Consider the following 57671-nt stretch of genomic DNA (forward strand, 5'->3'; position numbering starts at 1 on the left):
CCCTCTATTTGTAAAACATACCAACATGTAGTGGAGAGGAGGCAACGAACAAAAAATAATACGAAACAGTTTCCAACAACCATTATAAGCCTTATTAAATTAAATGAGAAGTATCAAAATGCAATTAAGGCGTATTTTTGTATCTAGGAAAGTAATAGTGTTGATCAGGCTTTATTTGATGTGGATCAACCCCAGGATTTAATGCTTTGAAGTCATTGATAATTTCCTCCATTTGAAATGCGTTATTATGTTCACTGTTTAATGATTCCACGACGGATAAAACAGTGTCACCCGGCTGAATGGCTTGTTGTACGACTTGATACTTCTCGGTTTCTTTAGGGTAGCTTTGTGAAGGCTCTGCTACTTCCATCTGATCTTCTGGTGGCATAGAGTTGCTTGGTGACTTATTTCTTTCTTGCTCCTCTTTCTCGGTTGGTTGCGAAGGACTTATTTCTTGAACGATAGTACCTGTAGTCAAATCATTGAAAATACTGGATAAGAATAGAATAATAAAAAATGTAAGCAATAATTTTTTTAGAAGTTGCAATTTTTTTCCTCCTTGTACTATGTATAATATTCTACATTTTTGTTTATTTCCTTTTTTTGAAACTTATTAAGAATTGAAAACGTAAAAGATACGAGAGGAGTGATGAGGTGGGGACGTTTTCAGCAGATTGGATTAGTTTAATTGTTGTTGGTTTTGGTACATTGTTTTTAATCGGTGAATTGTTGGTCAATATGAGAGGTGTCTTCGGATTATTAGGTGTAGGATTCATTACATTATATTTTCTAACTTATTTAGATCCAAGCATGTTTGTGTTAATGATGGTTATATACTTTATTGGTATTTTGCTAATCATCATAGATGGGAAAATTATTAATGATGGGACATTAGCAACCATAGGAGCAGTTTGTATGATTTTATCTGTAGGTTTAAGTTCACCAAATTGGACTGCAGGTCTTTATGCTATAATAGGTGTTCTTTTAGGTGGGGGAAGTTCTTTGGCGTTCTTAAGGGTTTTTAAGCACCGAAAACTATGGTCCAAATTAACATTGGTTGATCAACTAACGGATGAAAACGGTTATAGCACAGTGAAGGATACGCATCGTGATTTATTAGGACAAAAGGGTATTACAATAACCGACATGCGACCGGTTGGGACAATTAGAGTGAATGAACAAGAGTATAGTGCTGTATCAAGCGGTCAATGGATTGCGAAACAAACAGAGGTAAAAGTTACTCACGTTGATGGCACGAAGATTCTCGTATCAAAAATAAATTGAAGTGCAAACTAAAAGAAAAGAAAAGTGTTGTTTCTTAAAAGAAACAATGCTTTTTTTATGCAAAGTATATAAGGGTTTAGATTAAACTAGTGTGCAATTTTGTCGTTATTTGTAAAAAAGTTTGTAAATTTAATGTAAAGAAATCATTTTTTTATTTACAAACAGTTGATGAATCGTTAATAATGAATAACGGGTTAGGCATTATATATAAATTTTACGTTGAAGGGATGTAACTCTTGTGGAAATCGATATTCAAGCTTTGATTTTTGAATTCATTGGTGGTCTAGGTATTTTTCTATTAGGGATTAAATATATGGGAGATGGACTGCAAAAAATAGCAGGGGATGGTTTGCGAGATATTTTAGATCGTTTTACTAGTAATCCATTCATGGGTGTCCTTGCTGGTATTGTTGTTACCATTCTCCTTCAAACAAGTACAGGTACAACTGTTTTGACAATTGGATTAGTAAATGCTGGTTTTATGACGCTAAGGCAGTCGATTGGTGTAATCATGGGAGCGAATATTGGTACAACCGTAACAGCTTTTATAATTGGTATTAAAATCGAGGAATATGCTTTACCGATCGTTGCTATAGGTGCATTTATGCTGTTTTTCTTTAAAAATAATAAGACTAATAATATTGGACAAACTGTTTTTGGTTTTGGTGCGCTATTCTTAGGATTAAGTTTTATGGGAGATGGTCTTAAGCCATTACGAGATCTACAAGTTTTCCAGGATCTAACAGTTAGCATGTCTGATAATCCAGTTTTAGGTGTTCTAATTGGAACAATCTTTACTGTGATTGTACAAAGTTCAAGTGCGACAATAGGTATATTACAAAGTTTATTTGCAGAAGGTGCGATTCAGTTAGATGCAGCACTACCAGTTTTGTTTGGAGATAATATTGGTACTACAATTACTGCTATTTTGGCATCTATTGGTGCTTCTGTTGCAGCAAGAAGAGCGGCATTGACACATGTCATCTTTAACGTTATTGGTACAATACTCATCTTGTTTATTATTGGTTTATATACGCAGTTTATTGCTTATTTGCAAGGCCAATTGGATTTAAATGCTGAAATGACCATTGCATTTGCGCACGGTATATTTAATGTTTCGAATACGATAATCCAGTTTCCATTTATTGCATTATTAGCAGTAATCGTAACGAAGTTAGTTCCCGGAGATGATGTAATTGTTGAATATAAACCAAAACATTTAGACCCGATTTTTATTCAACAATCACCTTCAGTGGCTCTTGACCAAGCGAAAGAAGAAATCGTTCGTATGGGGGAATATGCCCATAAAGGGTTACAAGAAACGAGTCTCTATTTGAACACAAATCATCATAAGCATTCTGAAGTTGCACTCCAAGTGGAGGGGGCTTTAAATAATTTAGACCGTGAAATAACAGATTATTTAATCCAGTTATCAGGTACATCGTTCTCCGATTATGATAGTGAAAAGCATTCAGCTTTAATTGATTCAGTAAGAGATCTTGAACGAATTGGCGATCATTTTGAAAATATTTTAGAGCTTATTGATTATAAAATTTCTAATAAGGTTGTCATTACAGAACAAGCAATGGATGATTTAAATGATATGTTTGATGTGACAATGGAAGCAGTTAAGCAAGCTGTTGCATCACTTGGTGAAATGGATAAAGAACTTGCAAGTGCTGTTATTCAAAAAGAGGAAACAATTGATAATATGGAACGTGCCTACCGTAAAAAACATATTATTCGTTTAAATGAAGGATTATGTTCAGGAATGTCAGGTATCGTATTCGTTGATATTTTAAGTAATTTAGAAAGAATAGGAGATCATGCAATGAATATTGCAGATGAAGTCCTAGGAGAAAAAAATTAATTAATGGAAATAAGAGGGCTGATCAGCCCTCTTATTCTATGCATAAAAATTATAATTATTGTAATAAATTACCAAAAAACCCTTGATTCCATTAAGGATACATGCTATTATTAACTCTGTTGTAAAATTTAATTCAAAAATTTATTGACAATAAAAAGAACATGTGATATATTTTTATTTGTCGTTAAGGTATTATTCCACAGTAGCTCAGTGGTAGAGCAATCGGCTGTTAACCGATCGGTCGTAGGTTCGAATCCTACCTGTGGAGCCATGTGGCGGTGTAGCTCAGCTGGCGAGAGCGTACGGTTCATACCCGTGAGGTCGGGGGTTCGATCCCCTCCGCCGCTACCATATAAATATGGCGATCATGGTGAAGTGGTTAACACACCGGATTGTGGTTCCGGCATGCGTGGGTTCGAACCCCACTGGTCGCCCCATTAGTATATATGGACCCTTAGCTCAGTTGGTTAGAGCTATCGGCTCATAACCGATCGGTCGCAGGTTCGAATCCTGCAGGGTCCATCATTTTATTTGCGGAGGAGTACCCAAGTCTGGCTGAAGGGAGCGGTCTTGAAAACCGCCAGGGGCTTCACGGCCCGCGGGGGTTCGAATCCCTCCTCCTCCGCCATACATATTTTAACAGTCGTTGAAGAATTATAATGAATAAGGCTCGGTAGCTCAGTCGGTAGAGAAACCGCAAACCTCCGTGAAATAACATCCATGTAGGTTTTGCGAGGAGCGTAAGCATCGCCGAAAAAACAAGCAACGTGACGAGCACAGGGCATCATCGAAAAGACATCGAAGTAAGATGAAGAGCGGGAATAAAATAAGGTATTATATTGAATAAGGCTCGGTAGCTCAGTCGGTAGAGCAACCGTAAACCTCCGCGAATAACATCCATGTAGGTTTTGCGAGGAGCGTAAGCATCGCCGAAAAAACAAGCAACGTGACGAGCACAGGGCATCATCGAAAAGACATCGAAGTAAGATGAAGAGCGAGAAAAAACAAGAAAATTATACTGAACAAGGCTCGGTAGCTCAGTCGGTAGAGCAACGGACTGAAAATCCGTGTGTCGGCGGTTCGATTCCGTCCCGAGCCATCACAAAAGCGTTCCATTGATAAGATGGGGCGTTTTTTTTGTGTTAAAAAATGCATAGCTTCACTGTAAATAATCTAGAGCGTATTCAAGCAAGTATAAGGGTATTGGAGCCGTAGGTATATAAAATATGTCTAAAATATGAAGCAAATCAGTTGCAACCCAGATGGTGCTTTGATAATCTTGGCATTAAAGGGAAACGTACTATATGTGCGTTATTCTTACATAATTAAAAGGAGGAATTAAAATGGCTAAATTTGAATTACCAGAGTTACCTTATGCTTATGATGCATTAGAACCTCATATTGATAAGGAAACGATGAACATCCACCATACGAAACACCACAACACCTATGTAGCAAAATTGAATGGTGCGTTAGAAGGACAAAGTGATCTTGAAGGAAAATCACTTGACGAATTACTATCTGACTTAAATAGTGTACCAGAGTCAATTCGTACAGCTGTTCGTAATAATGGTGGTGGACATGCAAACCATAGTCTCTTCTGGACAATTCTTTCTCCAAATGGTGGAGGGGAACCATCAGGTGAACTAGCAACTAAACTAAATGATAAATTTGGTAGCTTTGACAAGTTCAAAGAAGAATTCGCTGCTGCAGCTGCTGGCCGTTTTGGTTCTGGCTGGGCATGGTTAATAGTAAATAATGGTGAATTAGAAATAACAAGCACGCCAAACCAAGATACACCAATTATGGATGGAAAAACCCCAATCCTTGGTCTTGATGTTTGGGAGCATGCTTATTACCTTAAATATCAAAACAAACGTCCTGATTACATCGCAGCATTCTGGAATGTTGTGAATTGGGATGAAGTTGCTAAGCGTTACGATGCAGCTAAATAATTAATAGTAAAAAGAGCCTTTGATGAATCAAGGGCTCTTTTTTGGTTTGTTTAAAATCAGGGAACAACGCTCTTTTTTGCAATCCAGTCTCTCATTCCGTTATTCTCCTTCTCAGGCTTTTTTTGACGGTTACGCGGTTCCTCGCGCCGTTATTTGCAGGTTTGGAGTCATGTTCATTTAATTTTGGCGCACTTGGGAATGTGAGGCTGTTTCGTACAGATTATTGCTCCTTTTTTTGAGCCTTTCGTTGAACCACAAACCGTTTTCCTCACCAAACCGGTCCCTCATCCCATTATTTTATGAATTTATAGTAATTTTAATAAAGTCTTTACCTAATCGGTTGATATTGACGAATTTCTTAAGAAACGTTGTATGGGTTAGTTACATTGGAGTTTCAGTCAACCACAAAACCAAAAACAGCCCATTTTTTAACACATTAAACCGTACGTTAAAATTGTATAGCTCCCGTAGAATTGAAAACAATAAAAGTAGATACGAAAAGGAGACGGGAGCTTATGAACAAAAGTTTAAAGGTAATATTAGGCGATATTGAAATTAACCGTGATTTAAAATTATTACTAACAATTGGTGGACTATATGCATTGTCCACTTTTTTATCCAATACTTTTGTCAATATTTATTTATGGAAACAATCGGGTGAATTCATTGACATCGCTCAATACAACTTGTTTGTCTATATTATGCAACCATTAACCTTCATTTTAGCTGGAAGAATTGCAAAACGGGTAGATAGAGTCATTGTTCTGCGATTAGGTGTTACCTTTTTATCTTTATTTTATATGACGGTATTGATTGTTGGCGAGAATGCAGCAACATATAATATGTTGCTTGGGGCATTATTGGGAATAGGTTTTGGGTTTTATTGGTTAGCCTTTAATGTTTTAACGTTTGAAGTGACAGAACCTGATACAAGAGACTTTTTTAATGGTTTCTTGGGATTGATGCAATCCTTTGGCGGGATGGTTGGCCCAATACTAGCAGGTTTTATTATTTCTAGATTAGACAACTTTCAAGGTTATACCATTATTTTTTCGATTTCATTCGGATTGTTCATTTTAGCTGTTATATGTACAATGTTTTTACAAAGAAGATCTGCTGAAGGTACGTTCGCTTTTATGAGAATCATTAAAGAAAGAAAGCATAATCAAGATTGGAAACGTATCTTGAATGCACACACTTTTCAAGGATTACGCGAAGGTATTTTTGTATTTGTTATTTCTGTTTGGGTATTCATTACTACGCAAAGTGAATTTGCCCTTGGTACATTTAACCTTGTCTTTTCTGGGTTTTCACTTGTGTTTTATTTTGTGGCTACAAAAATTATTAAGCCAAAAATGAGAAAATGGGCAATTTTTGCTGGTGGTTTATCATTGTATTTTTCCATCTTTCTACTACTATTCCACATGAACTATACAACGCTTCTTATCTACGGGGCGATTATTGGTTTGTCTTATCCAATTTTCACTGTTCCCTATGTGTCGATGACATATGATGTAATTGGAAAAGGTTGGAAAGCAGGTGAAATGCGGATTGAATATATTGTTGTGCGAGAATTGTTTCTAAATATTGGAAGAGTTTCCTCCATTGCGATCTTCCTTTTGGCAGTCTCTTTATTTGATCCGGAAACAATCATTCCGTATTTAATGGCTGTTGTTGGGGCGGGACACTTGGTCGTGTATTTTTTTGTCAAAGATATTACGTTACATGGGTTACATGCAGAACAAGAAACCATCGAAGCCAAACAAGAAATTGCTGACCAAGAGAATCGATAATCCTATAGAGTCTTAACCGAGAGGATGATATAATAAGGTGTAGATGAATTTTAAGGGAGAAAATGACCATGGGAAATAAGAAAAAGAAAAAAACACAACTTCCCTTTCGTTTAAACATTTTGTTTATATTAGTATTCGCCTTGTTTTCTTTGTTAATTTTACAATTGGGCGTTGTACAAATCTTAAATGGGGAAGAAGCACAGGAAAAAATTGATCGGACAACAGACACAACCTCAAAAAATTCAGTACCTCGAGGTAAAATGTATGATCGTTTTGGGAGAGTTATTCTTGACAATGAACCAGTTCGATCTATTATTTATACACCACCTAAAGGAGGAGATAGTGCCGAAAAACGGTTAGATATCGCAGAAAAATTAGCGACCTATATTACACTGGGTGAAGACTCTGAAGATAGACAGAATATGATTAGAGAACGAGACAAAAAAGAGTATTGGTATTTGCTAAATACAGAAGAGGTCCAAGGGCGATTATCGGCACAGGAATTAGAAGAGTTATCGACTGCTGAACAATATCAAGCAATGTTGGATAAGATTACTGCAGAGGATTTAGCGCAGATTGAATGGACAGATGAATTATATAATGAACTAGCAATAAAGAAAGAACTTGATAAAGCATATGAACTATCGCCACATATCATAAAAAATGAAAATGTAACGGAAGAAGAATATGCTAAGGTTTCTGAACATTTATCAGAGTTACCAGGGATAGATGCGACAATTAATTGGGATAGAGATTTCGTTAATGGAAATACATTTGCAAATTTTATCGGAAAAGTAACAACATCTGATCAAGGGGTACCGGCAGATCAAGCACCATACTACAATAGTCTAGGGTATAGTCGTAATGATCGTGTGGGAACAAGTGGTTTAGAAGAACAATATGAAAGTGTCTTGCGTGGAAGAAAAGAACAAGTGCGTTTTACAACCGATCAACAAGGGAATGTAGTTGGTTCTGAAGTGGTTGTGGAAGGACAGCGTGGTAACGATCTAGAGTTAACAATTGATATGGAGTTACAACAAGCTGTTGATCAAATCGTTCAAGAAGAACTAAAAACAACAATTGAGAAACATCCAGAACAAAACAAATATATGAAAGATGCTTTAGTTGCAATGATGAATCCACAAACGGGTGAAGTTTTAGCATTATCTGGAATTAGCTATGATCAAGAAACGGAGGAATTTTCAGATCAATCGTTTCGTGTGGTTTACGATGCCCATCGACCTGGTTCTACTGTTAAAGGTGCATCTGTCTTAGCTGGTCTCGATTCGGATGTTATTTCAGAAGGTGAACGAATGGATGATGAGTGTATCAGAATAGCGAGTTCAGCACCAAAATGTTCTTGGCAATATTTAGGAGTCGTGGATGATATTGATGCATTAAAACGTTCTTCTAACGTCTATATGTTTCACATTGCGATGCGTCTAGGTGAGGCAACTTATCGCCCAAACGAAAGGCTTGTTGGTTACAATTCTGATAAATTTCAAACCTTTCGTAATTACTATAGTCAATTTGGATTAGGTGTTGAAACGGGTGTTGATTTACCGTTTGAATCAACAGGATATAAAGGGAGTATTGACATTAATGCAGCGGGTAAACAAATGGACTTTTCGATTGGACAGTTTGATACTTATACGACGCTGCAATTAGCACAATACGTATCTACCATTGCCAATGATGGCTATCGTGTACGACCGAGACTCGTTAATAAGGTGCGGGAACCGTCATTATCAAATGATCAATTAGGGCCAGTTGTAGAAGCCTATAACACGGATGTTTTAAATCGAATTACCATGGAACAAGATTATATCGAACGTGTCCAGGAAGGGTTTCGTCGTGTTATGCAAGAATCTAGAGGTACAGCTGCCTCCTATTTTAATGATGCGCCTTATAATCCAGCAGGTAAAACAGGAACTGCAGAAAATGGGATCTATGAAGATGGTGAATTAATAGAGGAGACAGTTAATCTGTCACTTGTTGGATATGCTCCATTTGATAATCCTGAAGTAGTATTTGCTGTGATTGTTCCTAATCTGGGAGAAATTGAAAGTGGAAGGCATCCAGTTAATCATATGATTGGCAGAAGAATTTTAGATAAATATTTCGAATTGAAAGAGGAAAGAGCATCGGCTGGTGTTGATGATGATTTACCGGAAGAAGAGACCGCGGAAGAGTTGGAACTTGACATGCAGACGGAACAAGAACAACAACAGGCGGAGGAACAACAAATGGATATATTAGACTAGAAAAAAACATCGTGCATTTGCACGATGTTTTTTTAGTTGTTTGTTGTAATTGTATTTGCGATCTGTTTATATGACATGCTAGGAGTTAATTCAAATTCACCTATTTGGATTTTTGTACTGTAGTCTTGTTCATCTAAAAAAGTACTAAACTCTTGTTTAGATTCGATGATACCAGCCTCATACAGTTGGTCTGTAATGGAAGAAACAGATGTTCCTTGTTCTATTACTAATAGAAATGCAGTATTCGTATCTTCGGGATTCTCCTCTGTAGCTTCATTACGATCTGTATCAACATTTGAATCATCTCCAGTGGATTGTTCATCCTCTTGCATTGGGTGTTCATCTGTATATATATAGTAACCTTCTTGTTCGAGAGATTGAATCATTTCATCGATACTTGGTTCAGTTTGTTCAACGTCTTCGGGGATTGACTGGTCCATTGGTTTTTCTATATAAATATAAGTTAAGGCTAAGGGAATCGTTGCACTGAAGAGTCCCAAAGCAAATGCGCGTAATAACTGTTTCATATAAGACCTCTAACTTTCTGTTGAGAATTGATTGATGATTGAATGGACATCATATTCACTTAGGTTAGTCTGTTTGGCTATGTCTCTAATAGTAACCCCTTGTTGATAGAGGCGATTAATTTTTTTTATTAACGGTGTTTGATTCTGCTCTGGATGGAGTACTGATTCAGAAAAATCTGTTGTCAGTAGTTCTTCTTCCAAAATTTTGATTTTTTTCTTCATTTGATAGGTTTCTTGCATTGATGAAATAGTAAATTGTTCTAATTGATTCTCGATATTTTTAAACTTATCTTCTACTAGAAAAGATAGGATAAATAGTACGATTGCAATAACAATCAACGTAATGATCACATAAATCATATTATCTTCCTCCTTGGATTACCCATTATTAGTTATACCATATAAAAGCAATATAATGAAATAATTGTTTCAATTTATTTACGGTGGTATTGTGGAATATTATTGTTACTGCTTATGTATATGAAATAGTTGAAAAGCTATTTTTATAAAAGGATTTGATAAACAATTCAACATGTGCTTGAAATAAGTGAATTTTTTTGGTAATATTATTGAGTCTGATAAATAATAATTGACAGTCATTATAGTTATTGATGAAGGTTTGGAGGGATAAATCATGCGTGTAAACATTACACTTGCTTGCACTGAAACAGGTGATCGCAATTATATTACAACGAAAAACAAACGTAAACACCCAGAACGTTTGGAGCTTAAAAAATATTCTCCACGTTTGAAGAAACATACACTACACCGTGAAACAAAGTAAAGGTAGTATTGTATGCATTAAAAAAAAGCTGTCCCAGTAATGGGATGGCTTTTTTTAATGTTTTCTATTTTTGCTAACATATGTCATAATAAATATTGATTTCTAAACTAAGAAGGTTGTGCCTCGCCCTTCATTTTTGAAGTGTTGAAATCAACAGACGATTGATAAGTTTTAACTATGATATAAAAGGTGTGTAGCTATGACCACTAAAGCAGAATATAGAAACAAAATGAAAAAACAATTAAAACAATTATCAATAAAGAAAAAAACACAAATTGAACAACGTTTGTCCTCGCAGTTATTTGCAACAGAAGCCTGGAAAGAAGCGGATGTTATAGGTATTACAATTTCACAAAAGCATGAATGGAATACAAAGAATATCATCGAAAAAGCATGGAGTATGAACAAGGTAATATGTGTACCTAAATGTTATCCAAAAGAATCAAAGTTAGAATTTTATCAATTGGATTCTTTTGACCAACTGGAATCTGTCTATTTCAATTTATTTGAACCAATTCCGGAACAAGAACGAAGGATTGATAAGAATCAAGTTGATTTAATGATTGTACCGGGATTGGTCTTTGATCCTAGTGGCTTTCGGATTGGTTATGGTGGTGGTTATTATGATAGGTACTTAGCTGATTTTGGGGGTACAACTCTATCTCTCGCGAGCACCATGCAAATCATCGATACTGTTCCTGCTGATGACTATGATATTTCGGTCGACCATGTTCTTACAGAAACAGGACTATTACATAAAGAATAAAGAGAAAAGGCATAAACAAACAAATTTGAAGTAAACTATGGATATAAAATTGCAATATAACAAAAGGAAGTGAGTTTATGCGATTATTTCTATTTGTTTGTTCATTATTTGTTAGTTTAACGATCATTTTTCAGTATAGGTATAAAATTATCAATGCATTCTTAGCTGTAGGAATCTTACGAAAGATAATGGTGGCGATTACAATGAACATGCCATATATACGTGAAAGAATTCTACCAAGTATTTTAGGACGTTCAGTTTAATAAGCTGAACGTTTTTTAATTTTGGGGAGGGAGTACCATATCACTTTGTTCTTATAAATAAAGTGGAGGGAATTTTAAGAAATTTTATAAGCGGAAAAGCGGCTAATCTCTATGGTTAGTGTTGGGGTTCGGTGATATGATGGTTACAAGGAGGGGGAGCGATGTACATAAAGGAGCATTATTTACTTTTACGAACAGTGGATGATTTGATTCATAATCATGGTTTTACAGTTTTAACTTTAAAACCTAATTATAGTGAGATTTGGTTAGAGAAAAGAATAAAGAGGACCACTCATATTGTTAGGCTATATCACCATACATTTGATTGGAAAAATCAATTACAACAAGATATGGAGAGAACAAAAACAAAAAGCGATGCGTTTAAATACACGTTTTATTACAGCGCAAACATACATCCATAATATTTATATTGCGACCTATCCACCAGTTGATGTGAAGTGGGAAGATTTAAGCCGGTCCCAAGAAATAAAAAAGAACACACATATGTATCAATATTATGTGGATCATGTTTCAAGTATGGAAGAGTTTCAGCGTTTATATCAGCACTTTACTAATCGCTTCCAACCATTTTCGATTCCAAATACTGAATTGGAAATGGAGCAAATGTCGTTTTATTTACAATCTAAATTGCACTCGTTTATATATCGTCGCCAACAAGAGGAAAAGGCGCTGTTTAGTAATGGCCAACCAAGAATAACAACTATTTTTTTAGTAATGAATATTTTGTTTTTTTTGTTTATAGAGGCTAAAGGAGGCAGTACGTCAACTTTAACTCTTATCACCTATGGTGCAAAGTATAACCCTGCCATTCTAGATGGCGAATGGTGGCGAATTATATCTTCTATGTTTATTCATATAGGAATACTTCATTTATTTATGAATATGTTAGCTCTATATTTTGTCGGTTCTGCTGTTGAAAAGATTTATGGAAGTGGTAGGTTTACATTTATTTATGTTGGAGCTGGCATTATGGGGGGGTTGGCTAGTTTTGCATGGAACCCACAGATAGCAGCAGGAGCTTCAGGTGCTATTTTTGGTTTATTAGGTGCATTGTTGTTTTTTGGGGTGAATTACAAAAGGGTCTTTTTTCAGACGATGGGTTGGAATTTAATAATTGTTATTCTCCTTAACATCGTCTTTGGTGTAACGGTTCCACAAATTGATAACGGTGCGCATATGGGGGGACTAATTGGTGGTTTTGTAGCCGCTGCTATTGTGTTTTTTCCATCGAAGAGAAATCTTAAAGTACAACTCCTTGCTTGTCTGTCGTTTTGCGTCATTATTTCTGGTTTACTTGTTTATGGTCTAACAAATATGTCTGCTCACTACAGTGCTGTTGTTCAGACTCAGTTAGCACAGGAGTTGATTGAACAGGAAAACTATCAAGAGGTGATTGAAGTAACAACCTTAGCTATTGATGAACAAGTTCAATCCTATCAAGCAGAATTGCATTTTTTTCGATCCTATGCATGGTTGCAGTTAGGTCGAGTTGAAGAAGCAACCAATGATCTACTTCATGTGGTACAGATTGATTCAAGTTTTGCAGAGGCACATTATAATCTTGCTCTTATCTATGCAGATGAAGGGAATGTAGAAGAGGCACACGATCATGCTGAACGTGCCTCTCAACTTCAACCAAGTAATCAAGACTTTCAAGATTTATTTCAAAGACTTTCAAAAGAGTAACGCTGGATGAGTTGCCTTTTCTCACCTGCTTGATCCTGAAATAATACCATTAGGTGTGTTCCTTGTTTATCAAATAAGATTAAGGGAACAAAGCTATTGACCGGTTGTTGGTTTCTAGATATTCCTAAAATATATTCTTTATACAATCCTTCCCATAGTTGTCCAATAACTTTATTGGTCTCGGCTTGGGTTAACTCTGGGATGGGTTTGGTTTGATATTGGTATAAATCGGTCAACGGGACAAAATTATATTCATCTGTAGGTATGGAAAAGTGTTGGATTAATTGTTTCCAATGATAATTTAATTGTTGGTTCGTCGCATTATCGAGTGTGTGCTTCCAATCTTTTTGATTGGCATTTGTCGGCCTGTTAAAGGAAGTCAATGCACTATGTGGTGAATCAATTACATATAATTCATCATGCGTCATGGCTTGAATACTTTTAATCTGTTCATCTGGATAGTGAATTTCCCCATGATGGAAACTAATTGCTTGATAATGACTGCTATCTTCTCCATGTACTTTAGATTGTAATTGGATATGTTTTTCATTTTCTTTCCATTTACTCAAGATACCTTTTAACCTTCCATCTGAGTATAATAAGGAAACATCTTGGCGGAGGTAGATAGGTTCCTTAAGGCTAGAAGTAGAAGACCATAATACATTGTATTCGTCTTGGTCTGTTTCCGTTAGTAATTGTAGATTTGTTTCCATTGTCTGAAAGGATACTTCTTCATCAAGAGGAAAATATTTTATAGCCGGTGTGTCTTCCACTAGAAAAATAGTGATGGCTAGGATGAATGCAAGAAAAATTGTAACCAATGTTCCAATATAGTTTTTACTCATGGTCAAAACTCCTTCTTTATTTGAAAGATAACAGATATAAAGCAATATACAACCTAAAACAAGCCTACTTCTTATATATGTTTTATTGTGCGGATATATGAAAAAGAACAAGTGGACTTTAATAAACCGTGTATGTAATGAAGTAAAAGGTACATCCTAAACCATACAAGTATTTCAATTTAGGGTGATACGATGGAAAAACATAAAAAACCAATGTACCGAAATTTTAAAGATAATGTTAACTACATGCGCGAACGTCTAGGCGTTGACAAAAGTTTTGATGTAATCCATTTGGATTTGGAATATGTCGATCGCAAAATGGCTTTTTTCATGATTGATGGATTCGTGAAAGATGATATTTTGCACCTTTTAATGAAATTCTTAGCTAGACTTAATCCAGAGCAATTAGAACCAGAACCGTTTGAAAAATTATTAAAAACATACATTCCATATGTAGAACTTGATTATGTGGAAGATCTAAATGAAGCGACCGACCAAGTATTGGCAGGACCAACTGCTCTTATCATTGAAGGTATTGATAAGATTATTATGGTTGATGCACGAACATACCCTGTCCGTGGACCACAAGAACCTGATCTAGAAAGGGTAGTTCGAGGATCGAGAGATGGATACGTTGAGACGATTGTCTTTAATACCGCTTTAACTAGAAGAAGAATTAGAGATAGATCATTGCGAATGGAATACTTAAGCATTGGGCGTAGGTCTAAAACAGATATTGCACTCTGTTATTTAGAAGATATTGCTGATCCTCAGAAAGTAAAGACATTAAAGAAACATTTAAAAAAGATTGATACGGATGCCTTGCCGATGGCAGAGAAGACTGTAGAAGAGTTCTTAAGTGGAAGACATTGGAATCCTTATCCGACAATTCGTTACACAGAGAGGCCAGATACAGCTGCTGCCCATATTTATGAGGGACATATTATTATTATCATCGATGGATCTCCAAGCGTAATGATAACACCAGCAACTTATTGGCACCATTTGCAACACGCAGAAGAATATCGTCAAAAACCATTGGTTGGTGCCTATCTAAGGTTTGTTCGTTTTATTGCTGTCATTTTTTCTATTTTTGTCTTGCCGCTGTATTACCTGTTATCGGTAAGTCCAGAATTACTTCCTGGCGAAATCTCATTTATCGGTCCCAATGAATTTGGTGTCTTGCCACTGCTATTACAATTCTTAATTGCAGAAGTTGGGATCGACATGTTGAGGATGGCCGCCATTCATACTCCAACAGCTCTCGCCACAGCATTAGGGTTAGTAGCTGCAATACTTATCGGACAAATTGCAGTAGAAGTTGGTTTGTTTTCAAACGAGGTCGTCCTTTATTTGGCAGTTGCGGCTATTGGTACGTTTGCCACTCCTAGCTATGAATTGAGTTTAGCCAATCGAATAACGAGAATTGTATTATTAATTGTCACAGCTAGCTTTGGTGTTGCTGGCTATGTAATAGCAATTACTTTTTGGCTTCTTTATTTGGCCCGCATGAACTCTTTCCAAACTGGCTATTTGTGGCCGTTTATGCCTTTTTCTCCAAGGGCATTAAAGGATGTATTAGTTCGTTCACCTATGCCACTAAAACATCAACGACCTAGATTTTTAAATCCACAAGATCCAGACCGTTAATCAATGGCCTGGATCTTTTTTTGTAAAGGAAAGGATATACAGATGTCTAACTCCAACGTCTTCAACCTAAAGTTTTTGCTTCATGTAGGAGTAATAAAGTGCTAATGCCTTTGTTCACCTGGGTAACGTTAAAAAAGGCGTTAGAATGACTTCACAATTGACTAGTTTTTATTCATGAAATTGATGCTTTTATTTATTTATTTTCTAACAATGGATTGATATAATAAAGATGGTGATACTATGAAAACGATTTATGATATACAACAACTATTAAAGAAATTTGGAACCATTATTTATGTGGGGGATCGGATAGCGGACTTGCAATTAATGGAAGATGAATTGAATGAGCTTTATCGAGCGCAATGCATTAGTTCGGTGGATTTTCAAACAGCACGATTATTACTTAGACATGAAATAGCAAAATTAAAAGATACTGAGGAGAATAAACATGACTAGCAATTATTTAATTGGTGTAGACATTGGTGGAACAACTGTGAAAATAGCAATTGTAACAAACGATGGGGAAATAATGGATAAATGGGAAATCCCAACACGAACTGAGCAAGCTGGTATACATATCCCTAATGATATTTGGAATTCTGTGGAAGAGAAAATAGATACACATCAGATTAATAAAAATGATATAGATGGTATTGGAGCTGGTGCACCAGGTTTTATTGTTCCTAATACAGGAGAGGTTGCGGAAGCAGTTAACATTGGATGGAAGGATTATCCGTTGGCGACATATCTTGAAGACTTGTCTGGCTTGCCAGTGTTTGTAGAAAATGACGCTAATTTAGCAGCCTTAGGAGAGAACTGGAAAGGGGCAGGGAACTTAGCGGAAAATTTAATAGCCATAACACTCGGAACAGGTGTTGGTGGTGGGATCATCGCCAATAGTGACATTGTAAATGGCGTTAATGGGACAGCTGGAGAAATTGGTCATTTAACAGTGGAGCCTGGTGGGGCACCATGTAACTGTGGTAGAAATGGATGTTTAGAAACAATTGCTTCTGCTACTGGAATTGTACGACAAGCCAAATTATTATTAGAATCTGATGTAGAAACAAGATTAAAGGAGATCGATGGTCAAATTACCACAAAAGATGTGTTTGATATCGCGAAAAAAGGTGACGAAGAAGCGAATAAAATAGTGGAGCGTGTGGTAGATGTATTAGGCCTAGCAATCGCTAACGCGGCTACATTAATAAATCCATCAAAAATTGTGATTGGTGGCGGGGTGTCCAAAGCAGGGGAGCAACTCCTAACCCCGCTTAAACAAGCTTTTAGTAATTACGCATTATCTCGTATTGATGATGGCTGTAAGTTTGTTACAGCACAATTGGGAAATGATGCTGGTGTGATTGGTGGAGCATATCTAGTGAAAATGAATAAATATTAATTTATTATTACAAAATGATTTCTAATTTAACATCTTGTAACCAAACAATAAAAAATAAACTCTTGTTTAAGGGTTTATTTTTTTTGGTTATACTCATATAATAATTGTTGTTATAAATTTTAGTTTTGATGAAACTTTTTCTTGCATGTTGTCGTCTAATTATTGAAGAAATAAAATTTGATTCTAGTGTGTTAAAGTATAAGTAATAAATAATGATAAGAACTAATAACCTTTATCGTTGTTATTTTGTTAGGAGGAAGATTTTATGTTAGACAGGATTTCAAAAATACCGTTATATATAATTGCAAGTGTGTTATTTGGGTTAAAGGCATACATTTTATATCGGTTTATTTTTAATATTTCACTAGAAAATTTCATGCAAGAGATCATTTTGTTTATTAACCCATTTGTTTCAGCATTTTTATTTTTTGCAATTGGAGTTTGGTTTAAAGAAAAACGGCAAATGAAATTTTTACGATATGGAGCATTAATTGGATCGATTATTTTATATGTCAATCTTATATTTTACCGGAATTTTACAGACTTTTTAACTCTTCCAGTACTATTTCAAGGTAGCAATGCTGGTGATTTGGGAAGTAGTATTTTAAGCTTGGTCCATATTCCGGATCTTTTGTTGTTTTTAGACGTGGTTATTATTTGGTATTTAAGTAAAAAATCAAGTAGTATGTTATCGATAGAGTATCCTAAAAGGAAAAAAGTACTTGTTTTAAATTTATCGATTGCCTTTTTACTTGGAAATTATATTTTAGCGGAAATAGAGCGTCCACAATTATTACAAAGATCATTTGACCGAGAGTACTTGGTCAAAAACTTAGGAATATTTAATTTCCATCTGTATGATGTCGCCATGCAAACGAGAACAAGTTCACAAAAAGTATTTGCAGATGGTACAGAGATTCCTGATATACAATCTTATGTTCATGAAAATGTAACAAGTGATGAAAAGTCGGATCTGTTTGGAATAGCAGAAGACAAAAATGTGATTTTCATTTCATTGGAATCTGTTCAAAGCTTTGTGATCAATAATACAGTTAATGGGGAAGAAGTCACACCGTTTCTTAATGATTTAATTGATGACAGTTACTATTTTGAAAATTTCTACCATCAAACTGAACAAGGGAAAACATCTGATTCTGAATTTCTAGTAGATAATTCATTATATCCATTATCAAGTGGTGCGGTATTTTTTACGCACGGTCAAAATGAATACAATGCAATGCCTGAAATTTTGAAGGAAAAAGACTATTATTCTTCTGTTTTCCATGCGAACAATAAAAGTTTCTGGAATCGAGATGTAATGTATGACACACTTGGCTATGATCATTTCTATGATGAAGATGCGTATCAAATCACTGACCAAAATAGTATTGGTTGGGGGTTAAAGGATAAGCCTTATTTTGAACAATCAATGAAATATTTGCAGTCCTTGCCACAACCATTCTATTCAAAATTTATTACGCTAACGAACCATCATCCATTCGAGTTAAGCGAGGAAGATGCATCAATCGAACCATATGATTCAAATTCTAAAACGTTAAATCAGTATTTTCCTACTGTTCGATATACAGATGAAGCAGTAGAAGAGTTTTTTGAGGAATTAAAACAATCTGGTTTGTATGAGGATTCGATTATAGTCCTAATGGGAGACCACTATGGTATTAGTGATTTTCACAATCGGGCAATGAGTCAGTATCTAGATAAAGAAGAAATCACACCATATGATCATATACAATTACAACGGGTTCCATTCTATATCCACATACCAGGGCATGAAGGCGAAGTGATCTCAAAAATTGCTGGTCAAATAGATGTGAAACCAACTCTTCTTCATTTATTGGGAGTAGATACTAGTGATGATATTTCGTTTGGAACTGATTTGTTTACAGAAGATAGAAAAGAATTTGTGGCGTTAAGAGATGGTAGTTTCATCACCGATGATTATATATACACAAAAGATCAATGTTTTGATCGACAATCAGGTGAGTTACTTTCTGAGGCGACTACTGCAATTGGGCAAAACCAACAAGATTCAAATGAATGTGAACCTTTTGTAGAAGACGTTCAAAAAGAACTTTCATATTCAGATCAGATTATTTACGGAGATTTATTTAGATTTTATGACTTCGATGATGAATAAAACTAGTTAGTATTAGAAAAAAGCTTGGATAAATTATCCAAGCTTTTTTTATGATAAAATTACTATATGTCCCCATTAAACACTGCTAGATAGTCGGGTATTTTTGACGAAAAAAATCCCTTATCACACAGTTAAGTGTGATAAGGGATGGTGAGATGTTTGTCTTGTTTTTTACGCAGCTGATGTAAGCCATTCTGCTACATTGGTAAAAATTGTCATCACAGAGAACCAACCAAATGCTAGCGTGGATATGCCAGCAAATGCTACCCCAAAAAAGTTCTGTGATTTCAATTCACGAATAACTGCTATTCCACTTAGTAATGCAACAAACAACAGAATGATTGCTAATGTCATAACCCCCAACCTCCTTGTCAGAATTAACTTTCATTGCAATAGTATTTGTGATTATATTAATATGTAGTTAATATATGTTCAACATACATTTTAAAACAAAATATTTGTTTTGTCGAGAATCTAAATTAGTTAAAAGGAGTGGTTCTATGAATATAAAAACAATGCCTTTAGGTCCTTTACAGACTAACTGTTATATTGTTTATACAGACGAATCTGCTATTATTTTTGATCCGGGTGGAGATGGTGAGAAATTAGTCAGCTGGTTGCAAGAGGTTAACGTGACTCCAGTCGCGATACTTTTAACACATGCTCATTTTGATCATATTGGTGCTATCGATTATTTGAAAGAGTATTTTCAAATACCTGTTTATGTACATGAAGCTGAGGCGGAATGGTTGGAAGATCCGCAGAAAAATGGTTCAGGATTATTTCCAGTAGGAGAAATAAAGACGTCGCAAGGACCTGACAATTACATAAAGACCGGTTCGACCACAGTAGATGGTTTTACATTTGAGGTTAGGCATACCCCTGGACACTCACCTGGAGGAGTTATTTTTATCTTCCATGAAGAGCGATATATTATTGGTGGTGACAGTTTATTTCAGTTAGGAATCGGCCGAACGGATTTACCTGGTGGAGATCATCAGCAGTTAATCGACAGTATTAACAATGAAATGTTTTCACTAGCTGATGATTTTACGGTATATCCTGGACACGGTGATAGAACAACGATTGGATTTGAGAAAAAGGAAAATCCATTTTTAAACTAAAACTGATTAAAATAATGAAAAGCGCAAAATCTGTTTCGGTAACAACAATAACACACATATGTAACGGTTTACTCGTGGGCGTAGATGCTTCTGCTGCATAAAAAGGACCCCTTCCTAAATAGGAAGGGGTCTAGGGGGGATGTGCTCTGCTCTAAGTTGGTTAGGGATAAAAGTTAAGCTACTAATTATAATCATAATATGTTAACTCAATATTGTCAATATTCAGACTATATTTTTTATTAAGAAAGCTCCGATCTTTTGATCAGAGCTTTCTATTAGTGTCCAAACCCAGGTACCATAATAAAGTTTGTGTAAAATGTAAACCCAATAAAAAATACTGTACAATAAGCTCCAAATAAGTACATGTACATTCGTTCAGATAGATTTAAGAACCCAACCCCTAGGAAGAAAACAGTCTGAACTAAAAATAGGAAAGCCATATTATACATATCCCCAACAAAAAACATTACGGAAAAAATTCCAGTCCAAAAGCTTAACATTCGAAAGACCCGATCCATACTTTCCCCCTCCTTCTTATCGATATGTATCAACGCTATTATATACGAGCATCGGTAGATTGTAAATAATTCCAAACTTAAAGGTTTAAAAATTCAGGTATGTTCTGATATCAGAACATACCTGATAAGTACTGGGCTAGCTGGATTCGAACCAGCGCATAACGGTACCAAAAACCGCTGCCTTACCACTTGGCTATAGCCCAATATATCCTATTCATTAGTATGATAACCATTTTCTCTACCTTTATACATCGATATTATTTTCTCTCCAATTTTTTATTGTTGTATGGTAGTAATGGTGGCATATTTTGATTGATTGTCGGTGAGAACATGGAACTCTGCTTTAATCATCTGCTCTGTAACCGGTCGGTAATAGATGAGAACATTACCATAAGGATAACGATAGGTTATTTGCCCTGGTTTTATATCATTATCTTGTTCTATTTCTATGGTTGCTTTAAACTCCTGTTGTGCCATCTGCAATAATGTATCCATTTTTAATTGTTCTTCAAGATAATGGGTTTGTTCATGATGGTAATAATATATAGAAATACTACTAGTGGTCATAATTAGAACCAAAGCAGCAACAAATAAGATATAGGGTAAAATGAAACCTTTTTGCTGGGTCAAGGGTTTATGGATTGCGAAATGATTTCTCATATTTTTTTCCTTCCATTGTAGTTATAATGATACGCATTCCAAAAAGGCTTGGCTCTACTGCCATTTGTTTCACATTTCTTAACATAATCTCATGTCCTTGGTTGTCCACACGTCTTCGTATAACCTGATCGTAGAATTCAATGGTTACCGTTTTTTCGTCCTGTTTTTCGAAATGTATGGCTGACTGATCAATTGAAATATCAACCGAATTGTGAAGTTCAGATGATATAAAGTGATAGAGTTGTCTAGTGGAGAAATCATCATATTTTGTGTCATATTCTAATTGGTCAAGCAATAAAGGAAGAAAAGGGAGGGTAGACATTAGGATCATAAGTGCAAACAAGGAAGTTACTAATGTCATCCCTCGTTCATTCATAACCATATAAACAAAATGTTTTCGAATTTTGTTTAGCATCAGTCCAATCAGCACATCCTTTTATTAGTTTATTTTCAAGTGAAAATGAAAAGCTTACAGGGTTACCATCGATATTTTTAACAAAGTTAATAGGAAAAGATTTGTTAACAGATTCAAATAGTAGTGGTTGTAATTCGTCGTGTAAACGATACACAATTTCTCTTTGTTCCGCTAATATTTGCTCTTCAAGTCGAAGTTGATAGACAATCGGTATCAATGTTAATGTGATTGTCGTAACAATCATGAATGATGCTAATACCTCAACCATAAGAAATCCTTCTTCACTCTTTTTCAATAAAATAACTCCTTCCAGTACCAAACGGAAAATAAACATTGTAACTTTTGTTCGAAGTATAGATCGTAAACATACCAGGTTGTTTTATAGTCCCATCTACGGTGAAATCAATCGGCATCCTAAGTGTGTTTAGTTTTATTGTCCAATGTTTAGGTATCTCCCGTCTAACTATGACCTTCCCAAATCCACCTTGTTTTATCTGATAGAAGTGTTGGTCTGGCTCAATGGTTAAGTGATAATTTCTATTTGTTACAATGGTTAATTGTTGCATATATAACACGTCCTGTTGCAATACCTTTAAAAACTGTTCAGTGCGATAGTCGTCAATGATGGATACCTTAATGGTCGTCCCGATACTAAGGATGGTGAGCGTAATCCCCAATACAATAATAACTTCTAATAATGAAAATCCTCTTTCATTGTATGCCATTAATATGGTAATTCTTTTATTCCGAGGCATTTTTTGCTTCCACTTTCTCACCATCCCATTCAATTTCTTTCTGACCATTGGCGCAATCTTTTGACTGTAAATAGTCGTTTTCGATTAAGTCATCGATGCTTTCCGGTTCTTTATTCTCTTCAATTCGGTAAGCTTGGATTTGACTTTCTGCCATCATTTCAAGCGCTTCACAGCCACTATCCTGCAAATCCTCATTTTTATCAGCAAGGTTAGGTATTAACAGGATTAGCAAAGTGCTAATAACAGCCAGAACGATTAACATTTCAATTAAGGTAAATCCTTTTTCATTATGCATGACACATCCTCTTTTCTACATAGTTTGGATAAATTGAAACATGGGGAGCATGAGTGATAAATAAACTAAAATAATTAACCCTGCCAATAGAATGAAAAAGATTGGTTGGATTAGTTTGATTAATTTGGTGGTACGTTCTTGCATGCGGTTCATCACGAACGTTGCATACATGTTTAAATCTGTTTCTAATGTGTGATTATTTGTGCTTTTGGTGAAGATGGATGTCAGTTCATTCTCGAATAGTTGACAGGAAGGTAATATTGTGTTTATGGCAATTCCTTGTTGCAATTGATTAATAATATAGTCGGCGTAATGGACGATAATAGGTGCATGCTCTTGTTTTCTTATGGTTAACAATGCTTCTTTTAGTGAGAATCCAGCCTTCAGTAAAGATGCTACCTGTAATGAAAATACAAAGGTTACACTCCACTTTTGATAATGTCTGACCAATGGTAGTAGGGTATAAATTTTTATTTTTATTGGTATTTTTATGCGATTCCTAATCGTAACCCACATCAAAGTGATGATAATGACGAAACCAACGATAAAAGTGGAACCATTAAATAAATAGTTGATGATTTTAATGGAAAGATCAGTTACAGGAGAAGACTGACCAGATGTTTGCATTAAACGTAAGAAAGAAGGATATATATTGGTTTTGACAAAATAAAGCAATATACAAAACAATACAAATAGGATAAAAGGATAACGGATTGTTTGTTTGAAGTTATTCATCTGGTTTATTTGCTGATCCAACATAAGACAACATTGATTGAGTGATTTATCTAAATCTCCATTTGATCTGGAAAGATACATGAAAGATACTATTTTGTCATTAAAATTTGCTTCTTGTAATGCTTGGTCAAGTGGCATTCCTTCTTTTAAGCTTATGGAGATTTTCGATGATGGTTGTGCCCATTGTTGCTCCCATTGAAGTACTTCTAATGCATCTAATAATGGATATCCATGTTGTATTAATCGTTGTAATTGTTGTAGAAACTTATATTGTTGGATCAAAGGCATTTTCTCCCGATTAGTCCAAGTTAAAAATTTCTTGTCCTGTAAAACCATAGGCATAGGCCTTCCTCCTTAATCTCTCAAAGGAATTGAACTGTTGTTGATCACTTGGATCCATACCAGCAATTGCTTGTTGCAAGACCTTTGAATCAAGTAATTCTAAAACAGCTGCCCGCGATGGTAAGTGTTCATTTGTTTCAATTGGCAGTAATTGTAACGAAGCAACAGCGATTAAGCTTTGCTCTAAATCTGTTTGTTTAATCCCCATCTCAAGCAATCGATGAATTGTACCAAACGCATTCTTGGCATGTAATGTACTGAGAACAAGATGTCCTGTATAGGAAGCGTGGAACGCAAAATGAGCTGTTTCTCGGTCACGTATCTCACCGACCATAATGATGTCTGGATCATGTCTGAGAGCAGCTTTTAATCCGGCGTTATACGTAATGCCAGCTTTCTCATTTACTTGTACTTGTAAGATGTTACTCATTTCTTTTTCAATCGGGTCTTCTAATGTGATGGTTTGATAAGAATTGTCGTGAAGAAGGGATTGAAGTAAAGCGTACAATGTTGTGGTCTTTCCGCTTCCGGTTGGACCGGTTAGTAAAATAATTCCAGCGCGATGTGATATCCAACTTTTTATCTTATTTAATTGATAAGGGAATAAGAAAAGTTGTTCAATTTGTGGTGCTTCTTGCTGGGGAAGAATTCGAATTGCAAGACTCTCTGAAGTGTGAACAGGGAGGGTAGAGAGCCGTAATGAATAACTTAACGCTTGTAATTGGAAATGAATTGAACCATTTTGTGGTCGTTTAATTTCCCCAATATCCATCCCCGACGTAAACTTGTAATACGCCAAAATTGTTTCAAATTCTCGGTTAGTAATCGACCGATGAAATACTCTTTTTCCGTGAATGCGAAAATAAATATCGGTCTTTTTTGAAAAAGGACAAAAATGAATGTCTGTAGCAGTGGCTTGAATCGCAGATAACAGTAAGTTATTTGAAAAAGTAGTTGCAGGATTCAACCATATTTCACCTCTCTTTCGTTTGATAAATACATTATTCGACAACAGGCTACATGTATCCTTTAAAAGAATGTGAATAATTTGTTACAGTTAACATTTCTACGTAGGATATCGTGCAATTATATAGAATTTGACGCAACTTCAGCTAGTATGAATCGATCTACAAAGGTATTGATGAAGCTGATAAAACTTATAAAATGCTGCTATTTGGTTATAATAGTAATGAATCACACAAAGATGAAGGGGTGATGAAATTGTCAGGTAATGATTATGTGAAATTTATGACACAAGAAATAGTCAGATATATGGATACACCCCAAGAAGAGAGGAAAAAGAAGAAGCAAGAAAAGCAAATGGAACAACACCAACTTACTAGTCGCTGGTTTGGAATACTCCCATTTGCATTTAAACTGTTGGTGAAAAAGAACAAGTAGCAGGCTTGATTTGGAGGCCTGCTACTTTGTTTTTATCCCGGTGCAACCGTCCGTAAGGCCCCCACTTCAAAAACATAAAGTGAAGCAAGATGTTTAAATGTGAGTAAACTGCGTCTTCACCCGATTGGTCAACTCACACTCAGTGGGAAAAGAGCAAAAAAAACCCTGCTGAGTGAAGTTGTACTTTATCTACTCAGTTAATATTTTGGTTGATTGTAATTGAGATAAATAAAAAATCCCGCCATTAATCACATCGATATTAATTTGGGGCTGGTAACGATCTTCTACTGCCTGCATTTCTTGATCAAATCGATTCTCGTACTGTTCCTCCTCATCGCTATCCTGATAAAAATGTTCTACTAACTTTTTTTCCTCTTGTAAATGGTCCCAAGATTCTTGTGCCCATGAATGCTCTTGCTTTTGTAAATATTTTTCAATGTAAGTAATCATTCGTTGATAACCACTTTTTAACTTGATCATTGGGGTAATCGTATAACAAAAGTCTGGAATCGAAGACTGCAAAGGTAATTGTTCTAGTTCATCCATCATATTTATTTTCATCCCTCCATTTATTAAATGGAGTCCGATCGATTGAATTTCATCCTTTTTATGTTTTCCCGTATAACTTATACGAAAATTGACTACTAACCATGGAACAAGTGCTGTTCGCTGAGCTGTTTCCACTTGTTCAAATAATTTAGTGAATTTTCCTTGAGTTGTTAATGTATTAAAGATTTGATGAAGCCTAGGACTACCAAAATGAATCCATTCCCCGTCTTCGTCACGCCGATCAGGGTTTGTAATAAATGTTACTTGCATCGGTTCTCCAGCATAACCTAACTTTTTTACATACTGCCAATAAAAGGGGCGATTCATTAACCATTCATCCATTTTATCGGTTAACTGAACCTTAAGTTTTCCGTTATCATTTTCTAATATGTCACATTTATTCGCAACGAAGTAATCGTTAAGAAATTCATGAAGATTCTCTAGAGCCATGCTGATCCTCCTCTAAATACTGGTTTTGAGCGTATGAAATAACGGATGAAAGGTTCTCTAATTTAATCTTGGCCTCCCCATCTGTGGCTGATTCTTGAAAGATTGATTGTATCTCTTTTTCCACATCCCCAATGTCCAGGTCGGCTAAAATGTCATCCAAGTTGCCAACAACTCGCTCGAAAAGTTTTATCTTTTCATAGAGTAAATGAAGGACATGCTCCTCCATTGTATTACGTATAGCGAAATTATAAATGTGTACATCTTGTTCCTGGCCAAATCGGTGAATACGACCAATTCGCTGCTCTAAACGCATTGGATTCCAAGGAAGGTCATAATTAATCATGTTATTACAGAATTGTAGATTAATTCCTTCTCCTCCAGCCTCCGTTGCAATTAAAACTTGGGCGTGGTTTTCGAATAATTGCCTCATCCAATCCTTCTTGCTTCGTTTAAACCCACCACGAAAGGGAACAGAAGAGATTCCATGCTGCTGAAGATACCATTGTAAATAAAATTGCGTGGCTCTGTATTCTGTGAAAATAATAAACTTTTCGTCAGTGTTTTGGATTAGCTCAATTACTTTATCCGCTTTGGCATGGTGTGGTAGTTGTTCAATTCTTTGCATGAATGCTTCATAGTCATCTCGGTTTGGGAGTTCATTATTTTCATTGACCAATTTTCTAAGTGATAAGTAGCATGCTTCTCTTGATGAACATAGTTCCCTTGTATACGTAATAGATGAAAAATTGCTAGTTTCCCTGCTAATATGAGAGAGTTCATCATAGGCTTCTTGTTCATCTTCAGTGAAATCAACCCAGATGGTTTTTACATGACGTTTCGTCCAATCAATACCTGTATCTTCTCGTCGATTTCGAACCATCACATTTTGGACTAATTGTTTTAATTTCCCATCATTAAATAAGTTTTTGCGGTCTCTGCCAAATTTTTTAGTAAACTCGTCGTAACTACCTAAATAACCAGGTTTTAAAATCGAAACAAGGTTAAAGATATCCGTTAATTTATTTTGAACAGGTGTTGCGGTCAATAATAAACAATACTTTTTCTTTAAGGCTCTTACGAATTCATAGTTTTTTGTTTTATGATTTTTAAGCTTATGTGCTTCATCAATTAGCACAAAGTCATATTCTTGTTCTAAAATAACGTCACGATGGACTGGTCGTTTTGCTGTGTCTAGTGATGTTACGACGATGTTTTGCTGATCCCAAACAGGTCGTTTTCGTTGGGAAATAGCTGGAATATAGAATTTTTGATTCAGTTCATTAACCCATTGATTTACTAGTGATGCTGGAACTAAAATTAGTGCTTTTTTTACTAACCCTCGAATCATATATTCTTTAAGGATTAAACCTGCTTCAATGGTTTTTCCAAGCCCAACTTCATCTGCCAAAATTCCTCGTCCATTCATCTCTTCAACTACTTGTTGGGCACTATCCAGTTGATGCTGTAAAAAATTTACATGTGGTAAATGATTCGGCGCAGTTAAGCCCTTGAATTCTGGTGTACTTGTTGCGACTGAAGATTGATAAGACATGTGAAAAAGGTCCCATGAGCTTAATTTTTCCTCGTTGTTTAGCTTTGAATCCAAATCATCAATAAATTGATCATCACGATTCAATTGAATATTCATATAAAATCACCCTTTGAGACAAATTTTTTAATAATTTAAAATAAGGGCACACAGATACAAAATGCTATGATATAATAACGTTGAAATTGTTACAATTTTGTTAATATTTATCCCGGTGCAACCGTCCGTAAGACTCCTACTTCGAAACATGAAGTGAGCGAGATGTTTAAGTGGGAGTAAACGGACGCTAACGCCTCGATTGGTTCACTAACTCAGTGGGAATGAGCAAAAACTCCCCACTGAGTGAAGTTTCACTTTATATAATTGGAATCCTTATAGCACGTTATTGCATTTCATAATGTGTAGTATACCCAAAACTTCACAAATTAAAATGGACGGATGACTGTAAGAGGAGAGACTACCTATGTGGTAGCGCCGAAGGAGCAAGCGTAAGCGAATCTCTCAGGCAAAGAAGACTCTTGCATGACGTAACTCTGGAGAATGTTTATCTTAGATGTTAGATAAACTACCCAAGAAGAAAGCTTTGGTATGATCTTGGTTCATATCAAAGTGAAACTTTCTGGTTTAAGGACAGAGAATTCACTAATATTGGTGGATTCTCTGTTTTTTTATACATAATGATTATTAAATAGGGGGATGAGAGATGGCTGATGTAAAACGAACACCAATATTTCCAGAATATGAAAAACTGGGAGCTAAAACGGTAGACTTTGGTGGTTGGGATATGCCAGTTCAGTTTGCGGGTATTAAAAAGGAGCACGAAGCCACAAGAACAAAGGCTGGTTTATTCGATGTATCACATATGGGTGAAATCTATGTTGAAGGACCGAATAGTGAGGAGTTTCTACAAACTGTGTTAACGAATGATTTGTCAAAAATAACCAAAAAACGTGCTCAGTATACGGTGATGTGCTATCCAGATGGTGGAACGGTGGATGATTTGATTGTTTACAAATTAGATGAAGACCAATTTTTACTTGTGGTTAACGCAGCGAATACGGACAAAGATTTTGAATGGTTAAAAAAACATAAAATCGATGGTGTTTCCATTACCAATCACTCAGATGCATATGGTCAGATAGCCATTCAAGGACCTAAAGCGGAAGAGGTGTTACAAAAGCTAACATCTACAGATCTTTCAACTATTAAATTTTTTCGTTTTGACTATCCAGTTACTTTTAAAGGAGTTAAAGGTAATGCACTTGTATCCAGAACAGGGTATACGGGTGAGGATGGCTTTGAAATATACTTAGATGCTGAAGTAGTTCGAGATTTATGGAATCAAATCCTAACTGCTGGTGAAGATGTAGGGATTGAACCAGTTGGTCTTGGTGCCAGAGATACACTTCGGTTTGAGGCAAATTTAGCTTTGTATGGGCAGGAATTAAGTGAGACGATATCCCCAATTGAAGCGGGATTAGGCTTCGCTGTTAAGACAGATAAACAGGTAGATTTTATTGGTAAAGACGTATTAGCCAAGCAAAAACAACAAGGAACAAGGCGTAAACTCGTAGGGATTGAAATGATTGATAAAGGGATTCCGCGTCATGGTTATGATGTATTTCACGATAATGAAAAGATCGGTTTTGTTACAACTGGTACCCAATCACCAACATTGCAGAAAAATATAGGTCTTGCATTAGTTCAGACGGATTATACTGCGCTAGATACAGAAGTTTTGGTGCAAGTGAGAAATAGACAATTAAAAGCAAAAGTTGTTTCTACTCCATTTTATAAACGACCAAAACAATAAGGCAAAGGGGGATGAAAGATGGAGTTTCGATACTTACCTATGACGAAGGAAGATAAGCAGGAGATGTTAGACAAAATTGGGGTTGATCATACAGATGATTTATTTTCTGATATACCCGATTCCATTAGGCTAAAACGTGAATTAGATTTGAAAATACCTAAAAGTGAACCACTACTAATGAACGAACTGACAAAGCTTGCGAATAAAAATTATAATCTAAAAACACACGCGTCTTTTTTAGGTGCTGGTGTATATGACCACTATATTCCGTCGATTGTAGACCATGTTATTTCTCGTTCTGAATTTTATACTGCATATACCCCTTATCAACCAGAGATTTCTCAAGGGGAATTGCAAGCGATCTTTGAATTTCAAACCATGATCTGTGAATTAACCAACATGGATGTGGCGAATTCTTCTATGTACGACGGAGCCACCGCACTTGCAGAAGCAACAACCTTGAGTGCTGCACAAACAAAACGGAGTAAAATTCTAGTCTCTAAAACGGTTCACCCTGAATCAAGAGCAGTTATCAATACGTATGCTAATGCACATAAACTTGAAGTAATTGAAATTGACGAAGTAAATGGTGTGACAGATATGGAAGCCCTTCGTAATAAATTAGATGAAGATACCGCAAGTGTTGTCATCCAATACCCAAACTTCTTTGGACAAATAGAACCATTACAACAAGTGCAACAAATGTTAGAAGATCAGAAAAAAACAATGATGATTGTATCCAGTAATCCATTGGCACTTGGTTACCTTACACCACCAGGTTCATTCGGAGCAGATATTGTGGTGGGGGATACACAAGTGTTTGGTATTCCCGCTCAATATGGTGGACCTCATTGTGGTTATTTTGCCACTACGAAAAAATTAATGCGTAAGGTCCCAGGGCGACTTGTTGGTCAAACGGTGGATGAAGAAGGAACTAGAGGTTTTGTATTAACACTACAAGCGCGTGAACAACATATTCGCCGGGATAAAGCAACATCTAATATTTGTTCCAACCAAGCATTGAATGCTTTAGCATCCTCTGTTGCTATGAGTGCAATAGGGAAACAAGGGATTAAACAAATGGCGTGGTCGAATATACAAAAAGCCTATTATATGAAGCAGCAATTACAACAACAAGGTATCCCGGTAGTCTACCAAGGTGCTTTGTTTAACGAATTAGTGATTGATGTGAAAAAATCTGTTTCAGAGGTAAATGCTGTGCTATTAGAAAAGGGAATTATTGGTGGGTTTGATTTAGAACAAATCGAAGCAAACCGCAAAGGCCAGATGTTGATTGCTATTACTGAATTGAGAACAAAGGAAGAAATCGATATATTTGTGAAGGAAGTGGGGGAGATTCATGGCTAATCAAGACTATCCATTAATTTTCGAATATAGCAAACAAGGGCGTACCGGTTTTAGTTTGCCAGAATTGGATATTCCGGAACTAGACTTAACAGAAGAATTCGACGAGACGTATATAAGACAAGATGCACCAGAGTTACCAGAAGTAAGTGAGTTAGAGATTATCCGTCATTATACAGGATTATCTCGACGTAATTATGGGGTCGACTCTGGGTTTTATCCACTTGGGTCTTGTACGATGAAATATAATCCAAAAATCAATGAAGATGTCGCTCGACTTGATGGGTTTAGTAGTATTCACCCCTATCAAGATCCAACAACAGTTCAAGGTGCCTTAGAAGTCATGTATGATTTACAATCCGCATTGGCAGAAATTACTGGAATGGATCAAGTTTCTTTGCAACCAGCTGCAGGGGCTCAAGGTGAATGGGCTGGTTTGTCAATGATTCGTGCTTTTCATGAAGCTAATGGGGATCACCAGCGAACGAAAGTTATCGTTCCTGATTCAGCTCATGGAACGAACCCGGCATCTGCTACATCGGCTGGTTTTGAGGCGGTTACAGTCAAATCAAATGAAAACGGTCTTGTTGATTTAGAAGATTTAAAGAAAGTAGTCGGCAATGATACTGCGGCATTGATGCTGACCAATCCAAACACGTTGGGTTTGTTTGAGAAAGAGATTGAAGAAATGGCCGAAATCGTTCATGGTGCTGGCGGAAGACTGTATTATGACGGTGCAAACTTAAATGCGATTATGGGATACGCAAGACCTGGTGACATGGGCTTTGATGTTGTCCATTTAAATCTGCATAAGACGTTTACAGGACCGCATGGTGGTGGCGGGCCAGGATCTGGACCAGTTGGCGTGTCAGCGGAATTAGCTAAATTTTTACCGAAACCAGTGTTAGTGAAACAGGGTGAGACCTACCAGTTTGATGATGATCGCCCAGATTCGATCGGTCGAGTTAAACCTTATTATGGTAACTTCGGTATTAATTTACGAGCCTATACTTACATCCGTACAATGGGAGCGGAAGGTCTTAAAAAAGTAAGTGAATATGCGGTGTTGAATGCAAATTATATGATGCGAAGTCTACAAGAGGAATATGAGCTCCCTTATACCCAACATTGTAAACATGAATTTGTATTGTCTGGGAAAAAACAAAAGAAATTAGGAGTGCGTACACTAGATATCGCGAAACGTTTGCTTGATTTTGGCTATCACCCACCAACTATTTACTTCCCGCTAAATGTGTCGGAAGCAATGATGGTTGAACCAACTGAAACGGAATCGAAAGAGACATTAGATGGATTTATCGAAAAAATGAATCAAATCGCAAAGGAAACAGAGGATGATCCGGAAGTTGTCCAAGAGGCGCCACATACAACTGTTGTTTCAAGAATGGATGAAACCCGCGCTGCAAGAAAGCCAATTCTTCGTCATCAAAAACAATAACAGAGACAAAAGGGGTATAAACCAATAGTGGTTTATACCCCTTAATATTGTTAAATAATTAGTAGTTTGGCTTTTTAGATGCTTTGATTTTTCCAGTCCATTTTTTAAAACCACCTTGTAAGTGGTGCAAGTCTGTATAGCCTTTTTTGTGCAGGAGCATGGCTGCTCTCATGGAACGTGCTCCAGACTGACAATATAAATAGACGGGTTGATCTTTTCTAAGTTCTGTAAGGCGTTGTCGCATTTGGGATATCGGAATATTTCTTGCCCCTAAAATGTGTCCAGCATCAAATTCTTTTGGTTCTCTTACATCAATTAATTGAGCTTTGCGGTAGCCTTTACGAAATTCTTCTTCCGTCAACGTGTTTAGTATACGCTTTTGTTTCACGTATCGATACACGCTGTACCCAATTAAGATCACGGTTAGTGCTATTAAAATGCCTAAATCCATAGTATGACTTCTCCTTTATCTAAAACTTCTCTAACTTATTATAGAATGATTATATCACTTTTCAAAGAATTTTTCTCTATGAAAAATACGGTAGAATGAATTATACTAGATCTGTTGTGTGAAATGTCTTACCTTAGCTTTTTATAAAGGATTTTGTAAAAATAAAGAAACGCAACTGACGAAAAATATCAAATCTATTAAAAATCGTGATAATAACTACAAAATTCTCTAAATATCATGGTTTCTTATAAATTTCTTTGTTTGACAAAACAATAGTGATTCGTTCAATTTCACAACATATTGTGTTAATTTTTATTTCTGAACACAATATGTTGTTTTGTTGTTTGGTTATATGTTAGATTATATAGAGTGTATAAAGCAACTAGATGATACTTACTTTGATAGTATATTTGATTAGTAGAGGAGAGATGTGTTAGATGGGAGCAGTGACTGAAATCGAAATGGAAATTAATGTCGAAAGATTGAATAAGGACATTAGCTTATTTCCGCAGGTCCATCCGATAACAAGTGATATGCATACAACGCATAAAGGAGTTTCCCGACTTGTTATGTTGGATCGATATGCTTTCAAAGACACCGAGAAAACCACGTTGTCTGAAGGAGATTTTGTCGTATTAACCGTAAAAGCAGACCCTAAATTTCCAGCACGTGGACTTGGATTTATAAAATCAATTGATTGGAATCATAACCAAGCAGATATTAAGGTGGATCAGGAATTTGTTTCTGTATTAGATAATGATAAAGAAGCAGATACAGGTATTGTGACACGATCGCTTGATGTGATTGATAAGCCACTTGAAATCTATTATGAGCAAATAGCAATGCGAAATGCTACAGGATTAGCAGAAGTAGAAGAAACGGAAGAAGAAAAGCAAAAATGGTTCGAGAAGTTCTATCAAGAGCTTTCTAATTTAAACTTTATACCAGCAGGACGTGTGTTATATGGTGCTGGTGCCAATACAGATGTAACGTATTTTAACTGTTATGTCATGCCGTTTATTCAAGATTCCCGTGAAGGGATTTCTGACCATCGTAAACAAGTAATGGAAATTATGAGTCGTGGTGGCGGTGTTGGTACTAATGGTTCAACGCTGAGACCTAGAAATACATTAGCACGTGGTGTCAATGGAAAATCATCAGGATCTGTCTCGTGGTTGGATGACATTGCGAAACTTACACATCTTGTTGAGCAAGGCGGCTCAAGACGAGGTATCATCATGGTTTGAGTGCCCCGTCTCAAAAATACCCCGTGAATTGCTGGGAACTCTTAAATAATAAGAGCTACAACGTAACTGGAAACGGTAAGCGTGATAGCTAAAAATCTTATTATAAAAAGACAATCAGCAGCCAAGCCTCTAAGTCGTAAGATAGGAGGAAGGTTCAACGACCATCGAAACCCCATCTTAATAGATGGAAGGGAGTAGAGTAGGGACTAAGCGGTTCCGAAGTGCGGGGGTGCTTGAAAAAGTACAAGATATGGTCTGAACTTTATGGTGACATAAAGAATTGGTCTAGCGAACCAATGGAACAAATTAGCTCAAATGATTATGTTAGCAGACTGGCACCCAGATATTATTGAATTTATTATTTCTAAAATGCAAAACCCGAGAATCTTAAGGTTCTTAATTGAGAATTCTGAAGATGAACACATTAAACATTTAGCTAAAGAAAAACTAAAATTCACACCATTGACTCCTGCTGAACAAGAGATGTATCAGGGTATTGTAAACTATAAAAATATGCCTGGTCAGGGTGGCTTTACTGAAAGTGCTATTAAAGAAGCAGAGGAAAAATTAACAACAGGTGGCACGTATAGTGTACACAACACGGAATTTTTAACTGGAGCGAACATTTCTGTCTGCATTACAAAAGAATTTATGGATGCAGTAGAAAATGATGGTGATTATGGGCTCAGGTTCCCCGATGTAGAAAATTATGGACCTGAAGATATGAAAGTATATAACGAAAAGTGGCATGAATACGGTGATGTGCGTAATTGGGAAGATATGGGCTACGGTGTTCGCGTGCATCGTCGTATGAAAGCAAAAGAGCTTTGGAATCTCATTAACATCTGTGCAACGTATTCAGCGGAACCTGGTATTTTCTTTATCGACAATGCGAACGACATGACAAATGCAAAAGCATACGGTCAGCAAGTTGTTGCAACGAATCCGTGTGGAGAACAACCACTTGCGCCATATTCTGTTTGTAACTTAGCTGCTGTTAATTTAGCTGCTGTTGCAGATAAAGATAGCAAAAAAGTTGATTTTGAAAAATTAAAACAAACGGTTCAAACTGGTGTTCGTATGCAAGATAACGTAATTGATGCAACACCATATTTCCTGGAAGAAAATAAAAAACAAGCACTGGGTGAACGACGTGTTGGACTTGGTGTCATGGGTCTACATGATCTATTAATCTATTGTGAAACGGAGTATGGATCTGAAGAGGGGAACAAGCTTGTTGATCAGATTTTTGAAACAATCGCAACAACTGCTTACCGTACTTCGATTGAATTAGCAAAAGAAAAAGGAAGCTTTCCTTTCCTAGAAGGTGAAACAGAAGACGAGACGAAACAACTCCGTGAACAGTTTATTAATACTGGTTATATGAAAAAAATGCCTGAAGATATCCGTGAAGGAATCCTGCAATATGGGATAAGAAATTCGCACTTATTAACCGTAGCACCGACTGGAAGTACAGGTACAATGGTTGGGGTATCAACAGGATTAGAACCTTATTTCTCCTTCTCTTATTACCGAAGTGGTCGACTTGGTAAATTTATTGAAGTGAAGGCAGATATTGTTCAAGAATACTTGAACCACCATCCAGATCAAGATTCGAACACTTTACCACATTGGTTTGTCACAGCAATGGAACTATCACCAGAAGCACATGCAGATACACAATGTGTCATCCAAAAATGGGTAGACAGTTCGATATCGAAAACAGTTAATGCACCAAAAGGATACGCGGTTGAACAGGTCGAAAGTGTATATCGACGACTATATAATGGCGGTGCAAAAGGTGGAACGGTCTATGTAGATGGAAGCCGTGATACACAAGTCCTAACATTGAAAGCTGAAGAAAATAGTTTGGATGATGCAGCTAAGGAAACAGAAGCACCGGAAAAACCAAAAGTAGTTTTAATGGACACCATTCAAGAACTAGACAAAACGAATGTTACCATCGGCTCTGAAGTAGGCGATACTTGCCCAGTATGCCGACAAGGTACAGTAGAAGATATTGGTGGATGTAATACATGTACCAACTGTAACGCACAATTAAAGTGTGGGTTATAAAGTTTTAAACGAAGACGACTGTTATACAGTCGTCTTTTGTTTGCTTGTTTAAGGGATGGTTGTAATTTTTAATCGTGATAACTATCCAATGTGGTGCTTGTTTGTTTAAAAAAACTATTGTATTCTTTAAGTAATAGTAAATTAGTGGATTATGAAGTGGAGGATTTGAATTTATTATGCCAACACCTAGTATGGAAGATCATATTGAACAAATATATATGTTAATCGAAGCCAAAGGATATGCACGAGTTTCGGATATAGCAGAAGCACTCCAAGTTCACCCATCCTCCGTGACAAAAATGGTTCAAAAACTAGATAAAGATGATTATTTAAATTATGAGAAATACAGAGGCCTAATTTTAACGGAAAAAGGAAAAAAAATAGGGAAAAGATTAGTCTATCGTCATGATCTATTAGAGCGATTTTTGGAGATTATTGGTGTTGATCAAGAGAATATTTATCAAGATGTCGAAGGAATTGAACATCACCTTAGTTGGAATTCAATTGATAGAATTGGAGATTTAGTCCAGTATTTTGAGGAAAACCCGGAAGGTGTTAATGTATTAAGACGGATACACCAGCAAGGTAAATAATAAATGTATCCCTTAGTAGTAAAGGATAAGGATACATATTATATCCTTACTTGATGCTTTTATTTTTCGTATATTAGCTGGTGGGCTCTTCCTATCCTGAGTGTTAGTATCACAAAGAGAGGTACACAGGCCCTTGAATCAATTGGGGGGTGAAAGCGAAAGTTTACCTACTTAAACATCTCTGTTCCTATCCTGTTTTGAAGTAGGATCTTACGGACGGTTGCACCGGGATAAAAGAGCAAGAAACGAGAAAGTGGTTTTAGCTTTATCCAGATTTCAAAAATCTAGTGAGTCTTATCAGCATAAAAAAATCGAGCACTTTAAAAAGTGGCTCGATTTTTTCTTTTTTGTTTATTTCCTTCGATTACACGTAAATGAGTGGCCCGTGCTTTACTATTTCTTCGTTTGTTTAATAACGGTGCTTGTTTCTTGGTGGCTTTAGCTATTGTTTTTTTACTTGGTTGGTCTTGTTTATATTTTGCCTTCGATTGCTTGACAGCCTTTTTATACTTCTTAATGTCATTAGAAGTACGAGGTCTGATAAAAAAATAATAAACAGCACCATAGATGATTGCACCAAATGCAACCATCATAAGTAGGCTTGTAAGTAGTGAAGCCGTATTTGTGAAAAGTTGTACAGAAAAGCCAATTATAGCAAGAACAATAAGCGCATAAATGAAGGGGGTCAGCTTATTGCGAGTCATGCACACTCCTCCTTTCCATTTCGCCGACTTACTTACTTATTACCAAATATACCACCAAATTCTAAACAAAATACATACCTTAACTCGTGCAAATTTATTTCCTTGCTTTAACCTTATCACGAATGGCTGGTGCACACCATCTTTTTGTCTAGGGAAATAGGCGGTATATAGTGGTGGAAGTTAGTTTTAAAAGTGTAAGTGACGATGAACAAAATCAAATTTATTACCTACCATAAATTGTTTCCCTGTTTAGGAAAAATATTCTTGAATGTCTGAACTATTATTTATTTTATTTCTAATTAATGACTAAACAACTTCATAACATTATCAGGATCAATTTCTGTATTTTGAATTTTCTGTTATATATATTTTACTAAAAAATTGTAAAAAGCACTAGTAATTCTTGTTGTTTTATGGATGGAAAGCTGGCAATTTGGTCAATCTAACAGATGGAGGTGTGTTTATGTCTGAAGCAAATTTAGAACAAAACCAACATGTTAAACCGATCTCATTTTTAGGTAAAGCCTTGTTAACTGGATTTATTGGAGGTGTGTTATGGAGTTGTATTGGAGGTATAGCAGCTTATTTTAACTTTACTTCAGTATCGCCTGCTTCGTTTATATTGAGGTCATGGTTACAAACCGAATGGTCTGATGGTATTTTGGGTCAGGTCATTTCCATATTAGCGATTGGTTTACTATCGATCTTAATTGCCTTGTTTTATTATGGAGTGATGAGAAAGGTGGAAGGTATTTGGCCAAGTGCATTGTTTGGTGTTGCGCTGTGGTTTATTGTTTATTATTTATTACAACCAATGTTTCCAAATGTTCCGCAAATGACAGATTTAGATAGTAATACAGTTATTACAACTATATGTTTATTTATATTGTATGGTGTTTTCATCGGCTATTCGATTGCCTATGAATATAAAGATTTAGTTAAAGCTGAAGACGAATCGAATGAAGCGTAAAATTGTTTGACTACACCAACCTATAATATAGTAGTACAATAGCAAGTAATTGTGATAAACTAGAAAAGGTGAATTATGGATAAATGGGGAGAGACGGTTATTAAATGATTCGAACTTGAATGTGCATAGTCAACATAAATCAGATGTATGTGGGAGAATAACTCATTCCCGCTGCATTTGCACATATAAGAAATGCACAAACTGTGACGCGATTAGCGCAATAACCGTTCTAGTCATTGAAGTTCCTATTCAAAATGTACATCTAAAGTGAATTGTTACGGCATCTTCAAAGTTTGTACCCATTTATGCTGAACAAATTGTAAGTATAGTCAGTAAAAGGGGCGGATTTAGCCTATCGCATTTTACAGCGATCAATTAGAAAGGATGAAGTAAATATGGGGAAACTTAATCACCTCCGTGAGTCGATCGAAAAAGAGGGATTAGATGGTATTCTGATTACAAGTGCCATTAACCGAAGATATGTGACAGGTTTTACTGGAACAGCTGGTGTTGTGCTGGTCAGTCAAGATAAGGCATTGTTTATCACTGACTTTCGATACATAGAACAAGCGACTGAGCAGATCAAAGAGATTGAAATTGTGGAACATAAGCAACCGATTGGATTAGAAGTGGCTGATCAAGTAAAACAATTAGGTATTAAAAAGTTGGGTTTTGAAAAAGATCACGTTACATACGCCGACTATCAAGGGTACCAACAAGAAATATCTGCGGAATTGGTACCTACAAGCGGAATAGTTGAAAAAATGCGCCTCATCAAAACAGATGATGAATTAAAGGTAATGAAGGCAGCCGCTGAAATTTCTGATGCGGCATTTGACCATATTCTTTCATTTATTAAACCGGGTGTAAAAGAGATTGATGTATCGAATGAGCTTGAGTTTTTTATGAGAAAACAAGGGGCGACATCATCAAGTTTTGATATCATTGTTGCATCAGGATATCGTTCTGCATTGCCACATGGAGTTGCATCTGATAAGACCATTCAGTCAGGGGAATTGGTAACACTTGACTTTGGTGCCTTGTATAACGGTTACTGTTCAGATATTACCCGTACCATAGCTGTAGGGGAAATTAATGATGAACTAAGAACGATTTATCAAACGGTGTTAGATGCGCAACTGAAAGGAATGGAAGGTATTAAGGCCGGTATAACTGGAAAAGAGGCCGATGCTTTAACACGAGATCATATCAAAGCTAAAGGATATGGGGAATATTTCGGTCATTCCACAGGTCATGGTTTAGGATTGGAAGTGCACGAAGGACCAGGTTTATCATTCCGCTCGAATCAAGCATTGGAAGAAGGCATGGTGGTGACGGTAGAGCCTGGTATCTACGTCCAAAATGTTGGTGGTTGTAGAATTGAAGATGATACAGTTATTACGAAAGAAGGAAATGAAAAGCTTACCTTTGCACCGAAAGAATTAATTACACTTTAGATAAAGATAAATTAGGGAGGAAAATAGTTAATGATTTCAGTAAATGATTTTAAAACAGGATTAACGATTGAAGTGGATAATGAAATTTGGCAAGTAATGGATTTCCAACACGTAAAACCAGGTAAGGGTGCGGCGTTTGTTCGTTCAAAACTGCGAAACCTTCGTAATGGTAATATCCAAGAGAAAACATTCCGCGGTGGTGAAAAGGTAAACAAAGCGCATATTGAAAACAGAAAAATGCAGTACCTGTACTCATCAGGTGATGCCCATACGTTTATGGATAACAATACTTTCGATCAATTAGAATTACAAACAAGTCAAATAGAATATGAACTTAAGTTTTTAAAAGAGAATATGGAAGTTAGTATTATGACCTACGAAGGGGAAACACTAGGTGTACAATTACCAAACAATGTTGAACTAGAAGTAACCGAAACAGAACCAGGAATCAAAGGAGACACAGCTAGTGGAGGTACTAAACCAGCAACACTAGAAACAGGACTAACGGTTCAAGTGCCATTCTTCGTAAATGAAGGTGATGTGTTAGTCATTAATACAAGTGACGGAAAATATGTATCACGTGCCTAACAGAATCAAAAAAACCCATTGTCTATCGAATAGACAATGGGTTTTTTGTTGTATTACCGTTTTGTTAATGAACATAAGCTTTATTATACGACATAAATTTGAATTCCTTTCTGACTGATTTTCATATGTATTAAACAATCGTTCCGGCAGAATACTCCGCTTTCCGTGGGCACGGCCTCAGGCCAACACGATGTTGATCACGCAGGCGTTGCTCGCGTGTCTGTCGCGACCTTAGCCTGTGTTCGTTATTCACTGCGGGATCTTCGGTTCGTGCTGTTCCCATAGGACAAGGAAGGCTGCGGCAGCGTTACATCGCACGCAGAAAATTGTTCTTTATTTTCAAGGAGGCTCACCAGCCCCCCACGGAAAGCGTAGTGTATTGCCGTAGCGACTTTTTAGCACTCATCTTTTAGAGGAAGTGGCGAGTTATGTCGCATAATACAGCAAATGCGATTAGCGGAATAGTTGATCATTTGCTAGAAAGCTTTTCTATTAGAAAAAGCCATGGTTAATAGTCATAAAACGAACAAGCTGTCCATACATTTACAGTAAGGGATGAACTACAAGAAGAAGCAAATGTATGGGGGTGTTGTCCCATGGAAGAAATATTAAAACTATTTCCACCTAAATATAAAGATAAACTTCATGAAGCATTAGAAAACCGTTGGACAAGTTTACAAGAAATAAGATTTCGAGTTGGAAGGCCAACAGAGTTGATTTTTGACGATAAAGAAGAATGGTTACCTAGCTATTGTCCTACTGAACAAGATGCGATGCATGTATTAAATCAATTAAGCCAATTTTCATTATATCGATTAGAGGATGAATTAAGAGAAGGATTTTTAACCATGGAAGGAGGGCACCGGGTTGGCTTAGCGGGTAAAGTAAATACAGAAAATGGTCGAGTAAAGGCAATTAAACATATTGCATCCTTTAATATTCGAATAGCAAAAGAGAAGGTGGGTGTTTCAATCCCATTCATTCCATATTTATTTGATCACGAATATTTAAATACGCTAATCATCGGCCCACCACAAACAGGGAAAACAACGTTGCTTAGAGATATGATACGGATCATTTCTTCAGGGTGGAAAGATGTGAAACCACGAAAAATAGGAGTTGTAGATGAGCGTTCTGAAATTGCCGGCAGTATTAATGGTGTACCCCAACATCAATTAGGTATCCGTACGGATGTAATGGATGCTTGTCCAAAGGCTGAAGGCATGATGATGATGATCCGATCGATGTCACCAGAAATATTAGTGGTAGATGAAATTGGCAGTCATGAAGATGTAGCTGCATTGCAAGAAGCGATACATGCAGGTGTGAAAATTATTTGCTCGATACATGGTGACTCTCTAACGGATATTCAGAAACGTCCATCATTGGAATCTTTGTTTCAGCAAGGCGCCTTTGATCGGTATGTGTTGTTATCACGTGCTAGTAAACCGGGGATTGTTGATGGAGTTTTGACCAAAGAAGGACAGAATATTCTAAAGAAACCGAGGTGGACTCAAAATGAAATGGATTGGCGCACTTCTTTTGCTTAGTGCCACTACATGGGTGGGATTTGAGTTTGCTCGAAAGATGAATGATCGACCGAAACAAATAAGACAACTTAAAAACGCACTACAAATTCTTGAAGCAGAAATATTATATAGTCAAGCCCCAATTATGGAAGCTTGTGAGAACTTGGCAAAACAATTGCCAAAACCGATGTCTTTGTTTTTTAAAGGCGTTAGTGATGAATTAAGAAAAAACTCAGGTCATTTGTACGATGTTTGGAAGACAAATTTAGATCAATTTTGGCCATTTGTATCAATGGGGGCAAATGAAAAAGAAATCTTACGTCAATTTGGTAGGACATTAGGGCAACATGATTTCACTCAACAGCAGAAACATATTCACCTTGCTCTGACGCATTTAGAGCGAGAATTACAAGATGCGCAAGAATATAAATATCGTTATAGCAAAATGGCAAAAAGTTTAGGTTTTCTAACAGGATTATTGGTGATCCTGCTCTTGATCTAGAATGGAAAGGAGTAAGGTTCAATGCTTAGTGATGCATCGGTTATCTTTCAAATTGCTGGTATCGGAATTATTGTTGCGATGATTCATACAATCCTCAAGCAAATGGGAAAAGAAGAATATGCTCAATTTGCGACATTGGTCGGTTTTATTATTGTATTACTGTTTGTAATTAATGGTATTTCTGATTTATTTCAAGAAATTAAATCTGTGTTTTTATTTCAGGGGTAATATATGGAAATTATCAATATCGCTAGTTTAGGTATCGTTGCTAGTTTGTTAGTCCTTGTTTTAAAAGAACAAAAACCTTCTTTTTCCTTTTTTATTATTTTATTAACTGGTATTTCCATTTTCCTGTTTGTGATTCAACATATATCCGAAGTTTTTAGGTTGATTCAATATCTAGGAGAACAAGCAAACATTAATGGGATGTACATGGAAACAATTTTACAAATCATCGGTATCGCTTATATAGCTGAGTTTGCAGCCCATATTACGAGGGATGCAGGGTTAAGTTCGGTCGCAGCAAAAATAGAACTTGCAGGAAAAGTGTTGATATTGGTTTTGGCTGTTCCGATTTTAACGGCTGTGATTGAAACCATTATAGGGTTTATCCCTGCCTAGCCTTGGAAGGGAGCAGGATGAAGTGAATGAAGCAATTACTTAAAATAGTAATCATCAGTTTTGTCATGGCTGTACTAGCTTGTAGTCATTCGAACCAGATCTTAGCAGCTCCTGAATCGACACCACCGGCAGAAACATTGCCATTGGATTCCGTATCCTTTGATGAAGTGAAAGGGTACTGGGATCAAGTAGTAGATGAATACGGTGGATATTTACCAGGTATTCAGAAATCAAGTTTCTTTGAATTTATAAAAAATCAAGAATCGTTATCACTTAAAGAATGGGTGTTAGGACTTTTAGAATTTTTATTTTATGAGTTGGTAACAAATGGAAAGTTATTAGGTACATTGATTATGCTTACGCTGTTTTGTGTGATTTTACAGACATTGCAAACAGCGTTGGAAAAGAAAACAGTAAGTACTGTAGCCTATGCGATTGTTTACCTGGTATTAATTGTGTTAGCCCTTAATAGTTTTCAGCTAGCGGCTTCTTATGTTAATGATACGATTTCGACAATGAGTAGTTTTATGGTTGCGCTTTTGCCTTTAGTACTAGGGTTAATGGCTTCATTTGGTAGTTTAATGGCTGTTTCTTTTTTTCATCCAGTGATCGTCTTTTTAATTCATACGAGTGTATTACTTATTTCGAAAATTGTTATTCCGCTATTTTTTCTATCGGCATTATTAAATATTGTAAGTACCTTAAATGATCAATATAAAGTGACGCAATTAGCAAATTTGTTAAGAAATGTGGGGATGGGATTATTAGGTGTATTCTTAACGATTTTCCTAGGAGTTATGTCTGTCCAAGGTGCGGCAAGTGCCATACAAGATGGTGTAGCAATGAAAACCGCCAAATTTGTAACCGGTAATTTCATTCCAGTTGTTGGTCGAATGTTTACAGATGCTACCGATACGGTGCTTAGTGCTTCATTATTATTGAAGAATGCAGTTGGTCTTGTTGGGGTGATCATCTTACTTGCACTCGTTTTATTTCCAGCAATAAAAGTGTTTGCGATTTCAGTTATTTATAAACTAACATCTGCTTTATTACAACCACTTGGTGAAGGTCCAGTCATTAAGTGTATGGATATAATTAGTAAACATATTTTATATATTTTTGCGGCCTTATTAGTCGTATCTTTTATGTTTTTTCTAGCCATTGTGATTTTAGTTGCGTCTAGTAATTTGACTTTAATGCTCAGGTAGAGGAGGGAGTATCATTAACTTTTTAACAGATTGGATTACACAGGTTATCTTATTCATTTTATTAGCCATGATTATTGAGTTAATGTTACCTAACTCCTCTATGAAAAAATACATCAACATGGTTGTTGGTTTGTTATTAATTCTTATATTTTTACAGCCATTGTTTCATCTTTTTCAAGTGGATATAGAGGATGTGATGACACAAGCTGTACCTAGCTTAGAAGTTGGGGAGGAACAAGAAAACATGAAAAATTTAATAGAATCGAAAAAAAATGAAATACAAGCCTCTCAAGATGCATATGTTTTAGAAGAGATGGCTGTCCAAATGAAAAATCAAGTAGAAGAGGAGTTGAATAATGACTATGGTGTAAGTGTAGTGGATTTAAACTTTCAATTTGAAGAAAAAGAACAAGTTGACCTTGAAAATTTACAAGCAATAAAGGTTCTTCTCCAACAAATCGAACTAGATCAACAAACAGATGACGACGAAGCTACAGTTGAGGAGGTTCATGCAGTTGATATCGAAATAGGGGAGCAAAACCAAACACAAGATGAACTTGCACCTAAAACCGAGAAGATAAAATCATATCTATCCGAAACATGGCAGCTTGATGAACAGGACATTACGATTCGATGGGAGGGAAGGTTATAGTGGCCAATCCATTTGATAAATTATTCTCTCATTTAAAACTAAAGACAGATGATGGAACGAAACCGACGAAAATGGGTTATATACTTATTGTTGCCTTAATTGGATTGTTAATTTTAATCGTCAGCAACATGTTCCAGTCAGACTCAGGAGGGGAGGAGACATCCCCGTTGTCAACAAATGATAATCTGTCAACGAACGACCAAGAAACAATCTTGAAGGACAAACAAGAAGATAAAAGTACCATGGTAAAGGATTTAGAAGAAAGTTATGAAAAGGATTTAACTACTTTACTTGAACAAATTCAAGGTGTAGCAGACGTAGAGGTGATGGTCAATCTAGAATCTACGAAACAAAAAGTATATGAAAAAGATCTAGTTCTTGGCACTCAAAAAACAGAAGAGATAGATCAAAATGGTGGTGAACGTTATGTAGAAGATGTAACGGAAGAACAACAAGTTGTCATTGTTAGGCAAGGGGATCAAGAAGTACCACTCATTGTACAAACCAATAAGCCTGAGGTGCGAGGGGTATTAGTGGTAGCTCAAGGTGTAGACCATATGGAAATAAAGCAGTGGGTGGTTGAATCAGTATCAAGAGTTCTTGATGTCCCATCTCATAGAATTTCAGTTATGCCAAAAAATAATAGGGAGGAATAGGAATGTTGAAAAAACAAACAGTTTGGTTACTTACCATGTTAAGTCTGATGATTGTATTGAGTGTGTATTACATGATGTCTCCAAATGGTGGTGACTTTGCGTATCTTAATGAGGATGTAGAAAATAGTGATCAAACGGTTGAAGTGGAAGAACAAGAAGATCTAGATCAGCCAATTGATGAGGAAGAGTCTGATGGTACATTAGGTTTGGACGAAGAGGTTGAAGAAGTAACCGCAACATCATCAATGTCTTCAGATGAATTGTTTGCAGCGATTCGTTTAGAACGAGAAGATGAAAGAAGTAAATTGGAAGATAAGTTGGATGACATTATGGCTTCCAGTACTGCAAGTACCGAAGAAAAAGATGAAGCTTACCAAGAAATGAAGGAAATTGAAAGTACAAAAACAAAAGAATATATCGTGGAACAAACGTTAAAATCCGAAAATGGTTATCCAGATGCACTTGTTCGTGCTGAAGGGGAAGATGTCGTGGTAACTGTTAAGACAGAGGAAGAATTGACTCGCTCCGAAGCAAATAATATATTAAAAACGACAAGTGATGAATTTGGTGAGGTAACGATTGAAGTTCGATATGATCAAATAGAAACAGGTCAATAATTCAAATAAAAAAAACTGACCCTTAAGGTTTATCCACCTTTAGAGTCAGTTTTTTAATTCTTAGTCGGAAGGGTAGGGAGCTTACTTGTGTTTTTTTTAAAATTAGTTGAGAATGGAATAGTAGGGAGAAAAAGAAGTTGGAACAATTTCGAGATCATAGTTGCAGTTTTCTTTTCCTTTTCGTAAAATGTTAAAAGGAGTTATTAGTACCTGTTATCAATTCTAGTCTAAGAGGGGTGCAAAAGTAATGTTAAAAATACAAGAAATACATGAATTAATTGAGAAAATCGATGAATCATCCATTGATGAATTTTCATACGAAACCAATGGAACAAAAATAGCAATAAAAAAACAAAAAGGTGAAACGGTGACGACGCAAGCACCAGTTCAAGTGGCCCAACATCCAGTGGTTCAACAAGAGCCAGTTGCCAAACAATCGGAATCACCAGCGGTCGAACAAAATCAATCTGTTCAACAAGAAGCAGATTATGATCATGAGGTTGTTTCACCAATGGTTGGGACTTTTTATAGTGCTCCTTCACCTGACAAGGAAGACTATGTTCATGTAGGTGATAAAGTAACTACAGATACAGTTGTATGCATCGTAGAAGCGATGAAATTATTTAATGAGATTGAAGCAGATGTGAGCGGAGAAATCGTAGAAATATTAGTGGAAAATGGTGAACTTGTGGAATATGGTCAACCATTATTTAGAGTGAAAGCATAGTAAGGGGATGACATTGTGATACATAAACTCTTAATAGCTAACCGAGGAGAAATTGCCGTTCGAATTATTCGTGCATGTAAAGAATTAGAAATCGAAACGGTTGCAGTATACTCAGAAGCAGATAAAGATGCCTTACATGTTCAACTAGCGGATGAAGCATATTGTATTGGTCCAACTGCTAGTAAGGACAGTTACTTGAATTTCACTAATATCATGAGTGTTGCTACACTAACAGAAGTGGATGCGATCCATCCAGGATATGGTTTTCTATCAGAAAATGCTGATTTTGCTGAGATCTGTAAAGCATGTAATATTACGTTTGTTGGTCCTAGCTCTTATGCGATTCAGAAGATGGGAACTAAAGATGTTGCTAGGGAAACGATGAAGCAAGCAGGAGTTCCAATTGTACCTGGTTCAGATGGGATTATTGAAGATGAAGAAGAAGGCTTACAAATTGCGGAGGCAATCGGCTATCCAGTGATTATTAAAGCAACTGCTGGTGGCGGTGGAAAAGGAATTAGAGTAGCAAGAACCCCAGAAGAATTAGTGAAAGGAATTCAAGTAACACAAAATGAAGCAGAGACAGCATTCGGCAATCCTGGCGTTTACTTGGAAAAGTATATTGAAGATTTTCGTCACGTTGAAATTCAAGTGCTCGCAGATAACCATGGGAATGTCATTCATTTAGGTGAACGTGATTGTACCGTTCAGCGCCGATTACAAAAGTTAATCGAAGAAACGCCTTCACCAGCGGTAACACCAGAAATAAGAGCGCAAATGGGCGATGCGGCAGTAAAGGCAGCTGCAGCAGTAGAGTATTCCGGAGCTGGTACAATTGAGTTCATTTTTGATAAAAAGGACCAATCTTTTTATTTCATGGAAATGAATACAAGAATCCAAGTAGAGCATCCTGTAACAGAAATGGTGACGGGGATCGACTTGATAAAAGAACAAATAAACATTGCCAATGATGATATCTTGTCGTTTACACAGGAAGATATTGAATTTAATGGACATGCAATTGAATGCCGAATTAATGCTGAAAATCCATATAAGGACTTCATGCCTTCACCGGGCGAAATTACGATGTACCTACCACCTGGTGGCCTAGGGGTAAGGGTTGATTCTGGTGCCTACCCAGGTTACAAAATTCCACCGTATTATGATTCAATGATTGCCAAACTAATTACGTATGGAGCAACAAGAGAAGATGCGATCAACCGAATGAAACGTGCTTTAGGGGAGTTTGTCATTGAAGGTGTTTCAACAACAATACCATTCCATGAAGAGATGATGAGACACGAGGTGTTTAAAGACGGGGATTTTAATACTAAATTTTTAGAGAAATACAGTGTATTAAATCACGAGTAATACATCGTTTCATAAAAGTTGAACTAGTCTTATACTTTTAACAAAGAATATATTAAAATTTATGTAAGTAAATAAAAGGAGTGAACATACGTGGCTGATAACTCAATATTAAACGTGAGTGAAGACTCCAACCTAGGAACTGTCGAAATAGCTCCTGAAGTAATTGAAGTTATAGCAGGTATTGCAACAACAGAAATTGTTGGTGTATCATCGATGCGTGGAAATTTTGCGACAGGTGTTGTAGAACGATTTGGCAAGAAGTCCCACGGAAAAGGGATTAAAGTAGAATTGACTGAAAACGGTGTGCTAATTGATGTTTATGTTGTCCTAGACTATGGTACAACAATTCCTGAAGTAGCCCAAAAAATTCAAACAAACATTCGTCAAGCATTGAAAAATATGACTGCACTTGAAATTGATGAAATCAATATTCATGTAGTTGGCGTTCAAATGGAACAACAAAAAGAAGAACAGGGCGACGACCAAGAATAAAAACGAAAAAGGCCCAAGAGAGATAAAATTTGTCTCTTATTAGGGCCTTTTTTGTATTTGGTGCAAAAAAATATAATTTAATGTAGTTATTGCGTAGTTGCTGCATACTGTGCGGTAACCTATTAGTAAAGAGATGCAAAGAAATGCGAAATTGTGAGCAAAGAGCGCAACGGCGTAAGAAAAGGTTCTAAACATACGCGGTTTAGGGAACAAGAGCATGACGGCGTAAGAAAAAATAAGTGCAAGTTCTTCGGCATCATTGTACTACCCTTTTTAGAGTTATTGCGTATAATATAGCTTCTATGCAGTAAATAATTATTATTGAACAAAGGCGCAAGTGCCCGGTTAGCGACGTCAAAGGAAACACGATGAACGTAAGTGAATCGAAGTTGACTTTTACAAAGAATGTTCGACGTTGTCACGTCCTGTGACAACGTCGAACTGACCTACAACCTCGAAAAAGAAAATCGCTTTTTCTTCGTGCGAAGTTTCGCTACAGCTTTAGCGCTTCGCGGACGTGGCTTACACTGCAATTACAATTTTATATTTCCTGACAATAAAAAAGCATAATGTCTGTAAGGTTAAGTTTTTCTTATGTTAGCAAAATAAATGGGTAACACTAATAATACAAAATTATTAATCATTGATAGATTTGAATGGTCGAACATGATATGATTTGTAGTAGATATAAGTAGAAGGAGTATGTGAATAATGAAACGCAGAGCAGCTAGAGAAAAAGCCTTTCAAATCCTTTTTCAAATGGATATAAACGAGATTGAGCCCGCTCAAGCAATAGAACATGTCGTTGAAGAAGAAGAGGTGGATTCATTTTTAGAATTACTTGTACACGGGGTGACGGAACATCAACAAGCAATTGATACAAAAATTTCCGATCATTTGGAAAATTGGACACTAGATCGACTTGCTTCAGTTGAAAAAGTATTATTACGGATTGCAACTTACGAAATGTTTTATGGTGCAGAGACACCACAGGGCGTTGCTATTAATGAAGCGGTTGAATTAGCGAACCGATATGGGGATGACAATTCAGGTAAGTTTATTAATGGTGTCCTATCGAAAATGATCAAATAGAGGGAGAGATATCAGTGACTGGAGAAATTATTTATGGGAATGAATTAGCAGCTAACCTACGTGAAGAAATGAAACAAGAAGTGGAGCAGTTAAAACAAAAAAATATTACACCGAGTTTAACAGTAATATTAATTGGTGATGATCCTGCTTCACAATCTTATGTTCGTGGAAAACAAAAGGCTTCAGACAAAGTTGGAGTCGATTCCGAACTAATTCTTCTTCCAGAAAGTACAACACAACAAGAACTGGTAGATCGTATAACAAAATTGAATCAAGATGAAAGCGTACATGGTATTCTCGTACAGCTACCATTACCAAATCATATCGACGAACAAGTGATCATCGAAACAATTGATCCTAATAAAGATGTCGATGGTTTTCATCCAGTTAATATTGGCAGAATGATGACTGGTAAAGATACGTTTTATCCATGTACACCATATGGAATTATTACGATGTTAAAATCGAAAAATATCGAAATCGCTGGTAAACATGCTGTTATTGTAGGTCGTAGTAATATTGTTGGGAAACCTGTTGGACAATTGTTGCTTAACGAGAACGCGACCGTAACATACTGTCATTCAAAAACAAAGGATATGAAACAATATACTCGTGATGCTGATATCGTGATCGTCGCTGTTGGTAAAATGCATTTTATTACAGGTGATGATATTAAAGATGGTGCTGTTGTGATTGATGTTGGTATTAATCGGAAAGAAGACGGCAAATTAACTGGTGATGTTGAATTTGAGTCAGCACAGCAAAAAGCATCTTATATTACACCTGTTCCAAAAGGAGTCGGACCAATGACAATTACGATGTTACTACATAATACGATTAAGTCTGCAAAAAAATACCATGATATTTTATAAGGTGTTCACTCTATGAATGATAAATATTTAACAGTAAGTGCACTAACAAGGTATTTAAAACGAAAAATTGAGTTGGATAAACATTTACGACAAGTATGGCTAAAAGGGGAAGTGTCCAATTTTAAGCACCATAGCCGTGGTCATATGTATTTAACAATTAAAGATGATTACACTAGAATCCAAGCTGTTATGTTTGCAGGCAATAACCGCCACTTAAAGTTTAAACCTGAAAACGGGATGAATGTTCTAATTAAAGGCGAGGTCAATATCTATGAACCACAGGGACAGTATCAATTGTATATCCAGCAAATGGAGCCGGATGGTATTGGTGCACTTTATCTTGCGTTTGAGCAATTAAAACAGAAGCTTGCGAACGAGGGTTTATTTGATGAGCTTCATAAACAAGCGCTACCAAGTTATCCAAAACACATCGGCGTGATTACATCACCAACAGGAGCTGCTATTCGTGATATCGTAACAACGATACGCCGCAGGTATCCAATTGTAAAGTTGACAGTTATTCCAGTGCTTGTACAAGGGGAGCAGTCGCCACAATCGATTGAGAAGGGTATTAAGCAAGCAAATGAGATGGATGATTTTGATGTACTAATCGTTGGTCGTGGTGGTGGTTCCATTGAAGAATTGTGGAGTTTTAATGAAGAACGCGTAGCACGGGCAATTGCCGCATCACATATACCGATTATTTCTGCGGTTGGACATGAAACTGATGTGACCATTAGCGATTTAATTGCAGATAAAAGAGCCCCAACCCCAACTGGAGCAGCAGAACTTGCTGTTCCATCACAAATTGAATTACAGGACAAGCTAAAATCCTATCGCCAAAGATTAGATCGAATTATAAAAGAGAAGACGAATAATGCTAAGGAGCGATTGGACCAATTTAAGAAATCTTATGCATTTCGTTATCCAACTATATTGGTTCAACAAAAAGAGCAAGAACTAGATAAAAATGTAGATCGCATGGCAAAATCATTTTCAAATATTCAACAACGATTGAATCAACACTGGGAGCACGTACACAAACGGTTAAACCAGCAACATCCAGATCGGCAACTTACTCAATATAAACAACAACTTGATCAGTTGAGGAGCCGACAAACACGTGTTTTACAGCAAGTTTTACAGACGAAAGAAAATCAATTGGAGAAAACAATCGACAAGTTAATGATCTTAAATCCACTTCATACGATGAAACGTGGTTATTCCATTTCTTATACTAAAAATGGAGAGGTTGTGCAATCTGCTCATGACGTTCAACCAGGGCAGCAAATTGCAGTTAAATTGCACGACGGCACATTGGATTGTCAAGTATGGGGAATAGAGGAGGATAAATCAAATGAGTAAGGAAGAACTAACCTTCGAACAAGCAATGGAGCAACTGGAACAAATTGTAGACAAATTAGAAGAAGGGGACGTCCCATTAGAAAAAGCGATTAACTATTATCAAGAAGGGATGAAATTGTCAAAAGTTTGTGGTGATAAACTAACAAATGTTGAAAAACAAATGGAACAAATAGTAAATGAACAAGGGGAATTTGCTCCATTTACCATTGGGGAGGAAGAATAAGGTGAATGTTCAATTAACCGACTACTTACAAGAACGACAACAAGTTATGATGCAAGCCTTAACTAAAGCAATAGAACAACTTGATAGTCCGCAACGGTTAAAGCAAGCGATGCTTTATTCTTTAGAAGCTGGCGGAAAGCGAGTTCGCCCTATCTTAATGATGGCGAGTTGTGAATCATATGGAACGGATTATCGAGAGGTACTTCCAGTGGCAATTGCATTAGAGATGGTACATACGTATTCACTCATCCATGATGATCTCCCTGCAATGGATAATGATGATTATCGCAGAGGCAAGCTGACTAATCATAAAAAATATGATGAAGCAACAGCTATCTTGGCAGGTGATGGATTATTAACCTATAGTTTTGACATTATTGCAGCTGCTACGTCCTTAACGGATCAGCAAAAAGTGTTTTTAATGAGTGAATTAAGTAAAGTAAGTGGTCCAAAAGGGATGGTAGCAGGTCAGCTTCTTGATATGCAAGCTGAAAACAAGGAGACGAATTTAGAAGAATTAGAGAAAATTCATACACTTAAAACAGGCCAGTTACTCCGCTATGCGATTGTAAGCGGCGCGTATATTGGAGGGGCTTCAGAAAATCAACTTACTTCGATTGAGACCTTTGCTCACTATATAGGCTTAATTTTTCAAGTGCAAGATGATATTTTAGATGTTGATGGTGATCCAGCATTAATAGGTAAAGCAGTTGGTAGTGACGTTGATAATTTCAAAAGCACGTATCCTAAATTATTAGGTTTAGATGGTGCGAAACAACATAAACAACTATATGTGAACGAAGCGAAATCTGCTTTAAGAAATGCTGGGATTAAAGATTCGTTATTGGAAGAATTGACGGATTATTTAAGCAATCGCAATGTATAAGAATGGTATTTTTTGGAATTGAGAATTGTTTGGTTGTATGTTATCCTTAATATTAACAGAGGGATGGTGCAGTATTCTAGTCAGTCCTCCGTTTCTGAAGGCGGGCCTAAAAATCCGCCAAAGGGCACATCGATGAAGTTCCTTGTGCTGGCTTGAGGCGCCCAGCCTTGGGTCGGTGCTGGGAGTTAAGGTCGTAGGGCGATCCACAAAGGCATGTGGGCGTTGACCCTGCTTCCGCGGAGGCCCATATCTGTCGTGATTTCTGAGCAGGGAATCATGATGGAATGGGGTATGAACCTGTAGAATAGGGAGAGGAGTCTCTATTTGCAGCGTAGCCTGCCTTGAGTGGTGCTGAGGGGATTATGGTTAAATACGAAACGATGGGTGGCCACTATTGTTTCGGATAAATGAATCCATATGAAATCAGTACTGCAAAAGAGGCTAGGAAACGGTTAAGGACTGTTGAGGAAATCTCCTAGACTGTTCCGTCAGGACATTTAAAAGGGATTATAGTGCGGACTAAGTGGTAATCCAGTCTAGCTGTTGGTGACAACGCTAAGACAGGTTTAAAGGGGAACCGCCAGAATGGCAACATTCGGTACCTGTTTGGGAAAACCTACTGGACCTAAGCCGCAGTTTTTACCTTTTAAATGACCATTCCTTTCGTACATATAGGAATATAACTAATTCATAATTATATAAATAGATTTAGAGGTATAATGAATGTCTAAAACCCAGTTGCAAAAGTCGATAAAATTTAGCTTAAGTATTGCCGTTATCACATTTGTGTTAGCGGCTATTTTTTCAGTTGTTTCCTCCTCGGTGTTGAGTGGCGTATCCTCAATCATAGGATTGGTCATTGTGTTTGCTATCGTGTTATTAGGGGTAGTATTTGATATGTTAGGGATTGCTGCAACTGCTGCTGATGAAGTACCCTTTCATGCAATGGCTGCAGAAAAGGTGAATGGAGCCAAGCAAGCAATTGCCATTGTTCGAAATGCAGATCGCTTTGCAAGTTTCTGTAATGATGTAATCGGTGATATTTCAGGTGTTATTAGCGGTACAGCATCCGCGATCGTTGTCTTGCAAATTGCCAATGGATTTGGTCATTCAGACGGATCTCCATTTCAAATTACGCTTTCAGTTATATTAACGAGTCTTGTAGCAGCTTTAACGGTTGGTGGTAAAGCAGTCGGAAAGTTCTTTGGGATCCATTCATCAACGAAAATTATTTTTTTTGCTGCCAAAGTAATTGCAATTTTGGAAGATAACTTTAAAATAAAGATATTAACGAACAAAAAAAGGAAATAATTTATATTATAGGGGAGGAATCCCAAGTGGATCTGACAAAAATTAAAGATCCTTCGTTTTTGAAAAAATTATCAAACGAGGAACTAAAAGCTCTAGCATTGGAGATTCGCACATTTTTAATTGAGAAACTGTCAGTAACAGGTGGACACCTAGGCGCAAATTTAGGGGTTGTGGAGTTGACCTTAGCATTACACCAACAGTTTAATAGTCCCCATGATAAATTTATTTTTGATGTAGGTCATCAATCATACATTCACAAAATATTAACTGGAAGAACAGAACAATTTAAAACCCTCCGAAAATATCAGGGGCTATGTGGTTTTCCAAAAAGAAATGAAAGTGAACATGATATTTGGGAAACAGGCCATAGTTCTACTTCTTTATCAGCTGCAATGGGTATGGTGTTGGCAAGAGATTTAAAAGGTGATGACCATTATGTCGTACCAATTATTGGTGATGGTGCCTTAACCGGTGGTATGGCTTTGGAAGCTTTAAATCATATTGGTCATGAAAAAAAGAACATGACTGTTATTTTAAATGATAATGAAATGTCAATTGCAAATAATGTAGGCGCGCTGCATAACGCACTTGGTCGTATGAGAAGTGCAGGGAAGTATAATCGTGTCAAAGATGAACTAGAGTGGTTATTGAAAAAAATCCCTGCAGTAGGTGGACGACTCGCGCATACAGCGGAACGTGTCAAAGATAGTATGAAATATTTTATGGTTCCTGGTATGTTATTTGAAGAATTTGGATTTACGTATTATGGTCCCGTTGATGGACATGACTTCCATGCACTGCAAGAAAATTTACAATATGCCAAGAAAACAGATGGGCCAGTAATTGTTCATGTGATTACCCAAAAAGGAAAAGGCTATCATCCAGCAGAATCGGACCAAAAAGATAAATGGCACGGGGTGGGTCCCTATAAGATTGATTCAGGGGAAAAGATTAAACCTGTTGATGCTGCTCCTGCTTGGAGTAGCGTTGTTAGTGGAACATTGCAAAAAATAGCGAGGACAGATCAGCGTTTAGCAGTGATAACCCCTGCTATGATTTTAGGTTCTAAATTGGAAAAATTTCAAGAAGAATTTCCTGATCGCTTGTTTGATGTGGGAATTGCCGAACAGCATGCAACAACTATGGCAGCTGGAATGGCAACCCAAGGAATGAAACCATTTTTAGCTATTTATTCTACTTTTATGCAGCGTGCATATGACCAATTGGTTCATGATGTATGTAGACAAAATTTAAACGTTGCTTTTGGGGTGGATCGTGCTGGATTGGTAGGTGCTGATGGGGAAACGCATCAAGGTGTGTTTGATATTGCATTTTTAAGACAAATGCCAAATATGGTGATTATGATGCCTAAGGATGAAAATGAGTGTCAGCATATGGTGCATACAGCTATTGACTATGATGATGGGCCAATTGCAGTTCGTTTTCCAAGAGGTAATGCCTTTGGGATTACGATGGATGAAGATTTCAAAGCCCTTCCAATCGGAACTTGGGACGTGCTTGAAGAGGGTGCAGATGCTGCGATATTGACTTTTGGAACAACGATCGATTTAGCCTTGAAGGCTAGACAAGAATTGTTAGAGAAAGGTTTATCTGTTAAAGTGATTAATGCACGTTTTATCAAGCCGTTAGATGAAAAAATGTTACATGCATTAATGGGCATAAATATGCCAATTTTAACAATAGAAGAAGCAATTCTAAAAGGTGGCTTCGGTAGTGCAGTATTAGAATTTGCTGAAGAACACCAATACAAGAATCAAGATATACTGCGAATGGGTATACCTGATCGTTACATTGAACATGGTAATGTTGATCAACTATTAGAAGAAATCGGTATTACCAAAGAAGCAGTAGTACAAAAACTACTGCAACTGATACCAACCAAACAGCAGAGGGCATGAAGAACAATGACAAAAAAAGTGAGATTAGATACACTATTAGTAGAGCGAGAACTAATTGAAACAAGAGAAAAAGCAAAACGATCGATTATGGCAGGGCTTGTCTATTCGGAACAAACACGTTTGGATAAACCTGGAATGAAAGTGGTTGAAGATATTCCACTTACCGTGAAAGGAAAGCTGATCCCTTATGTTGGGAGAGGTGGACTCAAATTAGAAAAGGCATTACAAGTATTTAACTTGGATGTGAACGGTAAGATTATGGTTGATATCGGATCGTCCACTGGTGGATTTACAGATTGCGGATTACAAAATGGTGTAGCGTTAAGTTATGCGATTGACGTTGGCTACAATCAATTAGCTTGGAAATTACGAAATGACGACCGTGTCGTAGTGATGGAAAGGACGAATTTTCGCTATGTTACACCGGATATGTTATCTGAGGGTCTCCCTAACTTCGCAACGATTGATGTATCTTTTATTTCTCTGAAGTTAATATTACCAGTACTATCGAAATTACTTGCCTCAGACAGTGAAGTGGTGGTCTTAATCAAGCCCCAATTTGAAGCAGGCCGAGAACAAGTAGGTAGAAAAGGGATTGTTCGAGAGGCAAAGGTTCACAAGCAAGTTCTAGAAACGATGTTGGAATTTATCGATAAAGAAGGTTATAGTATTGAGGGATTAACCCATTCACCAATTACGGGTGGAGACGGAAATATTGAATTTTTAGCTTATTTAACTTGGAATCAACAAGCAGAAGGAAAAAGCATGACAAATGTCGAAATTGATCATGTAGTCGAACAGGCACATCGTCAGCTGGACAATCATGCTTCGAGATAGATGAGATTGG

General features: G+C 36.6%; 58 protein-coding genes, 7 tRNA genes, 2 pseudogenes and 1 riboswitch. Of the genes and pseudogenes, 49 read left to right on the top strand and 18 right to left on the bottom strand.

Going from position 1 to position 57671, the window contains the following annotated elements:
• Nucleotides 1-124: 124 nt before the first annotated feature.
• A complete protein-coding gene (locus FCI53_RS03185; RefSeq protein WP_138415769.1) occupies nucleotides 125-547 on the bottom strand; it encodes a hypothetical protein in 423 nt (140 codons plus the stop codon).
• Between the two features lie 107 nt (nucleotides 548-654).
• Between FCI53_RS03185 and FCI53_RS03190 the strand changes: the two genes are divergently transcribed.
• From FCI53_RS03190 to FCI53_RS03240, 11 genes are all read left to right on the top strand, one after another.
• The gene (locus FCI53_RS03190; protein ID WP_138415771.1) at nucleotides 655-1284 is read left to right on the top strand and encodes an NfeD family protein; all 630 of its coding nucleotides are present in this window, start codon (nucleotides 655-657) and stop codon (nucleotides 1282-1284) included.
• Between the two features lie 238 nt (nucleotides 1285-1522).
• Nucleotides 1523-3154: a Na/Pi cotransporter family protein gene (locus FCI53_RS03195; RefSeq protein ID WP_138415773.1), complete on the top strand. Its 1632-nt coding sequence runs from the start codon at nucleotides 1523-1525 to the stop codon at nucleotides 3152-3154.
• A 196-nt stretch (nucleotides 3155-3350) separates the two neighbouring features.
• Nucleotides 3351-3425, top strand: a tRNA-Asn gene (locus tag FCI53_RS03200).
• A 3-nt stretch (nucleotides 3426-3428) separates the two neighbouring features.
• Nucleotides 3429-3505 (top strand) — tRNA-Met (locus FCI53_RS03205).
• Nucleotides 3506-3515: 10 nt separating this feature from the next.
• A tRNA-His gene (locus FCI53_RS03210) sits at nucleotides 3516-3591 on the top strand.
• An 11-nt stretch (nucleotides 3592-3602) separates the two neighbouring features.
• A tRNA-Ile gene (locus FCI53_RS03215) sits at nucleotides 3603-3676 on the top strand.
• 13 nt (nucleotides 3677-3689) lie between these two features.
• A tRNA-Ser gene (locus FCI53_RS03220) sits at nucleotides 3690-3782 on the top strand.
• Between the two features lie 398 nt (nucleotides 3783-4180).
• Nucleotides 4181-4253 (top strand) — tRNA-Phe (locus FCI53_RS03225).
• A gap of 244 nt (nucleotides 4254-4497) precedes the next feature.
• The gene (sodA, locus tag FCI53_RS03230) at nucleotides 4498-5109 is read left to right on the top strand and encodes a superoxide dismutase SodA (protein WP_138415775.1); all 612 of its coding nucleotides are present in this window, start codon (nucleotides 4498-4500) and stop codon (nucleotides 5107-5109) included.
• A gap of 515 nt (nucleotides 5110-5624) precedes the next feature.
• Nucleotides 5625-6902, top strand: coding sequence for an MFS transporter (locus tag FCI53_RS03235; RefSeq protein WP_138415777.1), 1278 nt, complete (start codon nucleotides 5625-5627; stop codon nucleotides 6900-6902).
• A 68-nt stretch (nucleotides 6903-6970) separates the two neighbouring features.
• On the top strand, nucleotides 6971-9166 hold the full coding sequence (locus FCI53_RS03240; RefSeq protein ID WP_138415779.1) for a peptidoglycan D,D-transpeptidase FtsI family protein: 2196 nt from the start codon (nucleotides 6971-6973) through the stop codon (nucleotides 9164-9166).
• Nucleotides 9167-9198: 32 nt separating this feature from the next.
• Here the strand turns inward: FCI53_RS03240 and FCI53_RS21735 are convergent, their stop codons facing one another.
• Nucleotides 9199-9693 (bottom strand): endolytic transglycosylase MltG, encoded by a 495-nt coding sequence (locus tag FCI53_RS21735; RefSeq protein ID WP_246049993.1) that lies wholly within the window; start codon nucleotides 9691-9693, stop codon nucleotides 9199-9201.
• A gap of 9 nt (nucleotides 9694-9702) precedes the next feature.
• Nucleotides 9703-10053 (bottom strand): hypothetical protein, encoded by a 351-nt coding sequence (locus FCI53_RS03250; RefSeq protein WP_138415781.1) that lies wholly within the window; start codon nucleotides 10051-10053, stop codon nucleotides 9703-9705.
• A 274-nt stretch (nucleotides 10054-10327) separates the two neighbouring features.
• Here FCI53_RS03250 and rpmG point away from each other — a divergent pair, with 274 nt between their 5' ends.
• The 4 genes from rpmG (at nucleotide 10328) to FCI53_RS03270 (ending at nucleotide 13213) form a co-directional block, all read left to right on the top strand.
• Nucleotides 10328-10477 carry a 50S ribosomal protein L33 gene (gene rpmG, locus FCI53_RS03255; RefSeq protein ID WP_079708498.1) on the top strand — a complete coding sequence of 50 codons (150 nt, stop codon included), beginning with the start codon at nucleotides 10328-10330 and terminating at the stop codon, nucleotides 10475-10477.
• Between the two features lie 199 nt (nucleotides 10478-10676).
• Entirely contained in the window at nucleotides 10677-11243 is a 567-nt protein-coding gene (locus tag FCI53_RS03260; protein ID WP_138415783.1) for a 5-formyltetrahydrofolate cyclo-ligase, read from the top strand.
• 77 nt (nucleotides 11244-11320) lie between these two features.
• Complete coding sequence (locus FCI53_RS03265; protein ID WP_138415785.1) at nucleotides 11321-11506, top strand: hypothetical protein; 186 nt, start codon at nucleotides 11321-11323, stop codon at nucleotides 11504-11506.
• 297 nt (nucleotides 11507-11803) lie between these two features.
• Entirely contained in the window at nucleotides 11804-13213 is a 1410-nt protein-coding gene (locus FCI53_RS03270; protein WP_138415787.1) for a rhomboid family intramembrane serine protease, read from the top strand.
• Here the strand turns inward: FCI53_RS03270 and FCI53_RS03275 are convergent.
• The gene (locus FCI53_RS03275; protein WP_138415789.1) at nucleotides 13192-14058 is read right to left on the bottom strand and encodes a hypothetical protein; all 867 of its coding nucleotides are present in this window, start codon (nucleotides 14056-14058) and stop codon (nucleotides 13192-13194) included. The genes FCI53_RS03270 and FCI53_RS03275 overlap by 22 nt on opposite strands.
• A 192-nt stretch (nucleotides 14059-14250) precedes the next feature.
• On the opposite strand from FCI53_RS03275, the gene FCI53_RS03280 reads away from it, so the two are divergent.
• The 4 genes from FCI53_RS03280 (at nucleotide 14251) to FCI53_RS03295 (ending at nucleotide 19268) form a co-directional block, all read left to right on the top strand.
• Entirely contained in the window at nucleotides 14251-15708 is a 1458-nt protein-coding gene (locus FCI53_RS03280) for a spore germination protein (RefSeq protein WP_138415791.1), read from the top strand.
• Nucleotides 15709-15948: 240 nt separating this feature from the next.
• Nucleotides 15949-16164 (top strand): YqgQ family protein, encoded by a 216-nt coding sequence (locus tag FCI53_RS03285; RefSeq protein WP_138415793.1) that lies wholly within the window; start codon nucleotides 15949-15951, stop codon nucleotides 16162-16164.
• Complete coding sequence (locus tag FCI53_RS03290; RefSeq protein WP_138415795.1) at nucleotides 16157-17110, top strand: ROK family glucokinase; 954 nt, start codon at nucleotides 16157-16159, stop codon at nucleotides 17108-17110. The genes FCI53_RS03285 and FCI53_RS03290 overlap by 8 nt, the downstream gene beginning before the upstream one ends.
• 265 nt (nucleotides 17111-17375) lie before the next feature.
• A complete protein-coding gene (locus FCI53_RS03295) occupies nucleotides 17376-19268 on the top strand; it encodes an LTA synthase family protein (protein WP_138415797.1) in 1893 nt (630 codons plus the stop codon).
• Between the two features lie 171 nt (nucleotides 19269-19439).
• On the opposite strand, the gene FCI53_RS03300 is transcribed toward FCI53_RS03295, so the two are convergent.
• Nucleotides 19440-19622 (bottom strand): DUF2759 domain-containing protein, encoded by a 183-nt coding sequence (locus FCI53_RS03300; protein ID WP_138415799.1) that lies wholly within the window; start codon nucleotides 19620-19622, stop codon nucleotides 19440-19442.
• 146 nt (nucleotides 19623-19768) lie between these two features.
• Between FCI53_RS03300 and FCI53_RS03305 the strand changes: the two genes are divergently transcribed.
• A complete protein-coding gene (locus FCI53_RS03305) occupies nucleotides 19769-20392 on the top strand; it encodes an MBL fold metallo-hydrolase (RefSeq protein ID WP_138415801.1) in 624 nt (207 codons plus the stop codon).
• Nucleotides 20393-20667: 275 nt separating this feature from the next.
• Here the strand turns inward: FCI53_RS03305 and FCI53_RS03310 are convergent, their stop codons facing one another.
• The 9 genes from FCI53_RS03310 to comGA form a co-directional block, all read right to left on the bottom strand.
• Nucleotides 20668-20910, bottom strand: coding sequence for a DUF2626 family protein (locus FCI53_RS03310; protein WP_138415803.1), 243 nt, complete (start codon nucleotides 20908-20910; stop codon nucleotides 20668-20670).
• Nucleotides 20911-21041: 131 nt separating this feature from the next.
• Nucleotides 21042-21113 (bottom strand) — tRNA-Gln (locus tag FCI53_RS03315).
• A gap of 73 nt (nucleotides 21114-21186) precedes the next feature.
• Entirely contained in the window at nucleotides 21187-21570 is a 384-nt protein-coding gene (locus FCI53_RS03320; protein ID WP_138415805.1) for a hypothetical protein, read from the bottom strand.
• On the bottom strand, nucleotides 21545-21985 hold the full coding sequence (gene comGF / locus FCI53_RS03325) for a competence type IV pilus minor pilin ComGF (protein ID WP_138415807.1): 441 nt from the start codon (nucleotides 21983-21985) through the stop codon (nucleotides 21545-21547). The genes FCI53_RS03320 and comGF overlap by 26 nt, the downstream gene beginning before the upstream one ends.
• Nucleotides 21939-22280, bottom strand: a complete 342-nt coding sequence (locus tag FCI53_RS03330; RefSeq protein ID WP_138415809.1) for a hypothetical protein — start codon at nucleotides 22278-22280, stop codon at nucleotides 21939-21941. The genes comGF and FCI53_RS03330 overlap by 47 nt, the downstream gene beginning before the upstream one ends.
• Nucleotides 22267-22740: a competence type IV pilus minor pilin ComGD gene (comGD, locus tag FCI53_RS03335; RefSeq protein ID WP_138415811.1), complete on the bottom strand. Its 474-nt coding sequence runs from the start codon at nucleotides 22738-22740 to the stop codon at nucleotides 22267-22269. Before comGD ends, FCI53_RS03330 begins: the two co-directional genes overlap by 14 nt.
• Nucleotides 22727-23035, bottom strand: coding sequence for a competence type IV pilus major pilin ComGC (comGC, locus tag FCI53_RS03340; protein WP_138415813.1), 309 nt, complete (start codon nucleotides 23033-23035; stop codon nucleotides 22727-22729). Before comGC ends, comGD begins: the two co-directional genes overlap by 14 nt.
• Nucleotides 23036-23050: 15 nt before the next feature.
• A complete protein-coding gene (gene comGB, locus FCI53_RS03345) occupies nucleotides 23051-24112 on the bottom strand; it encodes a competence type IV pilus assembly protein ComGB (protein WP_138415815.1) in 1062 nt (353 codons plus the stop codon).
• A complete protein-coding gene (gene comGA / locus FCI53_RS03350) occupies nucleotides 24069-25079 on the bottom strand; it encodes a competence type IV pilus ATPase ComGA (RefSeq protein WP_138415817.1) in 1011 nt (336 codons plus the stop codon). Before comGA ends, comGB begins: the two co-directional genes overlap by 44 nt.
• 248 nt (nucleotides 25080-25327) lie before the next feature.
• On the opposite strand from comGA, the gene FCI53_RS03355 reads away from it, so the two are divergent.
• Entirely contained in the window at nucleotides 25328-25513 is a 186-nt protein-coding gene (locus FCI53_RS03355; RefSeq protein WP_342774158.1) for a YqzE family protein, read from the top strand.
• A 189-nt stretch (nucleotides 25514-25702) separates the two neighbouring features.
• Here FCI53_RS03355 and FCI53_RS03360 read toward each other — a convergent pair whose 3' ends face one another.
• Nucleotides 25703-26512 (bottom strand): YqhG family protein, encoded by an 810-nt coding sequence (locus tag FCI53_RS03360; RefSeq protein WP_138415821.1) that lies wholly within the window; start codon nucleotides 26510-26512, stop codon nucleotides 25703-25705.
• Nucleotides 26490-28160 (bottom strand): DEAD/DEAH box helicase, encoded by a 1671-nt coding sequence (locus tag FCI53_RS03365; RefSeq protein ID WP_138415823.1) that lies wholly within the window; start codon nucleotides 28158-28160, stop codon nucleotides 26490-26492. The genes FCI53_RS03360 and FCI53_RS03365 overlap by 23 nt, the downstream gene beginning before the upstream one ends.
• 339 nt (nucleotides 28161-28499) lie before the next feature.
• Nucleotides 28500-28589, top strand: a riboswitch (glycine riboswitch).
• A gap of 175 nt (nucleotides 28590-28764) precedes the next feature.
• On the opposite strand from FCI53_RS03365, the gene gcvT reads away from it, so the two are divergent.
• The 3 genes from gcvT to gcvPB are packed head-to-tail and all read left to right on the top strand — an operon-like array spanning nucleotide 28765 to nucleotide 32695.
• Complete coding sequence (gene gcvT / locus FCI53_RS03370) at nucleotides 28765-29874, top strand: glycine cleavage system aminomethyltransferase GcvT (RefSeq protein ID WP_138415825.1); 1110 nt, start codon at nucleotides 28765-28767, stop codon at nucleotides 29872-29874.
• An 18-nt stretch (nucleotides 29875-29892) separates the two neighbouring features.
• Nucleotides 29893-31242, top strand: a complete 1350-nt coding sequence (gene gcvPA, locus FCI53_RS03375) for an aminomethyl-transferring glycine dehydrogenase subunit GcvPA (RefSeq protein WP_138415827.1) — start codon at nucleotides 29893-29895, stop codon at nucleotides 31240-31242.
• The gene (gene gcvPB, locus FCI53_RS03380; RefSeq protein WP_138415829.1) at nucleotides 31235-32695 is read left to right on the top strand and encodes an aminomethyl-transferring glycine dehydrogenase subunit GcvPB; all 1461 of its coding nucleotides are present in this window, start codon (nucleotides 31235-31237) and stop codon (nucleotides 32693-32695) included. Before gcvPA ends, gcvPB begins: the two co-directional genes overlap by 8 nt.
• A gap of 58 nt (nucleotides 32696-32753) precedes the next feature.
• Here gcvPB and FCI53_RS03385 read toward each other — a convergent pair whose 3' ends face one another.
• A complete protein-coding gene (locus tag FCI53_RS03385; RefSeq protein ID WP_138415830.1) occupies nucleotides 32754-33146 on the bottom strand; it encodes a rhodanese-like domain-containing protein in 393 nt (130 codons plus the stop codon).
• A 437-nt stretch (nucleotides 33147-33583) separates the two neighbouring features.
• On the opposite strand from FCI53_RS03385, the pseudogene FCI53_RS03390 reads away from it, so the two are divergent.
• The 3 genes and pseudogenes from FCI53_RS03390 to mntR all read left to right on the top strand — a co-directional run.
• A pseudogene (locus FCI53_RS03390) lies at nucleotides 33584-34390 on the top strand (ribonucleotide reductase N-terminal alpha domain-containing protein); the annotation flags it as partial.
• Between the two features lie 312 nt (nucleotides 34391-34702).
• Nucleotides 34703-36469, top strand: a pseudogene (locus tag FCI53_RS03395) (vitamin B12-dependent ribonucleotide reductase); the annotation flags it as partial.
• A gap of 176 nt (nucleotides 36470-36645) precedes the next feature.
• Entirely contained in the window at nucleotides 36646-37062 is a 417-nt protein-coding gene (mntR, locus tag FCI53_RS03400; protein WP_138415836.1) for a transcriptional regulator MntR, read from the top strand.
• A gap of 320 nt (nucleotides 37063-37382) precedes the next feature.
• On the opposite strand, the gene FCI53_RS03405 is transcribed toward mntR, so the two are convergent.
• The gene (locus FCI53_RS03405; RefSeq protein ID WP_138415837.1) at nucleotides 37383-37766 is read right to left on the bottom strand and encodes an SA1362 family protein; all 384 of its coding nucleotides are present in this window, start codon (nucleotides 37764-37766) and stop codon (nucleotides 37383-37385) included.
• Nucleotides 37767-38229: 463 nt separating this feature from the next.
• Between FCI53_RS03405 and FCI53_RS03410 the strand changes: the two genes are divergently transcribed.
• The 22 genes from FCI53_RS03410 (at nucleotide 38230) to FCI53_RS03515 (ending at nucleotide 57661) form a co-directional block, all read left to right on the top strand.
• Complete coding sequence (locus tag FCI53_RS03410) at nucleotides 38230-38736, top strand: YqhR family membrane protein (protein WP_138415839.1); 507 nt, start codon at nucleotides 38230-38232, stop codon at nucleotides 38734-38736.
• Between the two features lie 395 nt (nucleotides 38737-39131).
• On the top strand, nucleotides 39132-40193 hold the full coding sequence (locus FCI53_RS03415; protein ID WP_138415841.1) for a M24 family metallopeptidase: 1062 nt from the start codon (nucleotides 39132-39134) through the stop codon (nucleotides 40191-40193).
• Nucleotides 40194-40223: 30 nt separating this feature from the next.
• Nucleotides 40224-40781, top strand: coding sequence for an elongation factor P (gene efp, locus FCI53_RS03420; RefSeq protein WP_138415843.1), 558 nt, complete (start codon nucleotides 40224-40226; stop codon nucleotides 40779-40781).
• A gap of 596 nt (nucleotides 40782-41377) precedes the next feature.
• Nucleotides 41378-42331, top strand: a complete 954-nt coding sequence (gene spoIIIAA, locus FCI53_RS03425; RefSeq protein WP_138415845.1) for a stage III sporulation protein AA — start codon at nucleotides 41378-41380, stop codon at nucleotides 42329-42331.
• On the top strand, nucleotides 42300-42812 hold the full coding sequence (gene spoIIIAB, locus FCI53_RS03430; RefSeq protein WP_138415847.1) for a stage III sporulation protein SpoIIIAB: 513 nt from the start codon (nucleotides 42300-42302) through the stop codon (nucleotides 42810-42812). The genes spoIIIAA and spoIIIAB overlap by 32 nt, the downstream gene beginning before the upstream one ends.
• Before the next feature lie 21 nt (nucleotides 42813-42833).
• Nucleotides 42834-43040, top strand: coding sequence for a stage III sporulation protein AC (spoIIIAC, locus tag FCI53_RS03435; RefSeq protein ID WP_138415849.1), 207 nt, complete (start codon nucleotides 42834-42836; stop codon nucleotides 43038-43040).
• A 3-nt stretch (nucleotides 43041-43043) separates the two neighbouring features.
• On the top strand, nucleotides 43044-43433 hold the full coding sequence (gene spoIIIAD, locus FCI53_RS03440; RefSeq protein ID WP_138415851.1) for a stage III sporulation protein AD: 390 nt from the start codon (nucleotides 43044-43046) through the stop codon (nucleotides 43431-43433).
• Between the two features lie 26 nt (nucleotides 43434-43459).
• Nucleotides 43460-44641, top strand: coding sequence for a stage III sporulation protein AE (gene spoIIIAE, locus FCI53_RS03445; protein ID WP_138415853.1), 1182 nt, complete (start codon nucleotides 43460-43462; stop codon nucleotides 44639-44641).
• 13 nt (nucleotides 44642-44654) lie between these two features.
• The gene (gene spoIIIAF, locus FCI53_RS03450) at nucleotides 44655-45293 is read left to right on the top strand and encodes a stage III sporulation protein AF (RefSeq protein WP_281279498.1); all 639 of its coding nucleotides are present in this window, start codon (nucleotides 44655-44657) and stop codon (nucleotides 45291-45293) included.
• Nucleotides 45293-45949: a stage III sporulation protein AG gene (spoIIIAG, locus tag FCI53_RS03455; RefSeq protein WP_246049995.1), complete on the top strand. Its 657-nt coding sequence runs from the start codon at nucleotides 45293-45295 to the stop codon at nucleotides 45947-45949. Before spoIIIAF ends, spoIIIAG begins: the two co-directional genes overlap by 1 nt.
• 2 nt (nucleotides 45950-45951) lie before the next feature.
• Nucleotides 45952-46566 carry a SpoIIIAH-like family protein gene (locus FCI53_RS03460; RefSeq protein WP_138415859.1) on the top strand — a complete coding sequence of 205 codons (615 nt, stop codon included), beginning with the start codon at nucleotides 45952-45954 and terminating at the stop codon, nucleotides 46564-46566.
• Between the two features lie 247 nt (nucleotides 46567-46813).
• The gene (gene accB, locus FCI53_RS03465; RefSeq protein WP_138415861.1) at nucleotides 46814-47293 is read left to right on the top strand and encodes an acetyl-CoA carboxylase biotin carboxyl carrier protein; all 480 of its coding nucleotides are present in this window, start codon (nucleotides 46814-46816) and stop codon (nucleotides 47291-47293) included.
• Between the two features lie 15 nt (nucleotides 47294-47308).
• A complete protein-coding gene (gene accC, locus FCI53_RS03470) occupies nucleotides 47309-48664 on the top strand; it encodes an acetyl-CoA carboxylase biotin carboxylase subunit (RefSeq protein WP_138415863.1) in 1356 nt (451 codons plus the stop codon).
• A 90-nt stretch (nucleotides 48665-48754) separates the two neighbouring features.
• Entirely contained in the window at nucleotides 48755-49156 is a 402-nt protein-coding gene (locus FCI53_RS03475) for an Asp23/Gls24 family envelope stress response protein (RefSeq protein WP_138415865.1), read from the top strand.
• Nucleotides 49157-49867: 711 nt separating this feature from the next.
• The gene (nusB, locus tag FCI53_RS03480) at nucleotides 49868-50248 is read left to right on the top strand and encodes a transcription antitermination factor NusB (RefSeq protein WP_138415867.1); all 381 of its coding nucleotides are present in this window, start codon (nucleotides 49868-49870) and stop codon (nucleotides 50246-50248) included.
• A gap of 14 nt (nucleotides 50249-50262) precedes the next feature.
• A complete protein-coding gene (folD, locus tag FCI53_RS03485) occupies nucleotides 50263-51120 on the top strand; it encodes a bifunctional methylenetetrahydrofolate dehydrogenase/methenyltetrahydrofolate cyclohydrolase FolD (protein ID WP_138415869.1) in 858 nt (285 codons plus the stop codon).
• Between the two features lie 12 nt (nucleotides 51121-51132).
• Nucleotides 51133-52485, top strand: coding sequence for an exodeoxyribonuclease VII large subunit (gene xseA / locus FCI53_RS03490; RefSeq protein ID WP_138415871.1), 1353 nt, complete (start codon nucleotides 51133-51135; stop codon nucleotides 52483-52485).
• Nucleotides 52478-52708, top strand: a complete 231-nt coding sequence (locus FCI53_RS03495; RefSeq protein ID WP_138415873.1) for an exodeoxyribonuclease VII small subunit — start codon at nucleotides 52478-52480, stop codon at nucleotides 52706-52708. The genes xseA and FCI53_RS03495 overlap by 8 nt, the downstream gene beginning before the upstream one ends.
• A gap of 1 nt (nucleotide 52709) precedes the next feature.
• Nucleotides 52710-53594 (top strand): polyprenyl synthetase family protein, encoded by an 885-nt coding sequence (locus FCI53_RS03500; RefSeq protein ID WP_246049996.1) that lies wholly within the window; start codon nucleotides 52710-52712, stop codon nucleotides 53592-53594.
• Nucleotides 53595-54317: 723 nt separating this feature from the next.
• The gene (locus FCI53_RS03505; protein WP_138415875.1) at nucleotides 54318-54905 is read left to right on the top strand and encodes a hypothetical protein; all 588 of its coding nucleotides are present in this window, start codon (nucleotides 54318-54320) and stop codon (nucleotides 54903-54905) included.
• A 26-nt stretch (nucleotides 54906-54931) separates the two neighbouring features.
• Complete coding sequence (gene dxs, locus FCI53_RS03510; protein ID WP_138415877.1) at nucleotides 54932-56824, top strand: 1-deoxy-D-xylulose-5-phosphate synthase; 1893 nt, start codon at nucleotides 54932-54934, stop codon at nucleotides 56822-56824.
• Between the two features lie 6 nt (nucleotides 56825-56830).
• Complete coding sequence (locus tag FCI53_RS03515; RefSeq protein ID WP_138415879.1) at nucleotides 56831-57661, top strand: TlyA family RNA methyltransferase; 831 nt, start codon at nucleotides 56831-56833, stop codon at nucleotides 57659-57661.
• The last annotated feature ends 10 nt before the right edge of the window (nucleotides 57662-57671 follow it).

Origin of the sequence: Aquibacillus sediminis (assembly GCF_005870085.1) — a bacterium.
Lineage (GTDB): Bacteria > Bacillota > Bacilli > Bacillales > Amphibacillaceae > Aquibacillus_E > Aquibacillus_E sediminis.

Bases quoted from the DNA above. Each gene is read 5' to 3' on its own strand.
- sodA (WP_138415775.1), top strand. From the start codon at position 4,498: ATGGCTAAATTTGAATTACCAGAGTTACCTTATGCTTATGATGCATTA.
- FCI53_RS03235 (WP_138415777.1), top strand. From the start codon at position 5,625: ATGAACAAAAGTTTAAAGGTAATATTAGGCGATATTGAAATTAACCGT.
- FCI53_RS03240 (WP_138415779.1), top strand. From the start codon at position 6,971: ATGGGAAATAAGAAAAAGAAAAAAACACAACTTCCCTTTCGTTTAAAC.
- FCI53_RS21735 (WP_246049993.1), bottom strand. From the start codon at position 9,693: ATGAAACAGTTATTACGCGCATTTGCTTTGGGACTCTTCAGTGCAACG.
- FCI53_RS03250 (WP_138415781.1), bottom strand. From the start codon at position 10,053: ATGATTTATGTGATCATTACGTTGATTGTTATTGCAATCGTACTATTT.
- rpmG (WP_079708498.1), top strand. From the start codon at position 10,328: ATGCGTGTAAACATTACACTTGCTTGCACTGAAACAGGTGATCGCAAT.
- FCI53_RS03260 (WP_138415783.1), top strand. From the start codon at position 10,677: ATGACCACTAAAGCAGAATATAGAAACAAAATGAAAAAACAATTAAAA.
- FCI53_RS03265 (WP_138415785.1), top strand. From the start codon at position 11,321: ATGCGATTATTTCTATTTGTTTGTTCATTATTTGTTAGTTTAACGATC.
- FCI53_RS03275 (WP_138415789.1), bottom strand. From the start codon at position 14,058: ATGAGTAAAAACTATATTGGAACATTGGTTACAATTTTTCTTGCATTC.
- FCI53_RS03280 (WP_138415791.1), top strand. From the start codon at position 14,251: ATGGAAAAACATAAAAAACCAATGTACCGAAATTTTAAAGATAATGTT.
- FCI53_RS03285 (WP_138415793.1), top strand. From the start codon at position 15,949: ATGAAAACGATTTATGATATACAACAACTATTAAAGAAATTTGGAACC.
- FCI53_RS03290 (WP_138415795.1), top strand. From the start codon at position 16,157: ATGACTAGCAATTATTTAATTGGTGTAGACATTGGTGGAACAACTGTG.
- FCI53_RS03295 (WP_138415797.1), top strand. From the start codon at position 17,376: ATGTTAGACAGGATTTCAAAAATACCGTTATATATAATTGCAAGTGTG.
- FCI53_RS03300 (WP_138415799.1), bottom strand. From the start codon at position 19,622: ATGACATTAGCAATCATTCTGTTGTTTGTTGCATTACTAAGTGGAATA.
- FCI53_RS03305 (WP_138415801.1), top strand. From the start codon at position 19,769: ATGAATATAAAAACAATGCCTTTAGGTCCTTTACAGACTAACTGTTAT.
- FCI53_RS03310 (WP_138415803.1), bottom strand. From the start codon at position 20,910: ATGGATCGGGTCTTTCGAATGTTAAGCTTTTGGACTGGAATTTTTTCC.
- FCI53_RS03320 (WP_138415805.1), bottom strand. From the start codon at position 21,570: ATGAGAAATCATTTCGCAATCCATAAACCCTTGACCCAGCAAAAAGGT.
- comGF (WP_138415807.1), bottom strand. From the start codon at position 21,985: ATGCTAAACAAAATTCGAAAACATTTTGTTTATATGGTTATGAATGAA.
- comGD (WP_138415811.1), bottom strand. From the start codon at position 22,740: ATGCCTCGGAATAAAAGAATTACCATATTAATGGCATACAATGAAAGA.
- comGC (WP_138415813.1), bottom strand. From the start codon at position 23,035: ATGCATAATGAAAAAGGATTTACCTTAATTGAAATGTTAATCGTTCTG.
- comGB (WP_138415815.1), bottom strand. From the start codon at position 24,112: ATGCCTATGGTTTTACAGGACAAGAAATTTTTAACTTGGACTAATCGG.
- FCI53_RS03355 (WP_342774158.1), top strand. From the start codon at position 25,328: ATGAAATTGTCAGGTAATGATTATGTGAAATTTATGACACAAGAAATA.
- FCI53_RS03360 (WP_138415821.1), bottom strand. From the start codon at position 26,512: ATGGCTCTAGAGAATCTTCATGAATTTCTTAACGATTACTTCGTTGCG.
- FCI53_RS03365 (WP_138415823.1), bottom strand. From the start codon at position 28,160: ATGAATATTCAATTGAATCGTGATGATCAATTTATTGATGATTTGGAT.
- gcvT (WP_138415825.1), top strand. From the start codon at position 28,765: ATGGCTGATGTAAAACGAACACCAATATTTCCAGAATATGAAAAACTG.
- gcvPA (WP_138415827.1), top strand. From the start codon at position 29,893: ATGGAGTTTCGATACTTACCTATGACGAAGGAAGATAAGCAGGAGATG.
- gcvPB (WP_138415829.1), top strand. From the start codon at position 31,235: ATGGCTAATCAAGACTATCCATTAATTTTCGAATATAGCAAACAAGGG.
- FCI53_RS03385 (WP_138415830.1), bottom strand. From the start codon at position 33,146: ATGGATTTAGGCATTTTAATAGCACTAACCGTGATCTTAATTGGGTAC.
- mntR (WP_138415836.1), top strand. From the start codon at position 36,646: ATGCCAACACCTAGTATGGAAGATCATATTGAACAAATATATATGTTA.
- FCI53_RS03405 (WP_138415837.1), bottom strand. From the start codon at position 37,766: ATGACTCGCAATAAGCTGACCCCCTTCATTTATGCGCTTATTGTTCTT.
- FCI53_RS03410 (WP_138415839.1), top strand. From the start codon at position 38,230: ATGTCTGAAGCAAATTTAGAACAAAACCAACATGTTAAACCGATCTCA.
- FCI53_RS03415 (WP_138415841.1), top strand. From the start codon at position 39,132: ATGGGGAAACTTAATCACCTCCGTGAGTCGATCGAAAAAGAGGGATTA.
- efp (WP_138415843.1), top strand. From the start codon at position 40,224: ATGATTTCAGTAAATGATTTTAAAACAGGATTAACGATTGAAGTGGAT.
- spoIIIAA (WP_138415845.1), top strand. From the start codon at position 41,378: ATGGAAGAAATATTAAAACTATTTCCACCTAAATATAAAGATAAACTT.
- spoIIIAB (WP_138415847.1), top strand. From the start codon at position 42,300: ATGAAATGGATTGGCGCACTTCTTTTGCTTAGTGCCACTACATGGGTG.
- spoIIIAC (WP_138415849.1), top strand. From the start codon at position 42,834: ATGCTTAGTGATGCATCGGTTATCTTTCAAATTGCTGGTATCGGAATT.
- spoIIIAD (WP_138415851.1), top strand. From the start codon at position 43,044: ATGGAAATTATCAATATCGCTAGTTTAGGTATCGTTGCTAGTTTGTTA.
- spoIIIAE (WP_138415853.1), top strand. From the start codon at position 43,460: ATGAAGCAATTACTTAAAATAGTAATCATCAGTTTTGTCATGGCTGTA.
- FCI53_RS03460 (WP_138415859.1), top strand. From the start codon at position 45,952: ATGTTGAAAAAACAAACAGTTTGGTTACTTACCATGTTAAGTCTGATG.
- accB (WP_138415861.1), top strand. From the start codon at position 46,814: ATGTTAAAAATACAAGAAATACATGAATTAATTGAGAAAATCGATGAA.
- nusB (WP_138415867.1), top strand. From the start codon at position 49,868: ATGAAACGCAGAGCAGCTAGAGAAAAAGCCTTTCAAATCCTTTTTCAA.
- xseA (WP_138415871.1), top strand. From the start codon at position 51,133: ATGAATGATAAATATTTAACAGTAAGTGCACTAACAAGGTATTTAAAA.
- FCI53_RS03495 (WP_138415873.1), top strand. From the start codon at position 52,478: ATGAGTAAGGAAGAACTAACCTTCGAACAAGCAATGGAGCAACTGGAA.
- FCI53_RS03505 (WP_138415875.1), top strand. From the start codon at position 54,318: ATGTCTAAAACCCAGTTGCAAAAGTCGATAAAATTTAGCTTAAGTATT.
- FCI53_RS03515 (WP_138415879.1), top strand. From the start codon at position 56,831: ATGACAAAAAAAGTGAGATTAGATACACTATTAGTAGAGCGAGAACTA.